This window comes from Mucilaginibacter lappiensis (genome assembly GCF_900155965.1).
In the GTDB taxonomy this organism is placed as follows: domain Bacteria; phylum Bacteroidota; class Bacteroidia; order Sphingobacteriales; family Sphingobacteriaceae; genus Mucilaginibacter; species Mucilaginibacter lappiensis.
Map to the genome: position 1 here is coordinate 1 of NZ_FTMG01000001.1, position 57,671 is coordinate 57,671.

Sequence of the window (57,671 nt, forward strand, 5' to 3'; positions counted from 1 at the left end):
AGAACAAAAGTAAAAGTAAGGGTAAACCTGCCGTCGGTCAGATCTTCAAACAAATGGCCCAGGGCTTGCTGAACAGCAAATACATTGGCTGGGGTGCGTTTGCCAGGCGGCTAAGGGGACGTAAAGGGCCGGCAGTCGCCATAAAGGCTACTGCAAGAAAACTTGCCGCTCAATATTGGCGCCTGATCGTCAAGGGAAACGAGTTCGTTGAAAGAGGTATGGAGGCCTATCAAACGATCCTTATCCAGCAGAAAAAGAAGCGCTTAGAAAAGTTAGCCCTCGAATTAGATATGAAACTTGTACCTGCTTAATTAAGTATGTCATGGGTAGGAACGAAGGATCTACTCTGCGATTGAAAAGTTTCATAATAGATGCTTCACTCCGTTCAGCATGACAAGCATTTTTTTAAAATTCAAACATCAAAAATACAAATCAGCTGCCATCTTAAAAGTATTACAATGCGCCTCCACAATATCTCTGATCTGCGGTGAGTAGCCACCGCCCATGCTCACCTGTACGGGCAAGTTGTTCGCAATACATTGTTCAAAAACAAATGTATCGCGCGCTTTACAGGCGTCTTTACTCAGGGCCAGCTTGCCCAGTTTATCAGTCGCCAGGATATCAACACCTGATAGGTAGAATATAAAATCGGGCTTTTGCTGATTGATTAGCCTGGGCAAGGTATCATACAGAATATCCAAAAATTTATCATCCCCAACTCCATCTGGCAGTGGAATATCCAGATCGGATGTTTCCTTACGCGACGGAAAATTGTTTGCGCCGTGCATCGAGAAGGTAAACACCCGTGGCTCATTTTCAAAAATCTGGGCGGTGCCATTACCCTGGTGCACATCTAAATCAACAATTAAGATAGATTGAGCTAAGTTATTATTCAATAACCAGTTAGCTGCAATGGCCTGATCATTCAGCAGGCAGAATCCCTCACCCCAATTACTACCTGCATGATGCGTTCCTCCTGCTACATTAAAGGCGATGCGGTTATCAAAAGCAAACCCGCAACCGTCAATAGTCCCTCTAGCTATCCTGATCTCACGCTCCACTAACCGGGCGGATAAAGGAAAACCGATACGGCGTTGTTCTTTTAGCGGCAGGGTCAGGTCGCGCAGTTGGTGCCAGTAATCTTTATCATGGGTTTGCAGGATAATATCCTCTGATAGCACATCCGGCGAAAATAGATTATCCCGATTGATCACCCCTTCATGCAGCAGTTGCGCCGGAATCAATTCGTACTTCAGCATCGGGAAGCGGTGCCCTTCGGGAAGGGGGTGCGCATATATAGGGTCGTAAGCTATTTTGAACATACCTGCTTAAGCCAATATCTCTCCCACATGCTTCCTAATGTTATCACAGATGCTATCCAACGGCAAGTCGTTGGCATCATAGCCAAATGGGTCTTCAATCTCCTCGGCCAATATCTCAATGCTGGCAAAAACAAACAGCACAAAAGATATCACGGGGATAATGAAATACTTCAGATCAAAGGCCCAGGTAAAGGGCAGCGTCATGATATAAGTGAAGATAAACTTCTTAATAAACACATTATAAGAAAAAGGAATAGGTGTTTTTTTGATACGCTCACAACCACCACAAATATCTGTAAATGAAGTTATTTCTGTAGTTATACTAAACAATTGCTCCGGACTTATTTCACCGCTTTTATTGAGCCTGTACACGTTAGCTACAATAGCGGAAGCTATCTGGTTAGGCACATGTTTGCTGGGATCAATGGCAATAAATTCTGATTGCTCAGCCACATAGGTATCCCGTAAATGATCCCGGAGCGACCGCGCGAAAAGCGGTATGGTGTAGTTAAAAAACGCTGCGTCATTCTCGCCAACGAGGTGCTTTAGCTTAATGGCCAGGTTGCGGCTGCTGTTCACCAGGCTCCCCCATATCTTGCGCCCTTCCCACCAGCGGTCATATGCTGAATTGATCCGAAAGGCTAGTAATAACGAAAATACAAAACCGATGGTTTGATGAATAAAGTTAACCTTCCGCAGCACACTGGTATCTGGCAAATGCCAAAAATCAATCAGGAAATAAGTAACCACACCGGCATAGGTACCTACGGCCAGCATCAGAGGAAACAACTCTCTCAACGTATCGGCTTTATTAATTCTGAAAATAAAAGAGAACCACTCTTTGGGGTTGTAATAAACCATTTTGTTAAGTCAAAAGTAAAAATTCAAAAGTCAAAAATATTCGGCCACAGTCTAACATCTACTGTTGTATCGCCGCCGCCATTTGCTGAACCGCCTGGTACACATCCTGAAAACTGTTATAAAGCGGCACCGGGCTCAACCTGATCACGTCAGGTTCGCGCCAGTCGCCTATTACACCGTTATCAGCCAGGTATTGGAAAATCGCTTTGGCATCCCGCTTGCAAACCACCGATAACTGGCAACCCCGCTTTTGCGGATCTGCTGGCGTAATGATCTTAAATACATCTTCGCCCAGCCTCTTATTCAACTCCTTTATCAGAAACTCCATATAGCCCGTTAAAGCCACGCTTTTCTCTCGCAGAATACCCATGCCGCCTGTGTCATCAAAAATAGCCATAGAGGCCTTAAATAAAGCCAGGAGCAATACAGGACTGGTGCTTACCTGCCAACCACCAGCACCTTTAGCCGCATCGAAGCCAGGCGCCATCAAAAAACGCTTGTCCTCGCGATAACCCCACCAGCCCGCAAAACGGTCTAATTCGGGATTATTGAAATGCTTTTCGTGTACAAAAATACCACTGATGCCACCCGGACCTGAGTTCATGTATTTATACGAACACCAGCAGGCGAAATCAGCACCCCAGTCGTGCAATTTCAAGGGGACGTTACCAGCAGCATGCGCCAGATCAAAACCGGCGTACGCGCCAGCTTTATGGGCCGCAGCGGCAATAGCTTCCATATCGAATAGCTGACCGGTGTAATAATTGATACCGGCAAACATAACCAGCGCCAGTTCATCAGCATGCTCATTTATCGTTTGGATGATGTCTTCCGTGCGCAAAGTCAATTCACCTTCACGCGGAAATATCTCGACAATAGCTTCCTTTGGATCAAATCCATGAAACTTAGTCTGGCTTTCCATCGCATATTGATCTGAGGGAAAAGCCCCCCCTTCCATGATAATCTTAAATCTTTTATGATTTGGCTTATAGAAACTTACCATCAGTAAATGAAGATTTACTGTAAGTGAATTCATCACTGTAACTTCACTTTCCTGCGCGCCAACAATACTGGCTATCGATGGCAAAAGCTGCTTGTGATAATTAAGCCAGGGGTCGTCACCCTGGAACCAACCCTCTACCGCAAGATTCTGCCAGTTGCTCAACTGATCCGCTAAATATTTCCCTGCCGAAGCCGGTTGCAGACCTAAAGAGTTACCGCATAAATAAACCGCATCGACCCCATGATGCTGCGGAATTAAAAAGCGGCTCCTGAAATTTTTTAACGGATCAAGCGCGTCCTGTTCCAAAGCAAATGCTAAACTATTCTGATAATTCATCGGCCAAAGATAATTAATTAGTGAGTGGTGAATTAGTGAATTTGCCTTACTAAATTGCCTGTTCATTTTCTCACTACTCACTTATTCGGCTTACTCACATAAATATCACCCTTAACATAAAAGCGATATGGCAGTAAGGCATCTTCGGCGGCATAGGCAACCCCTATTCGGGGACCAACTGTTATTTGCTCGTCGGCAAAATGCAGTCCGCGGTCTTCCAGCCACAGGGTATCGCTTTGCAAACTGATGGCATTGATGTTTCGGGATATACCCAGGGCTTTGGCAACAGAACCCGGTCCGGCGGTAATGGTTGGCTTAAGCACCATCATATTGCGTCTTACCTGCATAGCTTCAATTCCTTCGGTCGGATGAACAGCCCTGATCAGGATAGCCTGAGCATGTCCTTCTGTCGAGGTTACGATATTAAACATTTCGTGGATGCCATAACACAGGTATATATAAGCGATACCGCCCTGCATAAACATGGTTTTGGTACGCGGGGTAATGCGGTTACCATAAGAATGCGCCGCTTTATCTACAGCGCCATTATAAGCTTCTGTTTCAATAATGTAACCACCGGTAGTTACACCATCAATACAAGTAAATAAATACTTTCCTAATAAACTTTTACTGATAGCTACCACATCGGTACCCAGGTAATACGTTTCGGGCAACTTCATTTTTTAAGGATGTTTTTTAATAATTTATTGATCTCTTTTGCCTTATCAAATATCATGATATGGGTGCCGCCTTTAACAATAGTAGCATCAGAGATACGCTTAAATGAAAACACCAGATCCTTGTCACCGGTAATATGAAAGAGATTTGGCGGGATAATATCGTTTTTCCAGTGCAACACTGCTCGCATGGCCCATTTTACAAAAGTGGGTGATGAGTTTTTCAGCATATCACTAAACAGCCAGGCATCCTCTGCACTCATGTGTCCAAACAAAGGCTTGATCATAAAACCCAATGAGGTGACCCATTTTCCGGGGATGATCTTATAAACGGGCAAGGCGCGGAAGAAGCTAAAATACCGTGGAGCTTCTTTATTGGTTTTAATACTCGATATCAGGATCACCTTTTTTACAGGAATCTGTTTAGCTATCTCCACGGCGATCATTCCACCCAAGGAGTTGCCAATAATGACAGAATTAGGTTGTATATTATATTGATGAATAAGCTTTTGCGCATACGTATTTAAAGTATCTGATTCATGTGGCTCTATCCAGTCGACAGGTATTACTTCATGATCGTGCAGGTCGATATTATTATAAACGCGGGTATCCGCACCAAGGCCGGCTATCAGGTAGATCCGACTCATGCAAAGTTTAACAGCTTTACAATTTGCTCCAGGTATTGCGCATCGGTTTCATCGAACTGATCCAGCAATTCGCTGTCCACATCCAAAACTGCAACCACTTCCCCATTATGAAATACCGGCACTACAATTTCCGACTGTGAAAGCGAGCTGCAGGCGATATGTCCTGGGAAAGCCTCCACATCAGGCACTACCAGCGTTTTGGCCTGCTGCCATGCCGCACCGCAAACACCTTTACCCAAACCTATACGAGTGCAGGCCACAGGACCCTGAAAGGGACCCAAAACCAACTCATTATTCTTAACCAGGTAAAACCCTACCCAAAACCATTTAAACTGCTCTTTTAAAGCCGCGGCCACATTGGCCAGGTTGGCCACCAGATCCGGCTCACCGTAAAGCAAAGCTTCTATTTGTGGAATCAGCGTTGTGTATTGTTCGGTTTTATCGGTTGATGTGGTAATGTTTAAATCCTCTGCCATAATACAAAAATAACAATGTGTGGCAGAAAGTGCATCAACCGGGTATCATATTTAAACTAAAGTTGGATAAAGGTTCGATTTGGCGCATGACGTCGACTCACCGCGCCCAAGCTTCGCCGGGCAACCCTGAGGGATGTCGAGCGTAGTGATGACAGGATGACTCGACATCACGCGCCAAATCGAATTACACTCTTAGATAATAAATAACCCCTGAATTTTGGTATGTTTGCATCCTACAACGGCCCGCTGCTCTTTTTATCAGAGTAGCGGGCTGTTTGGTTAAAAGAAAAACCAGACCAAAAACCAACTGTCTGGCATGTAGTTATTTAACAGTCAGTAATTTAATACTTTTTAAAGCTTTCAAAACCGCTCAAAACCGTGTTGTAATTTGTTAAAAAGTGTTAAAATCGATGGTTTTGAATAAATTTCCATCCGTTTTCATCCTGTTTTTAATCAGAAAAGTGTTAAAATTTGAGGTTTAAGAAGTTTTTTGGCCGGGGTTTTACAATTAATGTTTTATTTAGCAGAACATGATCGTTAGCCTTACCATTGTTAGATACCGGAAACTTTTTATCCCTTTTGCATTACTGGCCATGGCTATACATCGCCTGCCCATGTGGATGCAAAAAGGCTGCAGTTTTTATAAACTGCTAGGTTCCGGCCATAACGGCACTTTTGATCTTCAGCCCGACTGGCAGCAATGGGGCCTATTGGCCTGCTGGGACAGCCGGGAAGATTTCGACCGGTTCCAGGCTAGTTCCTTCGTTTCCAACTGGTGGAAGATATTAGGCCATGAAGGCTGGACAGTACTCTGCGAACCATTGCAAAGTCACGGTAAATGGGATAGAAAAGAGCCCTTTGGCAACCCGGAAGCCAAAGATTACTCTGGCCCGGTAGCAGTACTTACCCGCGCCACGATCAGGATTAGCCGGTTGAAGAACTTTTGGTCGCATGTAGATGAGGTAGCTAACCTTATGTCGGGCGCGCGGGGTTATATTACTTCGTTTGGTATAGGCGAAGCACCTGTTTACCGTCAGGCTACTTTTTCGGTTTGGCAAAGCCTGGATGATGTAAAAGCTTTCGCCTACCAAAGCCGCGAACATGCCGAGGTGATCAAATTAACCAGAAGCGAGAATTGGTACAGCGAGGAACTTTTCGCCCGGTTTAAACCCCTGGAAAGTTTTGGGTCACTCCACGGAAAAGATCCTTTGGGGGATAAAGGATTATGTTAACAAGGAATAAGGACTTTTGGAGCAAAGATAAAAGACAGAATAGCAAAGTCATTTTATTCAAAAATCCTTACTCTTTGCTCCAATAATCTTTACTCAATATATAAATCACTAATTGCTAACCATGAGAATTATTGCCGAACTACCACACCCCGATTTTAAAATATCTATCCTAAACATGAATCAAAAGTTTATTGTGAAGATAGAGCAGGGTGCCCTGGAACAAAGTTATAAGATCCCCGAAATGGATTTGACCGATGGCGTGAACAGCGTTTTTGAATTACTCGATGAAGCGTTTTTAAAAAAGGTAGGCACCCGCTTTACCGAGATGCGAACAGACTTTAAAGAGTCTTATTATCGGTACAATTACTAATCACAACTACTTAAAATATAGATAGTTAATTATTTACTCATTCATAAACAGAATTTTATTCTGTAAAAACGAGTAATTTTTAACGCAAACCCATTGTATATTTTCATTTAAGTGGATTATTGCTTTATATTTCATCAATAAATAACTGTTATATAATTATTTATACGTTAGTAAAAAATAATATTCTGAGACTAATTTTGCCAAATAAATGGGAGGTTACGCCAAAAGCAGGTCACAATACCAAAATCCGGACCGTTTTTGATCTGTCGGCGAAACACAGGAATCATCAGCATTTTGGGGTGCGTTGTATTCTTTGAAAATCTTCACCCCGATTTTGTAAGGTATGGTATTTTTAAAAATAGGGCCTTTAAAAGTAAAGGTATGGAACTCGCCGTTCTCGCCGCAAACATCCACATCGTCGGGTAAGGCATCTATCAATTCCGGACTGATCTCCTTCCCTACTATACGCTCCAGGCGCTCCTGGGTGCAGGCGATAACAGTGCCAAATCCAAGACCTAAAAACTCGTTGATCAACTCACTGGTATCACGTTTCCATAAGGGGTATATTCCTACTATCCCAACCTCGCTCAGGCGGGCATCGCGGTAAGCTTTCAGGTCCTCCAAAAATATATCGCCAAAAATGGCATGAGTGATACCTTCACTTTTAAAATGCGTGAGGTGTCTGTGCATCACCTCGTCATACTCTTGCATACCCGGCATTTCGGGCAGGCGGATCTGGTATAATGGTATGCCAATACTTTCGGCCTGTTTGATTAGTAGCTCTGTACGCACGCCGTGCATGGATATCCTGTCGGCTGCATCGTTGATAGTAGTAACCAGATATTTGATCTCCAGATCTGGATTTTGCAGGCAATGATATAGAGCTAAGGCACTATCCTTGCCCCCGCTCCAATTGAATATACACTTTTGCATTAATTAGCGAATTGGTGATTTATTGAATTAGTGATTTTAGAAAAAGACAGGCAAGTTTAAATTATTATTTCAAGGGTTTTATATTCCTCCTGAGGGGCTCAATTAGTGGGTTTACACATAAAGCCGCTAAATGACGATAAATTAAACATAACTATTTGATTTACAATTAAATATATAAATATTAACCATAAAAAGTGTAAACCATGTAAACCCACTTTTTAACAACATGCCACCCTGTTCGGAGATGATACTTTATCCTTTTAATTACTGATTTTTCAGAAGCTGATCTACCAATGTCGGTACACCAACAGTAGCCTTCTCCTGTATTTTGATCAGTTGGCCGCGTACACCTACATCTGGTATCTTAGGGTCGATAATATACCTGGGGATCTCCGGTCTTACATAGCTGATCAGTCCGGCGGCTGGGTATACCGCTAAAGACGAGCCTACAAGCATAAAAATGTCCGCATCGGCACAAATTTGTGCCGCAGGGCCTATCATGGGCACATCCTCCCCAAACCAAACCACGTGGGCTCTCAGGGGGGAGCCCAATTCACATACTTCATCCATCCTGATCTCCCAGCCATCAATGGGGTAAGTAAGCTCAGAATTAATACTTGACTGTGAGCGGGTGATAATACCATGCAGGTGCATCACGTTGGTTGACCCCGCCCGCTCATGCAGATCATCGATATTTTGGGTGATGATGGTAACCTGGTATTTCTCTTCGAGCTGTGCCAAAGCGTAATGAGCGGCATTAGGCTTAGCTTCCAGTACCGATTTGCGGCGCTCGTTATAAAACTGCTGTACCATGGCCGGGTTACGCTGCCATGCCTGCGGCGTAGCCACATCTTCTATATTGTAACCTTCCCACAGCCCATCGCTGTCTCTGAAGGTCTTTAAACCGCTCTCGGCGCTTATGCCAGCACCTGTTAGCACAACCAGTTTTTTCATTCGTGTCTATTATTTATCCATAAAAAAAGCGACCTGCTTTAGTGGCAAATCGCTTTTCTATATTTTGGAGTTAGCTTAAAGTGCCAATTGTTTTTTTGAGCGAAGAGAGCTGTATTTGGTTTTGGCCAATTCAAAACCACCAAACAAAATAAACCCAAACACTAAATTACCGTAGATCATGTTATACTCAAACGGAATAGCATTTACTAAGGATGTACGATAACCCGCTAAAGTGTGCGGATACAATGTACCGGGTAAATCGGTCAGCAACCAATGGATCAATACAGAAGCTACTGAAGCTAAAACCACGTTCAATACATTTACTTTTTTGATCAGACTACCTACTAGGATCATTAAAATAAAGGCCAAGTATGTCCACTGGGCACCGCTATACCATAAAGTTAATTTATGGAAATAGAAGTAATTCAGGATAATGTCTGTACCAAACAGGGCCAATAATACAGTAACGTAGCTTTTCCATTTATCGGCAAAATACACACCGCCAAATATAGCAATGGCCCCTACCGGGTTAAAATTGCTCAGTTCTTTATATTTAAAAGCCAGCAACCTGAAAGCAGCTGCCACCACAATCATCAGTATCAATACGATGTTGCGGGTTGTATTATCCTTTGAGTTCATGATCAAAATTTGTGCGGTAAAATTACTTATAAATGTATTAAATAAAAAGCCGCTAATTAAACTGGTATTTTGCCCCCAGCATAAAATTGATGCCCATAGTATTGTAACCCAACCAATCGGTATATTTTTGATCCAATACATTGTTTAGGTCTCCAAATACACGCAGGTTCCTGGTTGCTTTCAGCTCCAAATGCAGATCGGCCAGGTTATAGTGTTTTAGGGTAACTATAGTAGAAGGATAAGTTGCGAAGTTTTGATCGGTACGGTTACCTGTGTATTTATAGTTTACGCCAAAGGAAAAATCGTCAATAACCTGATAAGTAAAATTAAGTCCGAATGTACTTTTTGGTCTACGGTAAAGATTGGCCGTCTGTAAACCTTTTTCATCTGTTAACTTACCGGTTACATAAGTATAATAGGCCGAAGCAGTTAGTTTACTGGAGTGATAATTCAATTCGCTCTCAAAGCCTTTATCTTTCTGAAACTGACCATTTTGATAAACTCCGTAAGGAGAAACAGATAAATTGGCAAAATAGATCACATCCTTAGCGTTGCGTTTATAAAACTGGGTATTGAACGTCAGGGTATTTTTAATAATCTCCCAGTCGAATCCAGCTTCATATGATGTGGTGGTTTCGGGCTTTAAGCCGCCATTGCCATATTGTGAGTATAATTGGTATAAAGACGGCGACTTATAGGCAGAGGCTATTGTTCCGAATACTTTAAATTGGTCGGCCAGAAACAAGGATGGGTTGATGGTATAGGTGAAATTATCGCCATAAGTACTGTGGTGATTATAGCGCCCCCCCAGTTCCATGTGGAAAATATCATCCTTAAAAAACAAAGAAGTATAAGCGCTGAATATGTTATTATTCCTATCTTTTATGATATCCGGATCACCTGTAGGTAAAAACAAGCTGTACTGATTAGTATTACTGTATTTAAAGCTTGTACCGCTGGTTATATCAAAATATTTCCCTAATGCGTAATTTAAAATAGCCTCGGCATTGCTAATCTTACCTCTGTTTTTTGTTACCTGGTAGCCACTATTATTATCCGTCGGCAAATTATTAAAGTTGTTCCAAACATCATTTTGAGATAAGTTAACAACTAACGCTCCTGCAGGTAATATTAATTTAGCTCCTAAGCCACCGAATAGAAATGTATTATTGTAGGTGTAATTTTGATCATCGGTGAATGCTCCATAGGGTAGGTTTCCAGATGTATAACTTGTTTGGAGGTTTCCGTTCAGGCTAAAATTCTTTGAAACCGCCTGACTGATATTTACACTGGCAGAGCGCTGATGAAAGCCATCTTTTTTAAAATTACCCTTTCCTGTTGTATCTGTTGCAGCAGCAAAACCCCTGGAATCGGAATTGGATATATTAACAGCCACTCCCGTTTTATCTACGGTTCCATTTAAAGAGGCTGACTCTTTGAAGGTATTATAACTACCACCCATTAGCTGCAGGCTACCTTTAAGTCCTTGCCCCTTTCCTTTTTTGGTAATGATATTAATAACACCGGCTACCGCGTCCGAACCATACAGGGTTGATCCGCTTCCCTTTAAAATCTCAATGTGATCTATCATATCCAATGAAAAAGCATTGAGATCATAACTACCATCTATAGCAGAGGCGTTGTTAACCGGAAAGCCATCAATCAATATGAGTGTATTTCCGGTTGAGGCGCCACGCAGATAAATTGAGGTAGCGATACCCGGTGCATTCTGAGCTCCAGAAAATGTTAGCCCCGGAACGGTATTTAGTAACTGAGGTAAGGTTTTTCCTTGCGAACGATTGATCTGCTCGGCAGAGATCACCGTAACTACCCTACCAATATCGGATAGCTTTTTTGGTGAGCGTGTGGCTGTAACCACTACGTTATTTAGCAAACGTGTAGTATCCTGTGCCTGTACAGTAGCTGCCAATAAAGTGATATGCAATAACCCAATTCCTAAAATACTTTTAAAGTAAATTTTCTCCATATAACCTGATGTAATAATTAAATAATGCTTCTTATCTAAACTTACATTATACCATAACTATCAAATCAGTCAAATGAAAACACGCTAAACGAAGAGCATTTACATTCAAGCTTCAATCCCCGAAAGCTATGAATAATATAAGTGCCTGGGCAGGTATTCTGACTTGCTCCCACGTTGTCCTGCCTTCCCGCCCCTTTTTCATTTCATGGGACAGTGACAATAAGAATGAACAATGGTTAAAGAGCTTACAGCTGCGGGACAGTTACGGATTCTTCACCGTATTCCCTTTAATTCATTTACGGTCATAAACCATATGAAACCTAAAGCGCAACAAAATTAGGATAAGTATTAACAACCACAAAGTAACAATTTGTATATTTATAATGATGAAATTGTACGCTACACTTCTGTTATTCATAATCACTGTTACTCCCTGCTTTGCCCAGCAACCTGATACGGTTTTCTTAAAAGGGCTTTTACAAAGTCATCCGGAGCTATTTAGTGGAATACTGAATCATCCTACCCAAAACGAGGTGCAAATACTCTATACACAGATCGACCGGGATAAAAATAACGTACCACACTTTAAATCGTACAGTTATCATTTAAATGCTCAGCATTATTTTTACCCTGCAAGCACGGTTAAATTACCAACAGCCCTTTTTTCACTTGAAAAACTGCATGAGTTGCATATAAAAGGATTGACCCGGGAATCCGTAATGATCACCGACAGCGCCTTTGCCAAACAAACCAGGGTAAAAACCGACACCTCCTCGGCAAACGGATTGCCTAGTATTGAGAATTATATCAAAAAGATATTGCTGGTGAGCGATAATGACGCTTTCAATCGTTTGTATGAATTTGTTGGCCGCGAGGAAATCAATCGTAAACTAAAAAAATATCAGCTATATCATACCAGAATTGTGGGCCGACTGGCTGTGGGCGATGCCGGTGAAACCACCAGACATACTAACCCAATCACTTTTTACAATGGGAGCAAGGTGGTTTATCTCAAAAAAGCTTTATATGATAGCTTGAATTACCCTATGTATCTGGATAATATGATCATGGGTAAAGCTTATCTGGACAGCAGTGACCGCCTGGTAAATAAGCCCTTTAATCTGAGCGAAAAAAATGTATACTCTATTGCCGATCAACAACAGGTTTTAAAAAGATTGCTTTTCCCGCAATTATTTCCAGTAAATCAACGGTACAACCTTACTCCTGCAGATTACGCTTTTATATATCACTACATGAGTACATTCCCTACCGAAAACATAAAACCAACTTATACCCGACCAGCATATTTCCCTGCGTACTGCAAGTTCTTATACTACGGTGGCGACAGCACAGCCACAATCGAACCTAACATCAGGATATTTAACAAAGTGGGTGACAGTTACGGATACGACATTGATAACGCCTATATTGTCGACTTTAAAAATAAGGTAGAGTTTTTACTTACCGCAGTGGTACAATCAAATGAGGATGGGGTTTACAACGATAATAAATATGAATATGCTACAGTTTGCCTGCCATTCTTAAAAAATCTGGGACGTGTGATTTATCAATATGAATTGAAAAGACCTAAAAAGCATCGACCAAATTTAACTCAGTTTAAATTTAATTACCTTCCGGTAAAATAACTTCATTTAAAAAAAACTTAGATTGCAGTGTACTGTTTAAATTCTACAACCGTTTAAACAATACTATGGCTACTACAATTGTAAAATATACTGATAATTTTCCTGTACTTTACGGCGACGATCGCATAAACCTGAAATGGCCCGAGCGTTATACTTCCATTATCGGTGGTCTAAAATTGGGCCTATCTGGCTTCAGAAACATCTTTTCCAACCCGTTAACCAGTGTTATTAAATTGGGCGCTGGTGGTTACCTGCTAAACCGTGGCATTACAGGTCATTGCGAATTGTATAAACGCATAGGCAAACTTTCAACCAACCCGGTTAATATCAACATCCGGTCTTCATTTACAGTAAACAAGCCCAGGCACAAGGTATATGATTTTTGGCGTAAGTTGGATAATTTACCCCTGTTCATGAAACACCTGGAAAGTGTGGAAACCATAGACCCCACCTACTCCTATTGGGTTTTAAAGCTTCCTGCTGGTGTGGCAACTGTGAGTTGGCATGCCGAAATTGTAAAGGACGAACCCAATGAAATGATTGGCTGGAGCTCTCTACCCGACTCTATGATCAACAATGCTGGTAAAGTGCGTTTTCAGGATACACTGAATGGTGCGGGTACTATTGTTGACATTGTGATCAGTTATCAGCCCCCGGCAGGTGGACTGGGTACCGGTGTGGCTAAGTTACTAAATCCGGTATTTAAAAGAATGGTTGATAAGGATGTACAAAACTTTAAACAGTATATGGATATTGATAACGATAGCGAAGAATTTACACCAACGGTGATTATACTTTGATCAGATACCAAACAAAATAGGCAGCGAATTGCGGCCTATTTTGTTTTATTAAGATACTAATTGCAAGTATCTTATATTATTTTACTGCATCAATTACGGCTTTGAAAGCATCAGGATGATTCATTGCTAAATCAGCTAATACTTTACGGTTTAAACCGATTTCTTTTGCTGCTAATTTACCTATTAATTGAGAGTAAGAAATTCCGTGCTGACGGGCACCTGCGTTAATACGCTGTATCCATAAAGCTCTGAACTCTCTTTTCTTGGTCTTACGGTCACGGTAAGCGTACTGTAAACCTTTTTCAACTGTGTTTTTTGCAACGGTATAAACCTTGCTACGTGAACCCCAATAACCTTTGGCGAGGTTCATGATCCTTTTCCTGCGTCTTCTCGACGCTACTGCGTTAACTGAACGTGGCATCTTGTTTGATTTTGGTAGTGAGTGCCTGTTTTTACAACAGAACTTAAAACTCTAATACCTGGTTAAAAAATTTGTGAATTACTTTCCGATACAAAGCATACGTTTAACGTTACCCATGTCAGCATTAGATACTAAGCTGGTGTGACCAAGGGCACGTTTACGTTTTGTCGACATCTTGGTTAAGATGTGGCTTTTGTATGCGTTTTTTCTTGCGATTTTACCGGTTCCAGTAAGCTTAAAACGCTTTTTTGCACTGGAATTGGTTTTCATTTTTGGCATAACTCTATTTATTTGTTTTTAGATATTAACGTTTCTCAACGTTTTCTTTTTGTTGCTTCTGTGCATTTTAACCTTACACATTAGCTTGTTTTATTTACTTCTTTGCTGCCTTAGGAGCCAGGGTTAAAAACATCCTTTTTCCTTCCAGCTTTGGTAATTGTTCTACTTTACCATTATCTTCCAGCGCCTGTGCAAAACGCAATAACAGAATTTCACCCTGTTCTTTGTATACAATGGCACGGCCTTTAAAGTGTACATAGGCTCTCACCTTTTCGCCGGCTTCCAAAAACTTCATGGCATGCTTTAATTTAAACTCAAAGTCATGATCATCAGTATTCGGTCCGAAACGGATCTCTTTAATAACCGTTTGCTTGGCATTGTTTTTTATCTCTTTCAGTTTTTTCTTCTGTTCGTAAATGAACTTATTATAGTCCGTTACTTTACAAACCGGCGGAACCGCATTCGGAGATATTTCAACCAGGTCAAGTTCCTGCTCCTGTGCAATTGCCAGCGCGTCTCTTAATGAGAAAATACCTTGCTCAACGTTATCGCCTACAAGACGAACTTCCTGAGCCCTGATGAATTGATTAATGTTGTGTTCAGCTTCTTTTTTCTTAAAAGGAAGCCTTGGTCCTCTATTAAAGGGTTTGTTTAATGCCAAGTTATACTTTTATTTCTTTAGTTATTTGTTCTTTAAAATCTTCTATGCTCATACTTCCCAAATCACCCTGACCATGTTTCCTTACAGAAACCAATCCTTCGGCAGCTTCTTTTTCACCTACTATCAGCATATAAGGGATCTTTTTGACTTCAGCATCACGTATCTTACGCCCTATTTTCTCGTCTCTAAAATCAATCAGCCCGCAAATATCGGAATCTTTTAACACATCAGAAAGTTTTTTTGCATATTCCTCAAATTTTTCTGATATGGGTAAAATAATAAACTGCTCTGGTGATAACCAAAGCGGGAAATTACCTGCGCAATGCTCAATCAACACCGCTATAAAACGCTCCAATGAACCAAACGGTGCTCTGTGGATCATTACCGGGCGATGTTTCTGATTATCGCTACCTGTATACTCCAGTTCAAAGCGCTCAGGAAGGTTATAATCAACCTGTATGGTACCCAATTGCCATTTACGGCCCAAGGCATCTTTCACCATAAAATCAAGCTTAGGGCCATAAAAAGCGGCTTCACCCAATTCATGAACGGTGATCAAACCTTTTTCTTCGGCGGCTTCAATAATAGCAGATTCTGCTAAAGCCCAGTTTTCGTCTGTACCGATGTATTTACCCTTATTTTCCGGGTCACGCAGAGACACTTGGGCAGTATAGTTCTCAAAACCCAGGGCCTTGAATACATATAACACCAGGTCGATCACCTTTTTAAACTCTTCCTTCACCTGGTCGGGGCGACAAAATAAATGCGCATCATCCTGAGTAAAGCCACGTACACGGGTTAAGCCATGCAGCTCGCCGCTTTGCTCATAACGGTAAACAGTACCAAACTCCGCTAAACGTACCGGAAGATCCTTGTATGAGCGGGGTTTGCTTTTGTATATTTCGCAGTGGTGCGGGCAGTTCATCGGTTTTAAAAAGAACTCCTCTCCTTCTTGCGGTGTTTTTATCGGCTGAAATGAATCGGCGCCATATTTTTCGTAGTGGCCTGAGGTTACATACAGGTTTTTGTGACCGATGTGCGGTGTAATTACCTGCTCATACCCTGCCCTCACCTGTGCTTTTTGTAAAAAGTTAGTCAGGCGTTCGCGCAAGGCAGCACCTTTCGGTAACCATAATGGCAAGCCCATTCCTACCTTTTCAGAGAAAGTGAACAGTTCAAGTTCTTTACCCAGCTTGCGGTGATCGCGCTTCTTGGCTTCTTCGATCATGTGCAGGTAATCTGTCAGCTCACTGGCTTTAGGGAAGGTCACCGCGTAAATGCGTGTAAGCTGTTTACGTGTTTCATCGCCACGCCAGTAAGCACCGGCAACGCTCATCAGTTTAACGGCCTTAATAAAGCCGGTATTCGGGATATGCGGACCACGGCATAAATCAGTAAAGTTACCTTGTGTATAAAAAGTAATCGAACCATCGGCCAAATCTTTGATCAGATCGAGCTTATATTCATCGCCTTTTTCGGTAAAATATTCAATCGCATCGGCTTTGCTCACCGGTTTGCGGATATACTCTTCTTTGGTTTTGGCCAGTTCAATGATCTTATCTTCAATCAGTTTAAATTCGTCCGAAGAAAATTCACGGTCGCCAAAGTCAACATCATAATAGAAACCGGTTTCGATAGCCGGACCGATACCGAATTTGGTACCCGGGTACAGCGCTTCCAGGGCTTCGGCCATTAAGTGGGCAGATGAGTGCCAGAAAGTCGATTTACCCGAAGTATCGTTCCAGGTTAATAATTTAACGTGCGCGTCCTGTTCAATGGGGCGGCTGGCATCCCAAACCTGTCCATCAACTTCGGCGGCTAATACGTTACGTGCTAATCCTTCGGAGATCGACAGGGCGATCTGCAAGGAAGTGATCCCTTTGTCATACTGACGAACGGATCCATCAGGAAGTGTAATACTAATCATCTACAACTATGATTTAAATTTTTATAAAATTACGTTTGCCGATCACCTACAAAGTGATCTTTATTTTTGTGGCGCTAAATTAAGATTTTATTTTGATTTAGATTTTTCAAAATCCCATACCTCTTTTAAAAACTTTTTAAACCTTAAATTTTAACACTTTTCTGATCAAAAACAGGATAAAAACGCCTAAAAATTGATTCAAAAACATTGATTTTAACACTTTTTAACAAATTTTAACACGATTTTGATGCGTTTTAAAAAGTTTAAAAAGTATTAAATAACTGATATTCAAATAACTACATACCAAACAGCCGGTTTTTGGCCTTAATTGGGTCTTAACTAAACGGCCCGCTACTCTGATAAATAGAGTAGCGGGCCGTTGTTGACTCAAATATACAAATTTTCGTTTAAATTAAGACTGACGTTTTTTACAAGATCAATGGACAAACCTTTTTAAACACCCGCCTGCAGGTATTTTTCTTTAATGATATTGATGTGGTGCAACTCGTGCCCGGCGATGTGATACGCTAGAGCCCTTACCGTGGCATCATTGGCCGTACCAGTGCCATGCCCCATCCTATCGAAAGCATTATCGGGCAAACCATTGAATAAAGCAATGGTTGCCCGCCTTACGGCTTCATACTCTTCAAAAATATTATCGAGCGATCGGCTGTCAGCTTCCGAATAAAGCGCATAGCTATCCTGGTCAAAACCGATGAGGTTGTTTTTTTCGTTACGGGCAAAGCGCAGGGCACGATAGGCGAAAATACGCTCGTCGTCAATAACATGTACCAGTGTTTCTTTGATACTCCATTTACCAGGGGCATAGCGATGATATAGGACATCTTCGGGTAAAGAATAGACCAACTGCTTCACCATATCAAAATTATCCTGCAGATGCTTTAATATCAGCCCATCTGTAGGCAATAATTTAATGTACATGATGGTGTAAGGCGGGTATTCTCCTGGCTGGGGTGGTGGTATTATTCTCATCAATGTTTATTTACCGCTTTTTTCGGGTAGCATTTTTATCAACTCTTTTTCGCCGTTAAGCAGGTAATAGGCCACAAATTTAAGCGGTTCTGTATCCGATTGGTTATCGAAATGCGCTATGGGTGTATTTGCCGGTTCATAAAAAGCATCGCCGGCATGTAAAACTCTGGCCGACTGCCCTTCTGCCTCAAACAATACCGTTCCGGAAACGATGTACCCCATCACCGGTATGGGATGCAGATGCCTGCCCGTTTTTTGTTTTGGTTTAAATGTGATCTCGCGAACATCAACACTCGAAACGTTACGAGCAGGAAACTCCGCCATGAATATTCTTTTGCGGATGATGCTATCTTTTAAAGTAACATAACCTGCGGTGTTTTTTACAGGGCTTAAATTAGCTGCATTTACCGCACCGGCAAATGCAAGGCTGATCATCATAATTACAACTAAGTTTTTCATGTAGTTATGACTATTTAAACCCGAAATTGTTTCAATACGATTTAGACAATCCCAAATTCCCTCGAAGAGAACCTAAGGGAATAGAAAATATCACTAAATATATCGAACACGAAAACCATCGATCTCCTTCTCTGCTGAAGAGAGAACATCTACTATACTGTTAAACCCATCCCCCAGGCTTACCTTACTCCTATCAGCATTTCTCCAGATTAATGTAACGGGCAAATCAATCGAACTTGTCAAACAGTCCCAAAGGGCATCCAGATTTTCGCCATAATACTCCGGAAATGTTAATTTTTTTTTAATCTCCAAATGAAAATCATTTATGGTTTTAATTCGTTCTCCTTCAATAGTTATTTCCATAATTTTTTAGCCTTACAACGAATGCCGGGTTCTGTCTTAACTCCAAAAGCCTTAGAGTTCCCCTCAGAAAAGAAATCTAAACAGTAGATGCAATAATAAAAATATTCTTTTATAACTTTAAAAATCGCCGACCAGTGCATCTTTAACTACCTTATATTGGCTAAACCTTTTAAATCAAATGTCTTTGAACAACCCTCCACGTACATCTTCCTGGTTCAGTAAATTTTTTGAAGGATTATATGTATATATCGCTTTAGCCGGTGTTGCCAATATGTTACTGCCTTTGTTTTTTTATGAATATTTAAAAGTATCGGGCCAGTCTCTGTTTTTTATAATAATTAATTGGGGAGGTCCTGTTTTTATGCTGCTCATTGTTATTTATTCTGTTTACTGGCAGGGTAAAGAAAAAACAGCGGACTTTAATTCGGGCATAAAACATGCCTGGTTACGAGGCGTATTACGTTATTTTCTTGCTTTTGATATATCTATTTACGGCTTTGGCAAAATTTTCAGAACCCAATTCGGGCATATTTATTCACGTGATGATCTGCCGGTTGGAAATTTAAGCGGCTTTGAGCTTACCTGGAATTATTTCGGGCACTCCTATACCTTGGCGATTATTTTAGCTGTGTTGCAGATAGGCGGCAGCATTTGCCTGCTTTTCAGGCGAACAACCTTATCAGGTGTTTTTATTCTGTTGCCTGTAATGTTAAACGTTGTGCTTATTAATATTTTTTATGATATCGCTTCTGCAGCCTTCATCAATTCTTTAATCATAACCTTCGGTTTACTGTATCTTTTATTGTTGAGGTGGCAGGACATTAAAGCGTTCCTGTTTACTAAGAACACCGAAATACCCCTCATACAATTACCGTTTTTAAAATGGTTATTAAGGGTTTTGGCCATAGGAATGGCTTTTTTTAATATATATCATTTTGTCGCCAACGCGCCAGCAGCAGCTTTTGAGGGGAAATGGAAAGTAGATGAGTATAAACGAAACGGTAAGGTGATTGGTAAAAACGACTGGCAAACCAATCCAGCGTCCTGGTGCAAGGTTTATATGGAATCCTATGGCCAATTGTCCTTATCGCCAAACCCGTATATATTTGATAAAGAAAGGGCATGGTTTGGTGGTTATCGATATGATGCAAGCAAAAAAACATTAAACATCGTTTTCAAAGACAGCCAGACAGATACCACCAAAGTTAAGGTGAGCAATTATGATAGGAAAACAATGCAGTGGAACATGATCATGCGCGGTGATACATTGCAAATGAAACTTATTAAAGAGTAATAATTTAAAAGTACAAGAGATAAGCAAAATCCGAAATCAAAACCTACACATTCCCCCAGCCCAGTGTCAACACATCGGACAGGTGCATGGTTTTAATAGGTAGACTGTTCTTGTCGATATAACTTTGCAGGTGCAGCAGACAGGAAACATCGGTGGAGATAATGTACTCCGCTCCTACGGCCAGGGCATTGTCAACCTTTTGCTGGGCCATAGCGGTGGATATGCCATCAAATTTAACGGCGAAGGTACCGCCAAAACCACAGCAGGTTTCGTTGTCTTTTAAGTTAAGTAATTCCAGACCCAATACTTTGGAGAGCAACTGGCGGGGCTCGTCCTTGATCTTACATTCACGCAGCGCGGCGCAACTGTCGTGATAAACGGCTTTACCATCGAGCTCGGCGCCGAAATAATCGAATTGCAGGATGTTCACCAAAAAATCAGATAGCTCGTAGATATTGCCCTGTACGGCCCGGCATTTATTGTGTACGGCAGTATTAGTAAACAGATCATTATAATAATTTTTCACCATACCCGTGCAGGAGGCTGATGGAGTTACGATCACGCTATCATCCGAAAAATCATTCAGAAATTTGCTACCTACGGCTTTGGCCTCGTCCCAGAAACCGGCGTTAAAAGCGGGCTGACCGCAGCAGGTTTGGTTAGGATTAAAGCTTACTTTACACCCTGCTTTTTCCAACACCTTTACGGTATTAAAAGCTGTATCAGGGAATAACTGATCAATAAAACAGGGTACAAATAACTCAATCTTCATCTCTTACACCAAATTACACGGCACTTAGCTCCGCATTTTGCTTTACCTTTTTTTCTGCCGACAGCAAAGAAAACAATAATATTAAACCTATTATAAAAAAGATGGCCAATACCAGTACCGAATTACGCGGACTGCCGGTGAGTTCTTCAAAAAAACCAAAACTGAACACTCCACCTACTATCGCCAGCTTTTCGGTAACATCATAAAAACTGAAGAACGATGCAGTGTCCGTAATGTTTTCGGGTAAATATTTTGAATAGGTGGAGCGCGACATGGATTGAATGCCCCCCATCACTAAACCCACCACTGCCGCTACCACATAAAACTGTGTAGCTGTAGTAGTTAGATAAGCAGCAGCACATACCCCTATCCAGATGATCACTACGGCAATCAATACCCTTACGTTTCCATATCTTCCAGATAACCGCGACATTAATGTTGCCCCGCCAATGGCCACCAGTTGTATAATTAAAATGGTAGTGATTAATGCCGATGTAGGCATGTGCAATTCTTTAGCCGCAAAACCTGTGGCTACCAGCATAATGGTTTGCACGCCCATGGAATAAAAGAAAAACGCAGGAAGATACCTTTTGAGTAAAGGCATGGTTTTTACTTTTTTCCAAACTTTACCTAATTCTATAAAACCACCTTTGATGATATTATGATCATGACTAACCGCATTGGGGCTTCCTTTTGGTAATACAATGAAAGGAATAAGCGCGAAACCCATCCACCATACGCCTACCAGTAAAAATGATAAACGGGCCGGAAAGGTTTGGTCGACAATACCAAACAGCTCTGGTTTTAGCACAAACACAAAGCAAATAAGCTGCAGCAATACACTACCAATGTAACCGTAGGTAAATCCTTTGGCGCTCACGTTGTCCTGCATGTCGACCGTAGCAATTTCGGGTAGATAAGAGTTATAAAATACAAAGCCGCCGCTGTAGCCTATAGCAGCCAGGGCGAAGGCTATTATGCCCAGTTCGATATGATTTGCGTCGAAAAAATAAAGCACCCCACACGCCAGGGCACCTATAGCCGTAAAGAACTGCATGAATATCTTTTTATTCCCCTTATAATCGGCAATGGACGACAGTATGGGCAGCAGTAAAACAATGATCAGATAAGCGACCGATAAGGCATAATCAGAAAGTGCGGTATTGACAAAGCTTTTGCCAAAGAAGGTTACCCTGCCGCCATTAGCCTTGGTAATAGCCACATAATAAGCCGGGAAGATGGTAGAAGTGATGACCAGGTTGTAGGCAGAGTTGGCCCAATCAAAAAAGGCCCATGCCCTGATGGTTTTTTTATTGTTTTTGGTTTCCATTGAACAATAAAAGTATACAAATTTTAGTATTTGCGAAACGGGTATCAAACATATGAATTATAAAAATACGCCATGATTATGAATACATGAGGTAATACTGGTTTAATTTTTGAGGGAAAAGAGCATTTTAGTGTTTTCAATGTTGTATGCAGCAACTGAAATACATCTTTTTTACAAATCAGTTGGTATGGGAACCAATAGTGGCGATCCGGGAAAGTTAGTACTTAAAGGATCTGCCCAAAATGACTAATGCGATGAAGGAAAGCGACAAAACAAGCACTATAACTACAGAGATACCCCATTATACCGAGGCTAAAGCGTTGCTTTTACAAGCGAACAGCGCTCATGGCGGCAGCGAACTCGATATGATCAAAACGATGCGCTACTCTGCTACTATCATGGGTGTAAAAGCGGTATCCTATGTGGATATCCCAGGCAACAGGATACGGATAGAGCTTTGGGAAAACGGTACGGTAGTTTCTGTTGAACAGGAAGAAAATGGCGATGGCTGGCAGTGGCTTAACGGCAGAAAAGCCGCTATGCCACCCGCACGGATAGCGGAGATGAAAAGCACATTCTATTCGGGTTTGTTGGGATTACGCAAACCAGCCATTAACCAGATGCAGGTGTTAAATATGCAGAAGCTAAAAAACAACACTTACTCGGTTTTATGTAAGCTTGAAGGCAACGATTATATTTTTGCCATCAACGATCAAAACCAACTGGTGGCTGAAGCCAATAAAACATCCGGACGGACATCTATATCTGTCCTGTCACATCTGCGCCTGGTGCAGGGTATTATGATCCCTTTTCATGAGGTGGTAACATCGGGTATAAAGAAGCTGGTTATTCAATATGACAGCTTTGAGATCAATCCCGCATTTAATGCGGATACGTGGAGTGTGCCCGCGGGGATGTAGGAAAGAATTATATAAAGGGCGTAGAAATAAAAAACATGTCATTACGAAGAGGAGCCCCACCCAACCCTCCCCGAAAGGGAGGGCTTTAAAATATTTACCAAAAGTCTCCCCTTCCGGGGGAGATTTAGAGGGGGCTTCGCAATGACATGGGGGTTATAATCGCTAAGCAGCCTATTTAGCGCTCCATTTTTGCTGTAAAAGCTTGATGAAATATCCACCAACCACACTGCGTGCCTGGAAACCTACCTGCTTGCCGTTGGTAGTTTCGTGCCAGTCGCTCAGTGGTACATGAGTAGGCGTTTCGGTAGCATACTGGTAAACCGGGTTAACCAGCGCCTCAAAATCTGCCTTATTTTTGGCTAAGGTAGCTGTCCAGATGATCCAGTCGCTTTTGGTATAAGTTTTACGGCTATCCAGCGGTATACCATATTTATTTTGTTTGGTTAAATAGAATTTTATCTCACGATCATAAACCGATTGCGGGAATAGGTTTAAGCCCAGTATTTTGTCCCAAACAATATTATATTTTTGGCTCCAGCTGTCTTTTTTATCAAACACCAGGGAATAATGATCACCGGCATCAGCCATTTTCATCCATTTAGATACCATATCCTTTGCCATAGCTCTGTATTTTGCGGCCACATCCTTTTGACCGAGCAGATCAGCCAGGTGGGCATAACAGCCAACCCCAACAATAGCTTTGGCCGATAAGTTAGCATTACGTGCCAGGTGACCGGCAAAATCATCCGTACATAACTGGTTGGCAGGATCTAAGCCTTCTTTGGCTAAATAGTTTGTCCAGGTGGTTAATGTTTTCCAATGCTTTTTGGCATAGGCGGGATTATTGCCATTGGCCCTTACTATAGCCGCTGTTAAGGCCAGCATGTTGCCCGATTCTTCCACTGGCATTCCCTCGCCGTAAGTTTGGCCATTGGCTAAAGGATAGGTACCCAGATCATGAGCTGCGAAATCATGTGCGAATTTGCCGGTCTCACTAAAATAGAAGATTCCATTCAGCATACCCTCCATTAATTTTGGATTGTAAAGCAGGAACAAAGGCGCCGACGGATAGGTAACATCAACCGTATTGATAGAACCATTGCTAAAATTCTCTTTCGACAGGAATAAAATTTCACCTTGCGGACTTTTCACCAGTGTATGAGCTGAGATAGCTTGCCTGTAAGCCAGTGCGCACAGTTTAGCGAATGGCGTACCGCCTGCGTTCTGAGCATCTTTATACATAGAGGTATTAAACGCGGTACATTTTTGCAGCACAGCCGGATATTCCGCAGCGGCTTTCGCCAATATCTGCTCTATAGTTTTGGTCTGTGCGTTTTGCCACCAGGGTTTTAAATTAGTGTGGAAGTATTGTACGGGCGTAATATCATCATAACCCAGTTCTACAAATTTAACCACGGCTGTTTTACCCACTTTACCAAAAGGTATCACGGTATTTAAAACCAGGTTAGTCCCCTCCTTTACGGTCGATTTACTGTCACCACTGAAAAATGAATCAACCGATTGCTTACCCGTACTTATATATTGTTGTGCATTGGCTGTTTTAGGTACAGCCACGTACATATATCCCCAGTCGATGCGCAGGTCGTCGCCTTTCTTTTGCAGTATAGGTTGCTCTATGGTACCTGCTTTTAAAACAGACAGTGAACCCGATGTATATTGCTGCGTGGTTACCGGTTGCTGTGGTGTATTACGCGCGATATCTGCCGATGCACTGAAGTAAACCTTTACATCATGCGATGCACCATCATTTGATTTAACCTTATAGCTGATATACGATACCGGGCGTGACAAAAGATTCAAATCATTCATCAGCAATGGCGAAGTGAAAGTAAGCTGCAGATCAGCCTTTCCACATTTAAAATTGTAAATGGTTTGGGTAGCATTTATGGTTACACTGGTTTGTTTTGCCAGTTTCAGAGCAGCATGGCCTGTTGGTTTGAGCTCATCGGCTAAACCGGCATCAAGCCAGGCACCACCGCCTGTGTTGGTACAATGCAAGGCCAATACGTTTTCGCCTTTTTTCAGAGCGTTAACAGCAGAATCATTCAATGCAAAATATTGCAGATCGCCATTGGCGCCACCTTGTTCGTTTACTTTTTTACCGTTGATATAAACCTCGGCTTCATCATCATGGTGCAGCCTTAGCCAAAGTTTATTAAAGTTCAGATCATTGAGTGTAAAAGTACGGCGCACCCAGATATCACGACCTGTCCATAAGGTTTTTGCAGCGGATTTGTCGTTACTGAAGGGAGCAGTCCCCGTTTTCCAGCTACTGTCATCAAATTTGACCGATGCCCAATCTTTGGAGGGTTCTGCCTCTGTAAACTTACAGGTATAAGGTTTTTCGTCGGCAGCAGCCAGTACGGTTTTATATTCAACCGACTCTTTGCCCATAAAACGGTAAACAGTACCGTCGACTTTGATCAGACCTAACAGCGATTGATCTTTACCTGTCCAATGATGTGTGGTAGATTCGTTCAGGTTATCCGTGAACGACCAGATACTGAAATAAGGATTGTGAGTAATGAGCGGATAAGCAGGCGCTTTGGTAACCTGTGCCCGGGCCAAAAAGCCTGCTAACATAAGGCAAACAACAAATGGGAACCTTTTCATGTTTTTATAAATGGTTTATACAATATGGAATTATAGAGCCGTAAATATTTGCATTTTCCGGCTTAAAACAGATACACCACCACAAAAAGCGTTAAATTGACGATTAATTGAGACGATATGTAGAAGATGTGCAGATGAGGTCAGATGTGCGGATATGTAAATGTGCGGATATGCAGATTAAAAAGTTAAATCATCAATCAATTATCCTCATTTGCATATCTGCACATTTACATATCTGGTTTTACTTAAACAGTTCAAAACTATATTGGGCTATGCTCCAGAACTCATCAAGGGCTATGATGCGGGGTTTAAAAAAGGAAATAAGTGCGGGCCAGTCGTTACGATTAAAGATACTTGCAGATGGTAACGTTTTGATGATGCGGCTTACCAGTTTATTGTTTTCGTCGCGGGTGTGCGGTTCCCATTCCCATTCTTCGTTAAGATTAGTATCGAATACTGTTTTCAGCTCTTTGAATTGCTCAAACATCAGTTCCTGCATTCCGGCGTCCGGATGTGATATTTCGATAGCGATATAAGCCTCGCGGTTACCGGTTTGCATTTTAAAGTTAAGATGTTTGATACCGGTTTTATAATTGATCCAGTTAATTCTTAAACCATCGGCCGATAGTTGCGGCGCTATATATTGCCCAAATGCGGTCCAAAAAGCCTGTCTTATCTGTGATGCCTCGTCTTTTGAATACAATGTATTTTTGATGATTTTACTGAGCCTGTAAAATTATGGAAAATATTGGCAACGACATTTTACTGAGCAATTTTCAAGATTATATTTTTTTTCTACGATACCTATTGTAATGAAACTATAATAATTATCGTTATGGTATGTATTACAATTAAAATAAAAAGACAAATCATATGGTAACCTTGTCACAATTACCTATAAATATAGTCTTACTAAATATACTTAAATCTATGAAAACACCTACCTACCTCGTTTTGTTGCTTATTATTTTTTCATCGTACAGTGCCCGCGCAGCTGATAAATACACCGCGGGTTATTATATCGACTCCACACAGCATAAAGTTGAAGGCTTGATTGCCTTTGACGGTACAGATTGTGAGAATTTTTTATTCAAAAAACAACTTGGCGATAAAACGCTTAGAATAAACGTGGCCAAATGCCCGCAATTCCATATGGGCGATCATGAGTATGTGGCTATTGGCCAGATTGATTTTGTAACCATCATCCGGAAAAGACATATCAATAAGGCCTTTGCCGAGCTTTTAGAGTCGGGCAATGTAAAACTCTATATGATCGGGTTAGCACTATCCAGGATGGATGCTGTCCACAAGGCAGCTGCCGTGGCTACAGAACTCTCTGACAATGCTGCGGGGGGCAATATGTCTGGTTATTTCACTAAAAAGCGTATTTATTATTATGTAAAGAGGGATAGTGAAACTCAATATACCCTGGTTGAGCATCGCAAAAGCAAATTCAAAAGGCAGATGGGGGCCTACTTAAAGGATAAGCCGGAGGTAGTGGCACAACTGAATAAGAACAAAGATTATAACTTTAATAATATCGAACTGATTGTTCATGCTTATAACGGTAATTTACCTTTGACTACAAAGTAGGTTTTATCAAAAAATGACTAAAAAAGCAGCCCATCAAGGCTGCTTTTTTGATATATAGGATCCGCTGTTAGAACCTATCCCAAAATGCTGGTGGCTCAATACCCAGGGTGCGCAGGTAAACATAAGCTTGCGCGCGGTGATGAATCTCGTTATCAATTGCATAAAGTATAGTGCCAATATTTTTATTTTCATATGCACCAAAAGCCAATTCAACTTCTAAAAAACGCTCTATTGAAATTTGCGGCCAATACTCATTAATTTGCTCAGTTATCTGATCCCATTGCTTCAAAATTTCGGCTTTGGCTTGTGCCGGTATATTTCCCGAAGAATGATCAAGCAAGGTATTCCACTTCCCGGTGATGATCCCATTAATGCCATAATGAGATATATCCATAATTTCAATAGTCATCACACCAAATGAACGCATCCCTCCTAAGGAGTAATCGAATAGTTTATCTTCGGGAAAAGCCTCAATAACTTTCCGGGTTAATTTGCGGTGACCCTGCCAGTGGTTTAGTAAAGCTTCTGACGAAATAAGTTGAGCAGTTGAATTGTTTACTTGTTGTTGGATTGCATTTGTTTGCATGGTTTCTTTTGTTTTGATTATAGAACAAAGAAACCACCGGCTAGTGACAGCCTTATGTCAGTAGTATAAAAGAAATTTGATATATATATCTTTGAATTATTTATTTTTTTATAAGTTTACCGCAACTTTAGGGGTGTCCTTTAATGGACTGAGATAATACCCTTTGAACCTGATGCAGTTAGTACTGCCGAAGGGAAAAGTGACGATAACCCTATGTGGTTATTTTTTCTTTCCTCCATGCAACGGGGCCATTCCTAAAGTTGAGATTTTAGAAACAGAATGGAAATCACCGTAAATCAACAAGTTTACCAGGTTACAGACACGTGCAATGTGCAGCAAATGCTGACTATTGTATTCGAGGCTTTGCCAAAAGGCATAGCCGTAGCCATCAACCAGACCATTATTCCACGAGCCAGCTGGGCCGATCATCAGATTAGTCCGCAGGATCAAATTGTCATCATCAAAGCAACACAAGGGGGATAGCGTTAGATGTGCAGATTTCAGATGTGCAGATATGCGGATGTGAAAATGAAATACTATACTCCTCAATAAAAATCACTAATTCACTAAATCAATAATTCAATAATTATTCACGGATGAAGCAAGAAAAAATTCCAACCGGTAAGGTATTAACTACCGATCCGTTCCCGGCCTCCAGAAAAGTTTTTGTAAAAGGCGAGCTGCATGACATCCAGGTAGCCATGCGCGAGATCAGTTTAAGCGAGACCAAACTGCATGGCCGTTTTGGCGAAACAGAACCCAACGCGCCGGTTACCGTTTATGATACCAGCGGCCCCTATACCGATATTAACACCACTATCGACGTTAAAAAAGGGCTTCCACGTTTGCGCGAGCAATGGATCATGAACCGGGCTGATGTAGAACAGTTGGAAGGCATATCCTCTCAATATGGGCAGCAACGTTTAAACGATAACAGCCTCGATGAACTGCGTTTTGCTTATGTAAGCAAACCATTGCGGGCAAAACCCGGCATGAATGTATCGCAGATGCACTACGCCAGGAAAGGCATCATTACCCCCGAGATGGAATATATCGCTATTCGTGAAAACCAGCGTATTGATCTGTTAAAAGAGCAATTGAACGGGCAATACGAGGTGATGAGCCATCAGCATCAGGGCCACAGTTTTGGGGCAAATACCCCAAAAGGATATATCACGCCCGAGTTTGTACGCTCGGAAGTTGCTACCGGTCGTGCCGTGATCCCTTCCAATATTAACCACCCCGAAATTGAGCCGATGATCATCGGTCGTAATTTCCTGGTGAAGATCAATGCCAACATCGGAAACTCGGCCGTTACTTCCAGCATTGAAGAGGAAGTTGAAAAAGCGGTATGGGCCTGTCGCTGGGGGGCAGATACCATCATGGATCTGTCTACCGGGAAAAACATCCACGAAACACGCGAGTGGATCATCCGCAATTCACCCGTGCCCATTGGTACTGTACCCATTTACCAGGCACTGGAAAAAGTGAACGGTAAGGCTGAGGACCTGACCTGGGAATTATTCCGGGACACGCTGATTGAGCAGGCAGAACAGGGCGTAGATTATTTTACCATTCACGCAGGGGTGTTGCTGCGTTATGTACCGCTCACGGCCAAACGCATTACCGGTATTGTATCACGTGGGGGCTCTATTATGGCCAAATGGTGTCTGGCCCATCACAAAGAAAACTTCCTGTATACCCATTTTGAAGAGATCTGCGAGATCATGAAAGCCTATGATGTTGCATTTTCCTTAGGCGATGGCTTACGACCAGGCTGTATTGCCGATGCCAATGACGCTGCCCAGTTTGGAGAACTGGAAACTTTAGGCGAACTCACCAAGATTGCCTGGAAACATGATGTGCAAACTATTATTGAAGGTCCGGGCCACATCCCTATGCACATGATCAAAGAAAATATGGACAAGCAGTTGGCTCATTGCGGGGAGGCTCCATTCTATACTTTAGGACCGCTGACTACAGATATTGCTCCGGGTTATGATCATATCACTTCAGCTATTGGCGCCGCCATGATCGGCTGGTTTGGCACGGCTATGCTTTGCTATGTTACGCCAAAGGAGCATTTAGGATTACCCAATAAAAAAGATGTAAAAGATGGGGTGATCACTTATAAAATAGCTGCCCATGCAGCCGATCTGGCTAAAGGGCATCCCGGCGCGCAATACCGGGATAATGCCTTGAGTAAGGCGCGTTTCGAATTTAGGTGGGAAGATCAGTTTAACCTCTCACTTGATCCAGATACCGCACGGGAATTTCATGATGAAACCCTGCCCGCCGATGGCGCTAAGATCGCCCACTTCTGTTCCATGTGCGGACCTAACTTTTGCTCGATGAAAATTACACAGGATGTACGGGAATATGCCAAAGAAAATGGCGTAGACGAAGCAGCCGCGCTGGCAAAAGGTATGGAGCAAAAATCAAAGGAGTTTACGGAAAAAGGAAGCGAGATATACCTGTAAATAAAATAGCACAGAATCAAGCTGTCATGCCGAGCCAGTCGAAGCATGGTGGGTAGGCCTCTGCGCACGAGTCTTCGACAAGCTCAGACTGACAGGCCATTTTTACAATATTGCTGTTAATATATGCAACTGATAGTTATTTCGCATCCCGATTCGGTAGTTAACGAAGCACAGGTAATCAACCAACTGTTTGATGCTGGCCTAACACGTTTTCATTTGCGAAAACCCGATTGGAGTGATGAACAACTGGTCGATCTGCTAAGGCAGATTGACCAGGCATTTTATCCGTATATCGCTTTACATCAGCATCATCACATCGCCATAGATTTTAATATCAAAAGGCTGCACTATACAGAAAAGCACAGATTAGCTACAGAACCGGGTAAACTGATAATTCAGAAAGAAGAAGGCTACGTATTGAGCACATCAATTCATAACATAACTGAATTGAATTCATTAATACCATTTGATTATACCTTTTTCGGGCCGGTGTTTAACAGCATATCCAAACCAGGTTATCAAAGTAATCTGACTGAAGATTTCAATATCAATCAAAATGATAATCAACCAAGGGTTATTGCCTTAGGTGGTGTGGAATATTCGAACCTGGATAAACTAAAACTTATGGGTTTCGACGGTGCAGCAATTTTGGGTACGATATGGAACGATCCTACGCAAGCCATCACCAACTTCAGGAAATTACAGGAATACCTTTTAACAAAACAAACATGATTGATAAACTTCATTATATATCGCAGCAACCATCAAACGGAACGCATCTCACGGCTATAAAAGCCGCATTAAGCGCCGGATGTAAATGGATCCAACTCCGGGTAAAAGATCAACCCGAATCTACCATCCTGGAATACGCATTGGAAGCCCAGACGCTATGCGCGAAATATGGCGCTAAATTGATTGTAAATGACCATCCGGAAATCGCGCTGAAAGCAGGCGCTTACGGTTTGCATCTCGGTTTACAGGACATGCCCATTGCCGAAGCACGACAAATACCAGGCAGCCAAATAGTCATCGGCGGCACAGCCAATACCTTTGAGCACATTGAGCAAAGAGTTGCAGAAGGCGCCGATTATATTGGACTGGGCCCCTATAGGTTTACCAAAACCAAGCAAAAGCTAAGCCCGATTTTAGGGCTGGAGGGTTACCGCGAGATTTTAGAGAAAGTAAGATCAGCGGGTATTAATATTCCCATAATCGCTATAGGAGGTATTGAACCAGATGATATTGCGGCTATCATGCAAACTGGGGTACATGGTGTAGCAGTTTCGGGAGCCATCACGCATGCCGTCGACGCTACACAAACCACTCAATACATATATCAGCAATTAAACACAACCGCTTTAAAAGAAGCATAAAATTAAAAAGATGTTAAAAATAGCCGGTAAAACATTCCATTCTCGTCTGTTTACGGGAACAGGTAAATTCAGCTCATCCTCGTTAATGGAAGAAGCATTAGTGGCTTCAGGATCCGAACTGGTTACCGTGGCCCTGAAACGCGTTGATGTGAAAAACAATGAACAGGACGATCTGCTGATCCGCTTAAAATACCCGCATATCAACCTGCTGCCCAATACTTCGGGTGTACGTAACGCCAAAGAAGCGGTTTTTGCCGCCCAATTGGCACGTGAGGCACTGGAAACCAACTGGATAAAACTGGAGATTCACCCTGACCCCAAATACTTAATGCCTGACCCTATCGAAACCCTGAAAGCCACGGAAGAACTGGCTAAAATGGGCTTTGTGGTGTTACCCTACGTTCATGCCGATCCCGTTTTGTGCAAACGACTGGAAGATGCGGGCACAGCGGCAGTAATGCCGCTAGGTTCACCTATTGGTAGCAACAAAGGCTTAAAAACTATTGATTTTTTAGAGATCATCATAGCACAAAGCAACGTCCCGGTTATTATCGATGCCGGTATAGGTTCACCATCTGATGCAGCCAGGGCAATGGAAATTGGCGCGGATGCCGTATTGGTCAACACCGCCATCGCTGTTTCTGGCGATCCGGTACGTATTGCTGCAGCTTTTAAAATTGCTGTAGAGGCTGGCCGAATGGCTTTTGAAGCGAAACTGGCCTCCCCTGTTTCACATGCCGTTGCCAGCAGCCCCCTAACCTCTTTTTTAGATGCATAGCTTTAACGACATTTTTGAAACCTATAACTGGGACGAGGTAAAAGCCAGCATCTACGCCAAAACCGGTGCTGATGTAGAAAAGGCTTTGTCATCTACCAAACGTACACTGGAAGATTTCAAAGCGCTGGTTTCGCCCGCGGCTGCCCCCTATCTGGAGCAAATGGCACAGCTTAGTCAGCAGCTTACCCTTAAGCGCTTTGGCAAAGTGATCCAGATGTATGTGCCGCTTTACCTATCCAACGAATGCAGTAATATTTGCACCTATTGCGGCTTTAGCTATGATAATAAGGTGAGGCGTAAAACGCTGTCGCCCATGGAAATTATGCAGGAGGTTGCGGTAATCAAAGCCATGGGCTATGAACATGTACTTCTGGTGACCGGCGAAGACAACGTGACAGTTCATGTAGAGTACTTTAAAAAAGTGCTGGAACTTATTCGTCCGCATTTCGCGCACATCTCCATGGAGGTACAACCCATGGATCTGGGCGATTATGAGCAACTGACACCCTATGGATTAAACACCGTATTGGTTTACCAGGAAACATATCACCGGGAAGATTACAAAAAGCATCACCCGAAGGGAAAAAAATCCAATTTTAAATATCGCCTCGAAACACCCGACCGGCTCGGGCAGGCGGGTATCCATAAAATGGGTTTGGGAGTATTAATTGGTTTGGAGGACTGGCGGACAGATTGTTTTTTCACCGCCCTGCATTTGAATTATCTCGAAAAGAAATACTGGCAAAGTAAATACAGCCTGTCGTTCCCCCGGCTACGCCCCTTTAGCGGTGGATTGGAGCCTAAAGTTGAAATGAACGACCGGGAACTGGTTCAGCTGATCTGTGCTTATCGCTTGTTTAATGAAGAGGTAGAACTATCCATCTCCACCCGCGAATCGCCGCATTTTAGAAACAACATCATCAAACTGGGGATTACCTCTATCAGTGCAGGATCAAAAACAAATCCCGGAGGATACGCTGTTGAACCCGAGTCATTGGAGCAGTTTGAAATTTCAGACGAACGCAGTCCGGCTGAAATTGCCAAAGTGATCTCTCAGCAAGGATATGAACCAGTGTGGAAGGATTGGGATAATTGTTTAACATAGCCTCACCCTGCCCTGAGGAAGGCATTCAAAATTAAAAAATGTTAGAACGTGAAGAACTAAAACTATATAACCGCCAGATCATATTACCCGAATTAGGACTGGCTGGGCAGGAAAAATTAAAAGTCGCCCGGGTATTGATGATAGGCGCCGGTGGTTTGGGTTGCCCCGTTTTACAATACTTAGTGGCTGCCGGTGTTGGCCATGTAGGTATAGTTGATGCTGATGTGATAGATATCAGCAATCTGCACCGGCAAATCCTGTACTCCATTGCCGATGTTGGAAAACCCAAAGCCGAAACAGCTAAACAAAAGCTGGAATGGTTAAACCCTTTTGTAGAACTAACCGCTTACGAGGAAAGATTAAACACTGAAAATGCGGCAAGGCTCATTAACCTATATGATCTAATCATCGATGGCTCTGATAACTTCACCACACGCTACCTGGTTAATGATACCTGCGTGGCTTTAAATAAGCCATTGGTATTTGGCTCCATTTTTAAGTTTGAAGGTCAAGTATCGGTATTCAATTACCAGGATGGGCCAAACTATCGGGATGTATTTCCGGAGCCCCCTCCTGAAAATGAAGTACCCAATTGTGACGAAACGGGCGTTATTGGCGTTCTGCCGGGTATCATCGGTACCTATATGGCTAATGAAGCTATCAAGATCATCTGCGATATAGGCGAAACCCTATCCGGTAAACTATTCAGCATGAACGCGCTGGACAATAGCATGAATGTTTATAAAATAACTAAACAAAGGCAGGCAATTTCAGCACCGGTCGCTGCGAATCTGGCAGCATCTCCCGATCGTGAAATCAGCATGGAAACTTTAAGCAATTGGCTGGGAGAAACACCTGATGAGATATGTATCATTGATGTGCGGGAAACCTATGAGTTTGATGATTACAATATAGGCGGGCTAAATATTCCCCTATATGAATTGCAGGAATCTGTAGATATCATACCTGTTGATAAAAAACTGGTATTCATTTGCCAAACCGGTCAAAGAAGTAAAATAGCCCTGCAATGGACAGAATCGCATTTAAAAAATGAAAAATACAGCTTGAAGAATGGGATTAAGCATAATCTCTGAACAGGCGGGCCATTTTGTTACAAAAGTGGGTTTACATGGTTTACACATTTCATGGTTAAAATTTAATTAATTACCTTATAATCAAATAATTAAATATTTTTTTGTCATTATATAAGCTAATTAATGTAAACCCACTTAGCGCAAAGTATTCCATGTCATTAAATAAGTTTTGCCACTTCCCTTAGTGTCATTTACACATTTGCCTATTTGCACATTCGTACATCTGAAAACCGCTCATTTATCCTAAATTCGCTGTCGTTATTTATACCGGAGCAAAGCATTGAGCAGTACAGAAACACAGGATGGCAACCATCATTTTATTTTCAGAGGTGTCACCCTGGAATCAATAACCAGCAGGGATATTGCCCAGCATAATCCGGCTGGTTTCTATACCGACGAAGATGCTGGTCGATATCTTGTACCTACCAATTTAGCTGTTAACGAAGGTGTATTCCATCACCCTAAAAATGACGCCTTCCCTACTGTTACGGTATCACAGGATGCCGAACAATTGCTGCTCACCTGTTCCTGTACCAGCAAACCCGGGAAATTATGCGAACATGAGGCTATAGTGCTGCAAACCATTCTAAAAAAGGAAGAATTTGCCGTATTCTTTAATACGCGGATTCGTCATCAAAAACTAAAAAACGCAGCTATACCTTATGGTTTGGAAAATGAGCCTAATCCCGATCAGTTTTTCCGGATCGAACTGTTGTTTAATAAGCTGATCATCAGTCCGCATTCCCCAGATCTTTTTCCGGTAACCAAAGAAAGCCTAAATACCCTGCGCACGATGATATCTTCGGGGCCGGAACAAACACCAGTTTCCTCTCCGACCGATAATGAACAAACATACTTTGTGGTGATCCGTGAGCATAAATATTACAAGTATCTGCATATAGAACTTTTCGCTTCGGCCCTGACCAAAGAAGGGAAATTGAAAAACCCGCTAAACCGCCTGGAGCCTATGGATCTGGTCTGGAAAACTACCGATCATGAGGAACTGAAATTTTACACCGGCATCAGCAAATTCCAAAATAACCTTACCGGAAAAAGGACAGAAACAGATCTGGCAGCCTTGCGGGCCATTGTCAAAAATCCAATGGGCTACCCTTTTTATTATCAGGATACAGAAAAGGGAGAAAAGATAAGCGCTTCTTCACTTCTACCGGTTAAAGTAGCTCAACTTCCTCAAGGGGTGCAATTACGTGTAAAACCCGACGGGTCTTTTTTTGAGTTGTCGCTTGATATCAATATAAATGGCGAACACCATACCCTAAAGGATCAGCGTATCATGTTCAGCTATTTTCTGCTGAACGATGATACCTTATACCTGGCCGACAATCTACAAGCTTTAAATGTGATGAGTTTCCTGAAGCAAAGGCCGGGCAATCTCCTCGTTCATCAATCCAAATACCCTTTGATCAAAAGCCAATGGCTGGGTAAACTGGAGGATACTATTGATGTAAAATATCAGCATATCCAACCCGCCACACCAAAACAGTTGGAACAATTGGGCTTTAACCAGGAAGCTGAAAAGATCATCTACTTATCAGATTTTGGGAGCCATGTCATGCTGATTCCGGTAATGCGGTACGGGGAAGCCGAAATACAGGTTCGTACTAAAAAAAATATCTATGCTACCGATGCTAAAGGGAAAGAGTTTCTGGTACAGCGTAATGAACCCGCAGAAAAGGCCTTTATAGCCAGCCTCATCGGGCAACATCCTTATTTTGAAGAGCAGGCTGATGATGACCTACACTATTTTTACCTGCACAAGAAACATTTCCTGAATGAAGGTTGGTTCCTGAATGTATTTGAGCAATGGCGTAATCAGCTCATCACCATATTGGGTTTTAATGAGATTGAAGGTAACCGGCTTAGTCCTTACAAAATCAGTATCGACATTAAAGTGCTGAGCGGCATGAACTGGTTCAATACCATTATACAGGCAAAGTACGGCCAGAAAAAAGCGAGTTTAAAAGCTTTGCATAAGGCTATCCGCAACAAAAGTAAGTTTGTACAGCTTGATGACGGCACCATGGGTATCCTCCCCACCGAATGGATAACCAAATTTGAAAGTTATTTCAATGCCGGTGAGGTTGTAAGCGATGATACTTTACATACACCTAAAATAAATTTCACGGCTATTGAAGAGCTTTATGATGCCGAAGTATTAGCAGAAGAAGTTAAACAGGATTTGCGAATCTACCGGGAAAAGTTTTCAAACTTTGAAACAATCATACCCGTTGATGTGCCAGCCGAACTGCTGGGTACCCTTCGCCCATACCAACATCAGGGATTAAACTGGCTCAATTTCCTGGATGAGTTTAATTTTGGCGGTTGCCTGGCCGACGACATGGGGTTGGGAAAATCGATACAAGTGATTGCCTTTATCCTGTCGCAGCGTAAAAAAGTTAGTCAGAATACTAACCTGATTGTTGTGCCTACTTCCCTCATTTTTAATTGGCAGCAGGAAATACAAAAATTCGCGCCTTCTATCCATTTACATACACTTTACGGAGCCGACCGTGTAAAGGAGATCCATGATTTTGACCGGTACGAAGTTGTTTTGACCAGCTACGGTAACATGTTTTCTGATGTTCGTTTCCTGAAAGATTACCATTTTAACTACGTCATTCTCGATGAGTCTCAGAACATCAAGAACCCATCCTCCCAAAGGTATAAGGCCGCTCGTTTATTAAAATCACGAAATAAACTGGTGGTGACCGGCACCCCTATCGAAAATAACACCTTTGATCTTTATGGTCAGCTTTCCTTTGCCTGCCCTGGTCTGCTGGGCGGGAAGCAATATTTTAAGGACATTTACTCTACCCCAATCGATCAATTTAAAAGCAGCATCCGTGCCGCCGAATTACAGAAAAAGATAAAACCCTTTATTCTGCGAAGAACCAAGGAGCAGGTAGCCAGGGATCTTCCGGAAAAAACGGAAATGATACTGCATTGTGAAATGGGTGCCGAGCAAAAACGGATTTATGATGCTTACGAAAAGGAATTCAGGGAATATATATCAGCCATCAACAATGAAGAGCTTAAAAAAAGCCCGATGAACGTATTGAAAGGCCTTACCAAACTTCGTCAAATCTGCGATTCTCCTGTTTTATTGACCGGCGACCGGCTGCCAGGTAAAGAGTCGGCTAAGATTGATACGCTGATTGAACAGATTGAAAGTAAGTCTCCCGAACATAAAATACTGGTATTTTCGCAGTTTACCGGCATGCTTGATTTGGTGAGTAAGGAACTGCATAACCGGAAGATACCCTTTGTTCAGCTAACCGGCAAAACCCGTAACCGTGAAGCTGTAGTACAATCCTTTCAGCAAGATCATAACTGCCGCGTATTCCTCATCAGTTTGAAAGCCGGTGGTACCGGACTTAACCTTACCGAAGCCGATTATATCTACCTCATCGATCCCTGGTGGAACCCGGCAGTCGAGAACCAGGCTATTGACCGTGCTCACCGCATAGGGCAAAACAAAAGAGTGGTAGCCATAAGACTCATTTGCCCCGGTACAGTAGAAGAAAAGATCATGCAGGTACAGGAAAACAAAAAAGACCTGGTTCATGATTTGGTTAAAACAGACACCAACATTCTCAAAGCCCTATCCCGACAGGATCTGTTGGATTTACTGACGCCTTTACATGTTTTATCGGATTAGGTTGCTTCGCGGAGTTATAGATACATTATATAATGCCTTAGATGATAACATCTTTTAAATTTTCAAGAGGTTTTAAGCAAGAAAAAAGGCTCTTAGAAATCTATCTAAAAGCCATTTCATTTTCAGGTAAGCGCTACTGAAGTTAATTAACTTTCTTCCAAACATCTTTTCCAAAAGCCAAAACCTGGGTAATACCGCCGGAATTATTACCGGTAAACTGGAGAGTAAAGCCAGGCGCTGTTTTTGCAAAAAAGTCTAATGGGCTAGCGGCAGCAAAACCAATTTGTTTGTTGTCCCATAATTGATTTAAAACTAATCCATTGCCGGTAGAAGTGATTTCTATAAAAGTTCCTTCTTTTTCTGTGAACTCATACTTGCCCTCGAATTTTTTTAACTCCTGTGCAGTTAATTTTACTTCAACAGGGGCATGGTAGCCATCATTATTTCTAACCCAAACATCTTTTCCAAAGGCCAAAACCTGGGTAATGCCGCCAGCATTATCGCTGGTAAACTGGAGGGTAAAGCCGGGATTCGTTTTTGCAAAAAAATCTAACGAACTTTTGGCTGCAAAATCAATTTGCTCATTATCCCATAATTGCTTTAAAACTAAGCCATTGCTGGTAGAGGAGATTTGTATAAAGGTTCCTTTTTGACCTTTAAGCTCGTAATAACCCTCAAATTTTTTAAGGTCTTGTGCAATTAATTTTACTTCGACAGGGAGATGGTAGTTATCATTTTTAACCCAAACGTCTTTCCCGAAGGCCAAAATCTGGGTGATGCGGCCTGCATTGTCGTTGGTAAACTGGAGGGTAAATGATGCGTTTTCTTTTGTTGAAAACGTCAATGGGCCGGTAGCTGTAAAGTCAATTTTCCTGTTATCCCATAGTTGTTTTAAAATAACGCTCTTGTTGGTAGCAATAATTTGTATTAAGGCCCCTTTTCTGCCTTTCATCGCGTAATAACCTTCAAATTTTTTAAAATTCTGCGTTGTTTCGATCGCGTTTTTATGTAATCCACTTGCACTTAACGGATTGATAAGGAGATAACTGGCCGCAACCAGTAGCAGCACAAACGCATATTTGTACGCATTTGGGTTAGGTGATTTTTTTAAATTCATCATTTTAATACGGAGTTTAATTTTTGAAGAACTATATAGATTGGTTAATTGGTATACCTGACTGACTTTAAGTGAGTTGTACAAAACACTAAGCTGATAGTTTTTTTTATCAACGCCGCTGCTGATCACTTCGTGATCAGCAATGTATTCGTGGTTGAGCTTGATGCAGCGTTTTAAGTATAGCAATAGTGGGTTGATCCATAGTATAGCATGCACCAGTTCAACAAATAATATATCTATACTATGCGATTGCCGTATATGCACATTTTCATGCACAATGATTTGCCGGAGTTCACTATCGGTAAAAAGTTCTTTGTTAATGACCAGGTAATTGAAGAATGAAAATGGTGCCGTTCCATCAAAAGCGCAATAATAAATGCCATCTATAAATTGTTTATCGGTGTTTTTGATCAGGATACTGATTTTGAGCACTTTTATGATCGATCTAACCAGCAAAACAGTACTAATTAATAAATAAACACCGGTTAAAATTTGTATTAGTGAAGGACGTGTAAAACCCTGGTTAACGACAACGTAAGCATTGTTAACGTGATTAGTAATCATTTGTGAATTACCAATAGTTGTGTACAGGCCGTTTAACGGGTTGGCTGTTGTTATCTGCCGCTGTATCGGCTCAAAATGCGGAGAACTCAGCTCTGGCAAAAGAGGCAAAAACAGCGATAGTACTAAACTGAATAGTAAGTAAAACCTATTCTGCTTAAATGACTTATCGTTTCTGAGCAACAATACATAAAACAGGAACAATATGGACATCACCACATTGGCCTTTAAAAGATACATAACTAATGATTCCATACCACTGAAATTTATTTGTTCTTATCCTCTATCATTTTAATGATCTCTTTTAGCTCATCTAAGGATACTTCATCCTCCTCGGCAAAAAACGATACTACGTTTTTCATGGAATTACCAAATAGCCCAGCTAAAAGCGGCCTTACAAACTTCCTGGTGTATTCCATCTTAGATATTATTGCCGCATAACGGTACGTACTTCCGAAGTCTTCAAATTTTAAAAAACCCTTATCGGCCAATCGGCGCATCATGGTTGCTACTGTGTTAATGTGAGGTTTGGGGTCAGGCAGGCCATCGCGCACTTCCTTAACAAAGGCCTTTTTTAACTTCCAAACCGACTGCATTATGGCTTCTTCTTTTTCGCTTAGTCGTTTCATAATACAAGTATAAAACTATTATTGTAATTACACAACTACAATTGTAGTTTTTATAAAAATATATTTAGGATCACTTTTGACGAAAGTGTCAGAGTTTGGTAGTTTTATTTCTTGATCAATAGAAATTAGAAACATCATCAAGGTCCCAGTCCCGGCAAGATTTGTTGGATTTGCTGATGCCTTTGTTTATTTTATCAGATTAGTTGAAAAATGGAGATTCGAATCCCTTCTTCCGTACAAAACAACAAAACCCGACTATTATCAGGTTTTGTTGTTTATCGTAAATAAAGTCAATTTGGGGTTTTGCTTATTACCAAATCTTTACTCTTTGGTTTTCTGGTTTGTAATTTTTATCATCAGGCTGTACATTAAATGCCTTATAAAAGGGGGCAAAATTCATTAAGGGGCCATTTACACGCCACATGGCCGGTGAGTGCGGATTAGTGTTTACGTAAGTGCGAAGAAATGCATCTCTTGTTTTCACCCTCCATATCCTGGCAATAGATAGGAAGAAGCGCTGATCTGGGGTAAAACCATCAATTTTAACAGAACCTTTTCCCTGTTCCGTCATCTTAAATGCATCATAGGCAATAGCAATGCCACCATTATCGGCGGTGTTTTCACCCAATGTCAGGGCTCCCTTTATATGAACAGTATCTAAAACGGTAAATGAGCCGTATAAATCGGCTAACTGTTTTGTTTTCTCCCGAAACTTTTGATAATCTTCCTTTGTCCACCAGTTTTTTACGTTACCGTCCTTATCAAATTGTGCACCCTGATCATCAAAGGCATGCGTCATCTCATGACCAATCACCATCCCTATGCCTCCATAATTGATGGCATCATCTGCCGAAAAATCAAAATAAGGGAATTGTAAAATACCGGCGGGGAAAACAACTTCATTAAAAGATGGATTATAGTAAGCCGTAACCGTAGATGGTGTTGTACCCCATTCTGTTTTATCAACCGGCTTGTTCAATTTTGCCAATTCAAAATTATAATCGTTTTGGTTAAGCGAAAGGATATTTTCAAAGTATTTGGTTCTATTAATCTGCACCTTATCGTAATTCCGCCATTTATCAGGGTAACCTAATTTTTTGGTAATAGCGTATAGTTTTTCTTTTGCTTTTTGTTTGGTGCTATCACTCATCCAATCCAAATGATTGATCCTGTTTTCGAAAGATTTTTGCAAATTGTTTACTAATGCAAGCACACGTTTTTTTGCATCCTCATTAAAATATCGTTTTACATACAATTGCCCTAAAGCCTGCCCTAAGTAGCCGTCAACATTTTCGGTCATGATCTGCCTGCGGGATTTTTGCTTGGCTTGCCCCGATAATACTTTACTAAACTCAAATGAGGCATCCACAAACGGTTTACTAAGCGTTTCAGCATAGTTTTCGAGTGTACTTGCTTTTAAATAGATTTTCCAGTCATTTATGGATATTGATTTCAGTTGTTCATTTAACTTATCGTAATAAGCAGGTTGGGCCATATCAATAGAGTCGGTTGTGGCGCCTAAGTCGGCAAGCAATGATCCCCAGCCTATATTAGTTTGTGTTTTACTGATGGATGCAACTGCTATTTTATGATAATTTGCGTTTACATCTCTTAGTTCAATATTTGTTTTATGTGATGCTGCGTTTTGTTTTTCGATGCTGTAAGTAACATCTGCATCCTTAGTAGCTGAGGCAACATCACTACCTGTTAATTGAAATAAGGTATGGATGTATTTTTTATAGGCTTGCTGAATGAGGAGTGTAGATGAATCTGTTTTAAAATAATAATCCCTTTCAGGCAAGCCAATACCAGTTTGAGAAACATGGGCAATGTTGATGCTGCTGTTTTTATTGTCGGGATAAATACTAAAGCTAATAACCGAGCGGTTCCCTCTTTTTAATTCCGCTGTTACGAATTTGATCAGCGATGGTATGTTATTAATAGCATCAATACGTGCAAGTATTGGCTTAATGGGTTGGTATCCACGTTGGTTAATGGTAGCCATATCCATACCTGAGGCATAAAAATCACCTACCTTTTGTTCAACGCTTCCCATATTATTCCTGGTTTTCGAAACACTGTCCAGGATGTTTTGCAACAGTTGCTTTTGGGGGATGTTCATAAAACTATATGAACCTACGCCCGATTGATCGCTGGCAATTTTTGCGGTGTCATACCAGCGCCCGTTAACATAGCGAAAGAAATTATCGCCGGGTTTTGTCAGGGAGTCAATTCCGGCTACATCAACAAAACCCCTCTTGTGATCATCCCGATAATTCCATGCGCTCAAAACGACTAACGCAACGCACAGATAAAATACTTTATTCATAAACTGCTAGATTTTTTTTAAAGTTACTGATTTTTTTGCCCGACAGTAAAATGACCAAGAGAAGATATTATTGATACGATTACAGGTATCTCCCCTCCTAAAATCAGATCATTTGAAAGACGAAAAGCTCTAAATAAAAAGTCTCTCTGAACATAAAAAAGCCCCTTAATTACTTAAGAAGCTTTTATATTTTAATAATAAATTGATAGGTGTTTACCTATTTAGCCCGCTCAACGTATTCGCCGGTGCGGGTATCAACTTTTATTCTATCGCCCTGATTAACAAAGAGAGGTACTTTAATTTCTATTCCGTTTTCTGTAGTTGCTGATTTCAATGCGCCAGATGAGGTATCACCTTTAACGGCAGGTTCAGCGTAGGTAATTTCCAGCTCCACAAAGTTGGGTGCTACTGCCATAATCGGTTCTTCGCTTTCAAACGAAACGATCACACTCATCCCTTCTTTCAGGAATTTCACAGCGGGCCCGAAAAGCGCTTTCGGGATATTATGCTGTTCAAAAGAGGTATTATCCATGATCACCATGGTATCGCCATCTTCATACAGGTATTGAAAATCGTTTGTTTCTACACGGCAAATCTCAACCTGCTCGTCGGTGGCTAAGCGTGCTTCAACAATTTTTCCTGTTTTTATATTACGAAACTTATCCAGATAGAATGCTCCGCCTTTGCCTGGTGTACGATGCAGTACTTCGGTTACGGTTACCAGTTCGCCGTTGAAACGTAGTATATTACCTACTTTAATTTCGGATGCTTTTGCCATGAAAATATAATTAGAAAATTTAAGCCCCAAAGATAGATTATCTTAGCTAATCAACTAAAATAAAAGTTCGAGCCGTCAATATTAAGAGATTTTATACAAAACTAGGAGCACCTCCCCTTATTATAAAAAGCTTACCTTATTTAATAACAGGCAATATGATCTTTGAACTGTTATGATAAACGTGGATGGTTTCTTTTACAAAGTCGGCATCTTTTGCCTGGTTAATATCCACAAACTGCTGCGGGTTTCTGTCAGTTAACGGGAACCACGTGCTTTGTATCTGTACCATTATTTTATGCCCTTTTTTAAAGGTGTGTGCAACATCGGGCAGGGTGTATTTTACTCGCGTTGGTTTGCCGGGTACAAATGGCTCGGGTTTCTCAAAGCTATTACGGAATTTGCCGCGCATAATTTCGGCACGTACCAGCATCTGGTAGCCGCCCATCGGGTATTTAGTGACCGGGTTGGCTGGTGTATCTTCCGGAAAAACATCAATCAGCTTCACTACAAAATCCGCATCTGTTCCTGATAAGCTCACCATCAGGTCGGCAACCAGCGGGCCAGCCAATGTTATATCATCTGTTAATATCCCTGTATCATAAACCAGCACATCCGTACGTCGGGCAGTATACCGCTGATCATCATCCATATACTCCCGGGTGCGGTAGGCATGTACTTTTTCGGCATAAGGGACAGGTTTAGCCGGATCGCTCACATAGCTATCAAACGTAGGCTTTGCACTTTTTGTAGCTTCAAATGACAGTTTACCATTTGCCTGCAGATAAATATGCGTTTGTTTAATATCGATCAGCGGCCATTGTGAAAATTTATGCCATTTATTTTCACCTGTGAAAAAAATATTAACCTTACTTAACGTGTCGGCCCCCTTCCCTTTTAAATAGTAATTAAAGAACGGAACTTCCATATCCTGGTAATAAAGTGAGGTGTTGCTGTCAAAGCGCACATTGCCTAAATGGGTACCATCCTTACTGGCCCATTGCCCGTGGTACCAGGGGCCCATTATCAGTTTGCTGTTGGTTGCCGGACTTTGTTTAACCAAAGCCTCATAAGTATGCCAGGCGCCATAACCGTCTTCGGCGTCAAAGAGGCCACCGGTGATTAGCATAGCCGGTTTAACGTTTTTTATTCCGCTGCGGGCATCACGAGCCTTCCACCAGGCATCCAGATTAGGGTGGTTCATCATATCACTCCAAAATTTCATGGTATCACCACTCAATTTGGTAAAATTGGGCATTGCACCCATCTTTAAATAATAATCGTAATTATCATTATAATGAATATCAACACCTTTGGTGCCTTTTGTTGACGGTGTACTGCTTGGTGCGCTAAAGCCATAACCCACATGAAAATCAAAAGCATCCATCAGCATCATGACCCCATTGTGATGGTCGTCATCACCAAAAAAGCGATCGGTAACCGGTGCCTGCGGACTAACCGCTTTTAAGGCCGGATGCCCGCTTAGCGCTATCATGGTTGCATAAAAGCCGGGAAACGATATACCAATAGCACCAACGTTGCCATTATTGTTATCAATATTTTTTACAAGCCAATCAATAGTGTCGTAACTGTCGCTTGCCTCATCAATATCCTTATTTGTTTTTTTATTGGGGTTAAAAGGACGTACAACTTCAAATATACCCTCACTCATGTACTTACCGCGAATATCCTGGTTAACCATAATATAGCCCTCACGGCAATAGCGCATCATATAACTACGCCAATACGGCCTATAAGACGCCCCATAGGGCCCAACAGAATAAGGAGTTCGGGTAAGCAATATGGGATGTTTTTCTGATTGATCTTTTGGTATATAAACAGATGTAAAAAGCTTAATACCATCTCGCATCGGTATGGTTACCTCTTTTTTAGTATAATTATTTACAAACCATGTTGAATCAGCATTTTGAGCGTTTGTTGTAATTGGAAAAAGGATCAGTATAAACAGGTAAATATTTTTCATATCAGACATCGAAACTTTGAAAGTAAATATATTGAATTTGAATAATATGGAAAACAAAAAAACCCAGTCGAACCGACCGGGTTTAAATGCTGTTGTGCGGAAGAAGGGACTCGAACCCCCACGCCGTGAAGCGCCAGATCCTAAGTCTGGTGCGGCTACCAATTACGCCACTTCCGCATTAGGATTTTTAACAGGTCGCAAAGATAGTGTTTAATGATAAATATTAAAACAAAATTTTAGTTTTTTAGCTATCTCCCTCATTTCTTTGTTATTAATTTAAGGTTAAGGCTTGCATGATAGTCTTAAAGTAACCGGCAGCGTATAATAAACGGCTGCCATACCACGAAAACATTTCGCCATCAACCAGAATGACTTTAGCATGGGGTAACATCAGCTTAAATTCGTCTATATGTTTTTGCTTAAACGGGTATGGTTCTGATGATAAAAAGATCAAATCCGGGCTAATTGCTATTATTTCCTGTGGGGTTATCTCGGGGTATCGGTCTTTATCTATAGCGTTTATCAATCCACATCTTTGAAGCATGTTGTCAATAAAAGTACCGGAACCGGCAACCATATAAGGTTTGCGCCAAATAAAATAAGCTATGCTTAGGTTTATGGCAGGTAACGCCAGATGAGCGAAGCTGCTAATAATATCGCGGTACAGCGCTTGGGCTTCCGTTTCACGGTTTACCAACAATCCTACTGTTCTGATCATCTCCAGGGCGCTATCGAGATCATGGATATCACTAATCCAAACCTGGCAAATGTTCATGAGTTCTTCTACCTGGCTACGCTCATTCTCTTCTTTATTGGCGATAATCAAATCTGGCTTTAAGGCCCTTATCTGATCGATATTTAACTGCTTGGTGCCTCCTACTTTGGCTAGCGCTTTAAATTTATCCTCCGGATGAATACAGAACTTGGTGATGCCAATAACCTCGGTATCGAGCCCTAAATAAAATAGTAATTCGGTTTGAGAAGGTACTATAGAAATAATCCTTTGGGGAGTTGCCGATAAACTGACCACACGATTGAGCTGATCGTGAAAAACAGCCATGTTAAAATGCGTTTTTCTCGCCTTTCGCCACATTCCAAACAGTCAGGAAGATAACTTTCAGATCCAACAAGAACGACCAGTTTTCCAGGTACCAAACATCAGCCTCAACACGCTCCAACATGGCTTGAGTAGTCTGAGTTTCACCCCTTAGCCCTTTGATCTGAGCCCAGCCGGTAATACCCGGTTTAAGAAAATGCCTTACCATGAAAGTATCTATCAATTGCGAATATTGTTGTGTATGACTGATCATGTGCGGTCTTGGCCCTACTACAGACATATTACCCAAAAGCACGTTAAAGAATTGTGGCAATTCATCAATACTTGTTTTACGAATAAATGCCCCGGTTTTGGTGATACGCGAGTCGCCACGGGTAGCCTGTTTTTTATCAGAATCTTTATTTACCCGCATACTGCGGAATTTGTAACATTTAAAAGGCTTATTATCGCGCCCTGAGCGTTCCTGTACAAAAAATATAGGCCCCCTTGATTCTAATTTGATCAAAATGGCCAGTATGGGGAACAACCAGCTAAAAACAAACAAAATAATGAATAGAGAAAATGCTACGTCAAACAATCGTTTAATTGACCGGTTAAGCATGTTTTCCAAAGGTTCAGGCCTTACTGATATTACAGGGATATGCCCAAAGCTTTGTATAAAGGTTGGTTTCTTGGCATAATCATAATACTCGGGTATGAATTTAAATCTGATGAGGTTTTTATCTGCGTCAAGCATCAGCTTTTCGATAGTTTGGGCTTCTGAATTAGGAAGGGTACAAAATATTTCATCAACCTTGTTATTGAGCACATAACTGATACAATCCTCGGTCCCGCCTAAGTAAAGACGTCTATCCATCATGTGCTCGGTCCGGTCATCAAAAAAACCAACCAGGCTATAACCGCGTTCCGGGTTTTGTTTAAAAAAGCTATGCAGATCTGACCCAATCCTGCCACCACCAATAATAATTACAGCTCTTGTATCAATCAGCGAAGCACGATCACTTTTACGTATAGTGAGGAAAATTAACTTCCACAACCCTAGCAAAAAGCCAAACAATGCCAGCGAATAGAACAAATATTCGCGGGTTATAAAATAGGCCTTTGTTCCTATCAATATAATGATGGTAAAACAAATAAAGCTTACAAATAAAAGATAGGTTTTAATTACACCACGATAGGTTTTTATGGAGTCTTTATTTAAAACATGTTCATATAAACCTGTGATGTTAGCAGAGAGCAACCAAATTAAATTAAACACTAATACAATAGGCAAATATCTCCTGTTATTTATCCAAAAAATATATGATCTGTCTTCGATGAAGTAAGAAATCACCATGCTTATATTAAGTATAATATAATCAATGGTAAGGTTCACTGCTTTAATAAAAGTAGCGTATCTGTGAATCATTTATTAGAGCTTATTATAGGAAAATACAGGCTAAAATTAGCATAATTTATTTATAAAGCAACCTGCAGGTTGATTGTTAAACGGGTTGTAAAACTGTAAAGTTGCCACCCTCAAAATTATAAATTAAGAAAATCCATACAAAACCAAATATAAAACAATTAACCAAAAATAAAGGACGCTTCAATACTATAAACAATTTTTTATATAGCTAGCAATAATTATAAGCGTCCGTTTACGAGATCTTTTTCTAAAATCCCTTTGATATCATATATAACTGATAAATCGTTTTTCTTGAGTTTGCTATAATTCAACTCACGAAACTCCTGGTGTCCAACAGCAATAACAATAGCATCATAATTTCCGCTCAGCTTATAGATATCCTTTATGGTATCTACACCGTACTCCTGTTTAACCTCAACCGGATCGGCCCAGGGATCATATATTTCGCAATGCGCTTCAAAGCTGCTCAAAACTTTCACAATATCAATAACCCGGGTATTGCGAACATCGGGACAATTTTCTTTAAAGGTAAAACCCAATACTAATATATTAGAATATTTAACTGAAATATCATTTTTTATCATCAGTTTTATTACTTCAAGCGCTACGTAAGAGCCCATGCCGTCGTTCAGTCTACGTCCGGCCAGTATGATCTCCGGGTGATAACCTACCTCCTGCGCTTTTTGCGCCAGGTAATAAGGATCAACACCGGTACAATGCCCGCCAACCAACCCAGGTTTAAAATTCAGAAAATTCCACTTGGTACCCGCAGCCTCTAAAACAGCATGGGTATCTATATTCATCATGTTGAATATCTTGGCCAGTTCATTGACAAAGGCAATATTGATATCCCGCTGCGAATTCTCGATCACCTTACAGGCTTCAGCCACTTTTATGCTGGGGGCTTTATGCGTTCCGGCTGTTATGATGGAACGGTAAAGCTCATCAATAAAATCGGCTGCCTCTGTTGTTGAGCCTGAGGTTACTTTTAAAATATTGGTAAGTGTGTGCACTTTGTCGCCAGGGTTTATGCGTTCCGGTGAATATCCGGCAAAAAAGTCGTTATTAAATTTCAATCCAGACGTTTGCTCCAATACCGGGATACAAACATCTTCCGTAGCGCCGGGGTATACTGTTGATTCGTATATCACTACATCACCAGTTTTAAGTACACTACCAACACTTTTGCTGGCTTTAACCAGTAAGCTCAGATCCGGACGATTGTATTGATCTGTGGGTGTAGGTACAGCGATGATATAAATGTTACATGAAGCAATGTCCTCAACAGAAGATGTAAATATAAGCCCCTTCCCCCCCGTTTCGTTAGTTGTTAATACTGATGACAATACAACCGAATCGGTTTCGAGGGTACGATCAAAGGCATTATTCAACTCATCAACACGGCTTTGCTTAATATCAAACCCTTTTACAGGATATTTTTTGGCAAATTCTACGGCTAAGGGTAAACCAACATATCCTAATCCGATAATAGCGATGTGAGTACTGGCTGGTGGTACAAACTTTTTGGAGAATTGATTTGACGATTGATCAATCATTTTTTATAGCTGTAGATCGTAAATATAGATTTAATTTTTTATGGTGCTTAAGCTACTCTATTGATTATAGATCTGATAAACACCCTGAATAGTTCTGTTTGCAGCAGAGCCAACCAGCAAGGTGGTGATCTTCTTTTCGATCATTAATTGTTCGGCCCGGCTCACAAATTCTTCCCCATCAATAATAATAGGGCTTGAGGTCATGATTTCGGCTACAGTTAATGTAGAAGTATCCGGATGTTGTAATAATGCTCTACGCAAATCGCCATCGGTAACGATTCCTTTAATATAGGCAGCATCCCCTACCATCACCATCCCCAATCTACCTGCAGACATACTGAGTAATAACTCCATAAAGGAAGCACTCTCATTTATAAAAGGCAGCTTATCCGTACGCATCAGGTCCTTTACCTTAACCAATAATTTACGCCCCAGGCTTCCGCCGGGATGGAATCGGGCAAAATCATGTTGCTGAAAACCGCGCGACTCCATCAGCGCTATGGCCAGGGCATCGCCCATAACCAGTGCAGCTGTGGTTGACGAAGTAGGCGCCAACTCAAGCGGACAAGCCTCTCTTGAAATTTTTATGTTCAGATGATGGTGGCTATTCTTGGCCACTGTTGAATTTGGATTACCCGTAACGCCAATGACCTGGTTCTTATTCCAGGTTAAAAATGGGATGATCCGGAGAACTTCATCTGTTTCTCCAGAATAGGATATCAACATTACAATATCATTGGAACTAACCATACCCAGATCGCCATGAAAAGCTTCGCCCGGGTGCAGGAAAAAGCTGGGTGTACCAGTGCTGGCCAGCGTGGCGGCTATTTTTTTACCAATCAGTCCGGATTTACCTATCCCGATCACCACTAGCTTACCGGTAGTATTTAGTATAATCTGAACCACTTTGGTAAATTCATCATCAATTAAGCCGGCCACATGTTGTAACGACTCAATCTCAATATCAAAAACCCTTTTGGCAATATCTTTCATTTTACGTTGAACGTTTTACGTGCTACGTTTTAAGTTTATAATTCAATAAATCCACGTAATACGTAAAACGTAATACGTATAACCCAATCATCAGGACAATAGCGGCGCCATTACCTTATCCAGATCATGAAGCTTAACCATATTAGGGCCGTCGCTTAGTGCATTATCCGGATCGGGATGTATCTCCATAAAATAACCGTCGGCACCAAAGGCTTTGGCTGCCAGCGCCATCATAGGCACAAAAGTACGGTCACCGCCGGTTTTGCCTCCTGCACCACCCGGACGTTGCACCGAATGAGTACAATCCATACAAACGGGGTGTCCAAAAGCTTTCATATCATAAATGTTCCTGAAATCAACAGCCAGGTTATTGTATCCGTACATATTACCACGTTCGGTTAATATCACCTGATCATTTCCTGCCTCTATAACCTTTTGTGCCGGATAGAACATGTCGTGTCCTGACAAAAACTGGGCCTTTTTTACGTTTACTATTTTACCCGTTTGGGCTGCTGCAACCAGCAGATCGGTCTGGCGGCATAAAAAAGCTGGAATTTGTAATATATCAACCACCTGGGCGGCTATAGCGGCCTGGCCTGGTTCATGAATATCGGTAGTTACCGGCAAACCGAAACGATCTTTTACGTTTTGCAGCATTTCCATACCTTTTTCAATGCCCGGGCCACGGTAGGAATGGATAGACGTACGGTTGGCCTTATCAAATGACGATTTAAATATTACTGGAACTTGATAACGTTCACCTGCTTCGGCTACTTTTTCGGCTACCTGATATAAGAGCTCCTGGTTTTCCATTACACAGGGTCCTAATATAAAGAACGGCTTTTGCCGCATTTTTTCAAACAACATGATGTGGTATTTATGGTATAAGAGGCAAAGATAATGATAAGCACCAATTACAACGAATAGGAAATATTAGGCACGAATTTCACGAATAAAAACTAACTAGAACTAGTTTCTACTAACAGATAAGAGTTTTATACAGTTCAATAATATTGGTGTAATTAATGCACATCTATTCGTGCTAATTAGTTTTTATTCGTGAAATTCGTGCTATGAATTATTTTGAATTTTACGGTATCTCTGAATCTTTTGATATTGACGCGACTTTATTGAAAAAGAAATTCTACGCGCTAAGTAAGCAATATCATCCAGATTTTTATGCCGGCGAAGATGAGGCCAAACAGCAGGAAATACTGGAATTATCGACACTAAATAATAAGGCTTACCAGATACTTTCGGATCCGGTGCGTCGTATGGAATATATTTTAAAGCTGCATGACCTGGTATCTGAAGGGGCAAAACCACAACTTCCGGCAGATTTTTTAATGGAAATGATGGATATTAATGAACGCCTGATGGAAGTTGAGGATACAGAACAATTGGCTGTGGTTACAACGGAAGTACTTGCTATTGAGGGTGATATTAGTGACAAACTTACTAGGCTTACGGCCGATTATGAGCATTTAGACCATACAGCCCAGGAAAGCCGGCGTAATGAAATAGCAGAAATTTACTTTAGACAAAAATATCTGTTGCGAATTAAAGAGAGTTTAGATACATTTGCAGCCCGCTTGTAAGGAATACCACTCACAAGCAGAGTATGCCCAGCTGGCGGAATTGGTAGACGCGCTGGTCTCAAACACCTGTGGGAAACCGTGCCGGTTCGACTCCGGCGCTGGGTACTTAAGGAAACAACCTATAATGGTTGTTTCCTTTTTTTATGCCAATAACCTTCTATTAATCAAGATATTGCAGCCTAATTATTCATGGTTCTATTTTTACGAATTAGATTGATAGACTCTTTTTAAGAATGGTCTAAAAAGCAAGTTTAGAGTAGTTTTTACTTCGTTTTTCATTGGTTCGATATCCACTTAAGGATTCGGGTATTTTTGTACTGTTGAAATTGTAATTCTTTGCCATAAGATATAAGAAATCCAATATGATCGCGCCTTCACCTTCATTGATCTGAATATTGTTTTTAGCCATTATTGTGATCGCTCGCTTAATTGAAACCTTGCGATCATTGAAATATATTGATCGATCATGTGAATCGATTATTTCAGATCTCCCAAACAACTTTTTGTATAATAGAATTTTTGACAAAGCATTGTTTATGCTCACCGAAAGCGTAGCGGTTTCAATATTAACACTGATTGGTGGAATCAGACTGACAATCTTTTTCATATCAACGATATCAAAGTCTAAGTAGTTGAGAAAAATGTCAGTGAAATCTCTACATGCCGCTTTCAACTGTTGATCAAGTAGTTTTAGCTTTATACCATTGCTGGTCAATTCCATTCCAAGGCCATCGCAAATTGCTTGGCATTCTATTTTCAACTCTTTAAAATCATCAAACTTCAGCTTATCTATCACAAACAATTTTCGTGCTTTTGATAATACCAATTGCTGCTCTTCAAGCTGATTTACCAACAGTTTCCGATTATTCAAATATCTGTTCTTTTGTGCACTTACATTTATATCTTCCAATATAAGGCCAACCAACTCTATAACACTGGTAGATAATCGCAATTCCTGTAATCTGTCATTATAATTGTTATTTAAAAGATCTGCATTTATTCTCATTTTACAACTCCCTGAACAATGGTAGTAAGGATATCTTTTTGTCCTTCCTTTCGAATAACTTGCGCGAAGCTTTCGCCCACAATCCGGACAAGTTAAAAATCCTTTCAAGATAAAAGCCTTACTTAGTTTATCCGACCTACAGGTAATTTTCCTTTTAGTAGTTATAATAGCTTGAACTTCATTAAACAGAGATTCTGAGATCAATGGCTCATGCACCGCTTTGATCAGCTGAGGTTGCTGGTCTTTCGATGGCAATACAATAAGCCCACAATACACAGGATTGTGTATAAGCTTCCAGAAATATACTGAAAGATTAGTAATTTGATTTATAAACCCTCTACTATTAAAATTCGACGAACTATTGCATAAAATCTTCACCTAAAGGGCTTTTTAATTAATTCAAAATATTCCATCTCTTTCTATAGGACTTTTAGATGTCAGACCGTCATAGAATAAAATGAAGTATGATTTTAATATGTCTTTACCTGCTACAGCATTATTTAAAAAGAAGGATGACCAAAAAGAATGTGATCGTATCGAATTGAATTTCAAAGATTGAACTAAAAATTCCGAGGGCCTACCCTTCATAAAATCATACTAATTAATCTCAACAATTGATGAATTTATAAAATGATAAAACAAATTAATGAAACAATCTTGTATGTCGTGGGATTTATGCTAATCTCTTTCTATCTGTTATTACTCATGTCCGCTTCCTTTGAATTACTTATGTTTATTTTAATTCATGCATGCTAATCATAATGATCAAATAAATAATAGACTGCATTGATAAGTATAATTTAAAAATATTTTCCAATTCTTTTAGGACTTATTAAGCCTTGAGCCGTCTCCCATACAAAAGCAATTAAAATGAAAATAAGAAAAAACTATTCAGTAAAAAATTTAAACAGGTGTACTTTAGGGCTAATTGGCTCAATTTGTTTTATTGTTACAGCATGTAGCACAAACAAAAAGAACAATCCACCACCGGTACCGCCGCCAGCTAAAACCTTTTCTATTTCTGAAACAATTTCAGCCGACCCTAATTTTAGTTTGCTTGGAGCTGCATTAATCAAGGCAGATTTAGCCACTACCTTAAAAGGCAAAGGAACATTCACTGTATTCGCGCCCACAAATGCAGCTTTCAAAGCTGCAGGTTACAAAGATGAGTCCGCAGTAAATGCTGCCAACAAAGGTCTTTTGTCTTCCATTCTGCAATACCATATTCTTCCTGTAAATTCAATTCCCATTGCCACGAATACCGAATTCGTTACACAAAGCAGCGAAAAGCTATATGTAACAAAAACAGATGATGATAAAATCTCCGTTAACGGGATACCAACAGTAAAACTTAGTAAGAAGGCAACTAACGGAACAATTCAGGTTATTAATACAATATTAACCGTTCCTGCCATTGATATAGTGGCATTAATTAAGAATACCCCCAATTTGACCTATTTAGATGAAGCTGTTAAAAGAGCAAACTTATCTACCGTACTGTCTGATAAAGGTCCGTATACAATTTTTGCACCTTCTAATCAGGCATTCATTGATGCAGGGTATCCAACTATCAATGCTATAAAGGCTGCTGATCCTGTAAAGCTGTCAAACCTGATAAAATACCATTTGGTTAATCGGAGGCTTTTTTCATCCGATTTCAAGGACAAAACTGAAGTACAAACGTTAGCTTCTGGTACTATAACACTTAACGCAACCGGCGGATTAAAAATAAAAGGTAAATCGAACACCGATTATATATTGTTAAGTAAAACAGATAATACAGCTAAAAATGGAATAGTTCATGTGATTGACAAAATGCTGCTCCCCTAATTAATACCCCTATATACCGGGGCCAAGTTACTTGATTAATGAGGCCCCATTTTTTCAACTTTTCCAATAAGTGATATGAGGTACAAACTATATTTCTCTATCTCTTCCAAACGGATTAATTAAAATATTATAAAACCGTTAGCGATCAGTTTATAGCAAATTTTGGTGTCAATTTTTATAGCATTACTTAATTAAATCTTTAACAGCGAATTTTTTCATCTCGTAATCTGTACAATAAAAATACCCCTGACCGGTACCACTGATATTACCGTAAATACCACTCGGATTAGTTGAAAAAATATTTTTCCAATCCGTTTCCTGGAACAATGTATAAAGGTATTGACTATAACTTTCAGACAACGAAAACTTATAAACTGTGATGGAGTCGCGAAGACTTAAAATGGGCTCTCTAAATTCCTGTGTCGATGAGTATAAAGAATTGGGTGCTCCAAGCTGATGAGTATAAATATATGGTACGGTGAAACTGTTAAGCAAGTTGATTATAGAGCTCTTGTCATATATAACTATCCATCTTGCCGCCGTTGGAGCGCCAAATAAATGTTTAGGTATTTTCAGCTGAACCTGATCTGCAGAAATAGCCCGGGCCGAAAAAGGCAGATTATTTAATTGGATAGAAGGAGTTACCACACTTAAAATATCAGCCGCCGTATACTCCTCTTTATTATAGGTGATGTGTAATGTATAAACTCCGTCGTAATTGGTATTGTTAATTATAGTACCTGCATATAATCCTGGGGTCTGAGTTTCCTTAAACGGAATTTCGTCTGTTCCGTCATTTACACTTACTAATGCATTGCTGACCGGTGAGGTTTTCCCATCGGGTAATAATCCAGGCTTTGATAATCTAATTTGCTGACTTGTTTGAAATGTGGTTATTCCACCTTCTACGGCCAGATCATAAGTACTGCCGTGGTTATTGAATTTTATTGGTGATACATAACTATTTTTACAAGCGGTAATCAAAATACATGAAATTAATAAGACGCTAAGTTTTTTCATTTTATCAAAATTTAAAATTGTAGGTAACACTTGGCACAATACCTGAACTTAGATTATTGACGGTTGTTGGATGATCAATGGCATAAAAAATTATATTTCTTTGATTTAACACATTGTAAACAGAAAAAAGCCAGGTACTTTTCCATCTTTTTTTATGATCTGTCCTTGTGCGGGGCTTCAGTTCTATCGTTAAATCAAGTCTTTTGTCATCTGGAAGGTGAGAAGTATTTCGATCTTCAAAAATAGGAATCCTTTGCCCGTTCTCAATGTAGTAACCAACGGGAAGCGTAACTGGCCGTCCTGATTTATAAGTAAAAAAAGCATTTATGGATATTCTGGAAACTGGCTGGTAATCAACCGAAAATCTTAAATTATGCGGTATGTTATAATTCGCTTTAAATGTATTGTTTTCATTAATACCTGCTATCTGCTTATTAACCACAGAATAGGTATAGCCGAGGTTCCCGGTTATATTCTTCCATGATTTTGTTAAACTAAATTCTATTCCACTGGCAGTAGATTTGCCAAATTGCAGTTGACTTTCAATAAAAGGATTTAAAATAATTTGAGCATGATCATTCAATTCCACCTGGTTATATAGCTTCTTCAGATAGGCGGTTGTAGTAAAAATGATGTCTTTGCTATTCAGGGAGTAACCGATGGAATAAAAATCAGCCATTTGAGGCGCTATTGTGGAACTTGCCGGTATCCATGACTCTAATGAAGAAAAGGCTAATTCTTCGCCCTGTACCAATTGTAAGTACTGGTAATTACGATTATATACCATTTTCATGGCATTATTTTTATTGAAATTGTATTGTAAACACAATCGTGGTTCAAATCTTAAAAAATTCTTACCCGGTTCTGTCAATAAATCTGAATATCCCGAATTCATATAAAAATCAACAATATCGGGTCCATTAGGTAATAGTGTTTTATTGTAAAAATAGCTCATTCGCAATCCATAAGTTAACTGCAAATCTGATAATATATTGAGGCGATGATTAAAGTAAGCCGCCATTTCTATTGCTTTATGCCTCGGTATATTTACCGGTATGGTATCATTAAACCTTGATGGGGATTCTCCGGGTATAAATTTGTGATTAATTAAGTTAATGCCGAACTTAATCTGTTCACTGTTATGCACATAATAAGTAAAATCTGCTTTTATGCTTTTGTCAATA

At 40.8% G+C, this 57,671-nt stretch carries 52 protein-coding genes, 2 tRNA genes, 1 pseudogene and 2 riboswitches (1 of these 57 running past the window's edge); of the genes and pseudogenes, 19 read left to right on the top strand and 36 right to left on the bottom strand.

What is annotated here, in order from left to right:
- Nucleotides 1-311: pseudogene (locus BW976_RS29165) on the top strand (hypothetical protein); the annotation flags it as partial.
- Nucleotides 312-419: 108 nt separating this feature from the next.
- Here BW976_RS29165 and BW976_RS00010 read toward each other — a convergent pair.
- From BW976_RS00010 to BW976_RS00035, 6 genes are all read right to left on the bottom strand, one after another.
- On the bottom strand, nucleotides 420-1,322 hold the full coding sequence (locus tag BW976_RS00010) for a histone deacetylase family protein (protein WP_076369160.1): 903 nt from the start codon (nucleotides 1,320-1,322) through the stop codon (nucleotides 420-422).
- Between the two features lie 6 nt (nucleotides 1,323-1,328).
- Entirely contained in the window at nucleotides 1,329-2,183 is an 855-nt protein-coding gene (locus tag BW976_RS00015; RefSeq protein WP_076369162.1) for a bestrophin family protein, read from the bottom strand.
- 58 nt (nucleotides 2,184-2,241) lie between these two features.
- Nucleotides 2,242-3,522: a kynureninase gene (kynU, locus tag BW976_RS00020; RefSeq protein ID WP_076369164.1), complete on the bottom strand. Its 1,281-nt coding sequence runs from the start codon at nucleotides 3,520-3,522 to the stop codon at nucleotides 2,242-2,244.
- A gap of 77 nt (nucleotides 3,523-3,599) precedes the next feature.
- A complete protein-coding gene (locus tag BW976_RS00025) occupies nucleotides 3,600-4,202 on the bottom strand; it encodes a DNA-3-methyladenine glycosylase (RefSeq protein ID WP_076369166.1) in 603 nt (200 codons plus the stop codon).
- On the bottom strand, nucleotides 4,199-4,846 hold the full coding sequence (locus tag BW976_RS00030; RefSeq protein WP_076369168.1) for an alpha/beta fold hydrolase: 648 nt from the start codon (nucleotides 4,844-4,846) through the stop codon (nucleotides 4,199-4,201). Before BW976_RS00030 ends, BW976_RS00025 begins: the two co-directional genes overlap by 4 nt.
- Nucleotides 4,843-5,322, bottom strand: coding sequence for a GAF domain-containing protein (locus BW976_RS00035; protein WP_076369170.1), 480 nt, complete (start codon nucleotides 5,320-5,322; stop codon nucleotides 4,843-4,845). The genes BW976_RS00030 and BW976_RS00035 overlap by 4 nt, the downstream gene beginning before the upstream one ends.
- Before the next feature lie 530 nt (nucleotides 5,323-5,852).
- On the opposite strand from BW976_RS00035, the gene BW976_RS00040 reads away from it, so the two are divergent.
- Both BW976_RS00040 and BW976_RS00045 read left to right on the top strand, forming a co-directional pair.
- A complete protein-coding gene (locus BW976_RS00040; protein WP_076369172.1) occupies nucleotides 5,853-6,554 on the top strand; it encodes a DUF3291 domain-containing protein in 702 nt (233 codons plus the stop codon).
- 121 nt (nucleotides 6,555-6,675) lie between these two features.
- On the top strand, nucleotides 6,676-6,924 hold the full coding sequence (locus BW976_RS00045; RefSeq protein ID WP_076369174.1) for a hypothetical protein: 249 nt from the start codon (nucleotides 6,676-6,678) through the stop codon (nucleotides 6,922-6,924).
- A 216-nt stretch (nucleotides 6,925-7,140) separates the two neighbouring features.
- On the opposite strand, the gene BW976_RS00050 is transcribed toward BW976_RS00045, so the two are convergent.
- The 4 genes from BW976_RS00050 to BW976_RS00065 form a co-directional block, all read right to left on the bottom strand.
- A complete protein-coding gene (locus BW976_RS00050) occupies nucleotides 7,141-7,857 on the bottom strand; it encodes a Dph6-related ATP pyrophosphatase (RefSeq protein WP_076369176.1) in 717 nt (238 codons plus the stop codon).
- 264 nt (nucleotides 7,858-8,121) lie between these two features.
- Nucleotides 8,122-8,811, bottom strand: coding sequence for an SIR2 family NAD-dependent protein deacylase (locus BW976_RS00055; RefSeq protein ID WP_076369178.1), 690 nt, complete (start codon nucleotides 8,809-8,811; stop codon nucleotides 8,122-8,124).
- 75 nt (nucleotides 8,812-8,886) lie between these two features.
- Entirely contained in the window at nucleotides 8,887-9,450 is a 564-nt protein-coding gene (locus BW976_RS00060; RefSeq protein WP_076369180.1) for a DUF6580 family putative transport protein, read from the bottom strand.
- Nucleotides 9,451-9,502: 52 nt separating this feature from the next.
- Complete coding sequence (locus BW976_RS00065) at nucleotides 9,503-11,437, bottom strand: TonB-dependent receptor plug domain-containing protein (RefSeq protein WP_076369182.1); 1,935 nt, start codon at nucleotides 11,435-11,437, stop codon at nucleotides 9,503-9,505.
- Between the two features lie 131 nt (nucleotides 11,438-11,568).
- A riboswitch (cobalamin riboswitch) is annotated at nucleotides 11,569-11,776 on the bottom strand.
- 44 nt (nucleotides 11,777-11,820) lie between these two features.
- Between BW976_RS00065 and BW976_RS00070 the strand changes: the two genes are divergently transcribed.
- Both BW976_RS00070 and BW976_RS00075 read left to right on the top strand, forming a co-directional pair.
- Nucleotides 11,821-13,083, top strand: coding sequence for a serine hydrolase (locus BW976_RS00070; protein WP_317042910.1), 1,263 nt, complete (start codon nucleotides 11,821-11,823; stop codon nucleotides 13,081-13,083).
- Between the two features lie 65 nt (nucleotides 13,084-13,148).
- Nucleotides 13,149-13,883: an SRPBCC family protein gene (locus BW976_RS00075; RefSeq protein ID WP_076369186.1), complete on the top strand. Its 735-nt coding sequence runs from the start codon at nucleotides 13,149-13,151 to the stop codon at nucleotides 13,881-13,883.
- 76 nt (nucleotides 13,884-13,959) lie between these two features.
- Here BW976_RS00075 and rplT read toward each other — a convergent pair whose 3' ends face one another.
- From rplT to BW976_RS00110, 7 genes are all read right to left on the bottom strand, one after another.
- Nucleotides 13,960-14,304 (bottom strand): 50S ribosomal protein L20, encoded by a 345-nt coding sequence (rplT, locus tag BW976_RS00080; RefSeq protein WP_076369188.1) that lies wholly within the window; start codon nucleotides 14,302-14,304, stop codon nucleotides 13,960-13,962.
- Between the two features lie 78 nt (nucleotides 14,305-14,382).
- Nucleotides 14,383-14,583 (bottom strand): 50S ribosomal protein L35, encoded by a 201-nt coding sequence (gene rpmI / locus BW976_RS00085; protein WP_076369190.1) that lies wholly within the window; start codon nucleotides 14,581-14,583, stop codon nucleotides 14,383-14,385.
- A 94-nt stretch (nucleotides 14,584-14,677) separates the two neighbouring features.
- The gene (gene infC, locus BW976_RS00090; RefSeq protein WP_076369192.1) at nucleotides 14,678-15,244 is read right to left on the bottom strand and encodes a translation initiation factor IF-3; all 567 of its coding nucleotides are present in this window, start codon (nucleotides 15,242-15,244) and stop codon (nucleotides 14,678-14,680) included.
- A 1-nt stretch (nucleotide 15,245) separates the two neighbouring features.
- Nucleotides 15,246-17,171 (bottom strand): threonine--tRNA ligase, encoded by a 1,926-nt coding sequence (thrS, locus tag BW976_RS00095; RefSeq protein ID WP_076369194.1) that lies wholly within the window; start codon nucleotides 17,169-17,171, stop codon nucleotides 15,246-15,248.
- A 453-nt stretch (nucleotides 17,172-17,624) separates the two neighbouring features.
- A complete protein-coding gene (locus BW976_RS00100; RefSeq protein WP_076369196.1) occupies nucleotides 17,625-18,164 on the bottom strand; it encodes a DinB family protein in 540 nt (179 codons plus the stop codon).
- Nucleotides 18,165-18,170: 6 nt separating this feature from the next.
- A complete protein-coding gene (locus BW976_RS00105) occupies nucleotides 18,171-18,623 on the bottom strand; it encodes a cupin domain-containing protein (protein WP_217696187.1) in 453 nt (150 codons plus the stop codon).
- A gap of 93 nt (nucleotides 18,624-18,716) precedes the next feature.
- Nucleotides 18,717-18,986 carry a barstar family protein gene (locus BW976_RS00110; protein WP_084191980.1) on the bottom strand — a complete coding sequence of 90 codons (270 nt, stop codon included), beginning with the start codon at nucleotides 18,984-18,986 and terminating at the stop codon, nucleotides 18,717-18,719.
- 178 nt (nucleotides 18,987-19,164) lie between these two features.
- Between BW976_RS00110 and BW976_RS00115 the strand changes: the two genes are divergently transcribed.
- Entirely contained in the window at nucleotides 19,165-20,280 is a 1,116-nt protein-coding gene (locus tag BW976_RS00115) for a hypothetical protein (protein WP_076369200.1), read from the top strand.
- Nucleotides 20,281-20,323: 43 nt separating this feature from the next.
- On the opposite strand, the gene BW976_RS00120 is transcribed toward BW976_RS00115, so the two are convergent.
- Entirely contained in the window at nucleotides 20,324-21,052 is a 729-nt protein-coding gene (locus tag BW976_RS00120) for a (Fe-S)-binding protein (RefSeq protein WP_076369202.1), read from the bottom strand.
- A gap of 13 nt (nucleotides 21,053-21,065) precedes the next feature.
- Nucleotides 21,066-22,382: an MFS transporter gene (locus BW976_RS00125; protein ID WP_076369204.1), complete on the bottom strand. Its 1,317-nt coding sequence runs from the start codon at nucleotides 22,380-22,382 to the stop codon at nucleotides 21,066-21,068.
- Between the two features lie 242 nt (nucleotides 22,383-22,624).
- Between BW976_RS00125 and BW976_RS00130 the strand changes: the two genes are divergently transcribed.
- Nucleotides 22,625-23,302 (top strand): hypothetical protein, encoded by a 678-nt coding sequence (locus BW976_RS00130; RefSeq protein WP_076369206.1) that lies wholly within the window; start codon nucleotides 22,625-22,627, stop codon nucleotides 23,300-23,302.
- Between the two features lie 171 nt (nucleotides 23,303-23,473).
- On the opposite strand, the gene BW976_RS00135 is transcribed toward BW976_RS00130, so the two are convergent.
- Together BW976_RS00135 and BW976_RS00140 are read right to left on the bottom strand one after the other, a co-directional pair.
- On the bottom strand, nucleotides 23,474-25,936 hold the full coding sequence (locus BW976_RS00135) for a glutaminase family protein (RefSeq protein ID WP_076369208.1): 2,463 nt from the start codon (nucleotides 25,934-25,936) through the stop codon (nucleotides 23,474-23,476).
- 241 nt (nucleotides 25,937-26,177) lie between these two features.
- Complete coding sequence (locus tag BW976_RS00140; RefSeq protein WP_076369210.1) at nucleotides 26,178-26,639, bottom strand: DUF4268 domain-containing protein; 462 nt, start codon at nucleotides 26,637-26,639, stop codon at nucleotides 26,178-26,180.
- Between the two features lie 227 nt (nucleotides 26,640-26,866).
- Here BW976_RS00140 and BW976_RS00145 point away from each other — a divergent pair, with 227 nt between their 5' ends.
- The gene (locus tag BW976_RS00145) at nucleotides 26,867-27,529 is read left to right on the top strand and encodes a hypothetical protein (protein ID WP_076369212.1); all 663 of its coding nucleotides are present in this window, start codon (nucleotides 26,867-26,869) and stop codon (nucleotides 27,527-27,529) included.
- Between the two features lie 67 nt (nucleotides 27,530-27,596).
- Here the strand turns inward: BW976_RS00145 and BW976_RS00150 are convergent, their stop codons facing one another.
- Complete coding sequence (locus BW976_RS00150; protein WP_076369214.1) at nucleotides 27,597-28,115, bottom strand: DinB family protein; 519 nt, start codon at nucleotides 28,113-28,115, stop codon at nucleotides 27,597-27,599.
- 119 nt (nucleotides 28,116-28,234) lie between these two features.
- Nucleotides 28,235-28,328, top strand: a riboswitch (TPP riboswitch).
- A 66-nt stretch (nucleotides 28,329-28,394) separates the two neighbouring features.
- Here BW976_RS00150 and thiS point away from each other — a divergent pair.
- From thiS to BW976_RS00190, 8 genes are all read left to right on the top strand, one after another.
- Nucleotides 28,395-28,598 (top strand): sulfur carrier protein ThiS, encoded by a 204-nt coding sequence (gene thiS, locus BW976_RS00155; RefSeq protein WP_076369216.1) that lies wholly within the window; start codon nucleotides 28,395-28,397, stop codon nucleotides 28,596-28,598.
- 113 nt (nucleotides 28,599-28,711) lie between these two features.
- Complete coding sequence (gene thiC / locus BW976_RS00160; protein WP_076369218.1) at nucleotides 28,712-30,595, top strand: phosphomethylpyrimidine synthase ThiC; 1,884 nt, start codon at nucleotides 28,712-28,714, stop codon at nucleotides 30,593-30,595.
- Between the two features lie 123 nt (nucleotides 30,596-30,718).
- On the top strand, nucleotides 30,719-31,327 hold the full coding sequence (locus BW976_RS00165; RefSeq protein ID WP_076369220.1) for a thiamine phosphate synthase: 609 nt from the start codon (nucleotides 30,719-30,721) through the stop codon (nucleotides 31,325-31,327).
- On the top strand, nucleotides 31,324-31,968 hold the full coding sequence (locus tag BW976_RS00170) for a thiamine phosphate synthase (protein ID WP_076369222.1): 645 nt from the start codon (nucleotides 31,324-31,326) through the stop codon (nucleotides 31,966-31,968). Before BW976_RS00165 ends, BW976_RS00170 begins: the two co-directional genes overlap by 4 nt.
- A gap of 10 nt (nucleotides 31,969-31,978) precedes the next feature.
- On the top strand, nucleotides 31,979-32,746 hold the full coding sequence (locus BW976_RS00175; RefSeq protein ID WP_076369224.1) for a thiazole synthase: 768 nt from the start codon (nucleotides 31,979-31,981) through the stop codon (nucleotides 32,744-32,746).
- Nucleotides 32,739-33,851, top strand: a complete 1,113-nt coding sequence (gene thiH, locus BW976_RS00180; protein ID WP_076369226.1) for a 2-iminoacetate synthase ThiH — start codon at nucleotides 32,739-32,741, stop codon at nucleotides 33,849-33,851. Before BW976_RS00175 ends, thiH begins: the two co-directional genes overlap by 8 nt.
- A 38-nt stretch (nucleotides 33,852-33,889) precedes the next feature.
- The gene (gene moeB, locus BW976_RS00185) at nucleotides 33,890-34,945 is read left to right on the top strand and encodes a HesA/MoeB/ThiF family protein (RefSeq protein ID WP_076369228.1); all 1,056 of its coding nucleotides are present in this window, start codon (nucleotides 33,890-33,892) and stop codon (nucleotides 34,943-34,945) included.
- 280 nt (nucleotides 34,946-35,225) lie between these two features.
- Nucleotides 35,226-38,624: a DEAD/DEAH box helicase gene (locus tag BW976_RS00190; RefSeq protein ID WP_076369230.1), complete on the top strand. Its 3,399-nt coding sequence runs from the start codon at nucleotides 35,226-35,228 to the stop codon at nucleotides 38,622-38,624.
- Nucleotides 38,625-38,766: 142 nt separating this feature from the next.
- Here the strand turns inward: BW976_RS00190 and BW976_RS00195 are convergent, their stop codons facing one another.
- The 11 genes from BW976_RS00195 to kdsA form a co-directional block, all read right to left on the bottom strand.
- Entirely contained in the window at nucleotides 38,767-40,557 is a 1,791-nt protein-coding gene (locus tag BW976_RS00195; RefSeq protein WP_076369232.1) for a M56 family metallopeptidase, read from the bottom strand.
- Between the two features lie 11 nt (nucleotides 40,558-40,568).
- Nucleotides 40,569-40,931, bottom strand: a complete 363-nt coding sequence (locus BW976_RS00200) for a BlaI/MecI/CopY family transcriptional regulator (RefSeq protein ID WP_076369234.1) — start codon at nucleotides 40,929-40,931, stop codon at nucleotides 40,569-40,571.
- 310 nt (nucleotides 40,932-41,241) lie between these two features.
- On the bottom strand, nucleotides 41,242-43,260 hold the full coding sequence (locus tag BW976_RS00205) for a M13 family metallopeptidase (RefSeq protein WP_076369236.1): 2,019 nt from the start codon (nucleotides 43,258-43,260) through the stop codon (nucleotides 41,242-41,244).
- 217 nt (nucleotides 43,261-43,477) lie between these two features.
- Nucleotides 43,478-44,038, bottom strand: coding sequence for an elongation factor P (gene efp, locus BW976_RS00210; RefSeq protein ID WP_076369238.1), 561 nt, complete (start codon nucleotides 44,036-44,038; stop codon nucleotides 43,478-43,480).
- A gap of 136 nt (nucleotides 44,039-44,174) precedes the next feature.
- Entirely contained in the window at nucleotides 44,175-46,019 is a 1,845-nt protein-coding gene (locus BW976_RS00215) for a CocE/NonD family hydrolase (RefSeq protein WP_076369240.1), read from the bottom strand.
- A 95-nt stretch (nucleotides 46,020-46,114) separates the two neighbouring features.
- Nucleotides 46,115-46,196 (bottom strand) — tRNA-Leu (locus BW976_RS00220).
- A 94-nt stretch (nucleotides 46,197-46,290) separates the two neighbouring features.
- Nucleotides 46,291-47,079, bottom strand: coding sequence for an ABC transporter substrate-binding protein (locus BW976_RS00225; RefSeq protein WP_076369242.1), 789 nt, complete (start codon nucleotides 47,077-47,079; stop codon nucleotides 46,291-46,293).
- Between the two features lies 1 nt (nucleotide 47,080).
- A complete protein-coding gene (locus BW976_RS00230; protein ID WP_076369244.1) occupies nucleotides 47,081-48,484 on the bottom strand; it encodes an undecaprenyl-phosphate glucose phosphotransferase in 1,404 nt (467 codons plus the stop codon).
- Between the two features lie 218 nt (nucleotides 48,485-48,702).
- On the bottom strand, nucleotides 48,703-50,040 hold the full coding sequence (locus tag BW976_RS00235; protein ID WP_076369246.1) for a nucleotide sugar dehydrogenase: 1,338 nt from the start codon (nucleotides 50,038-50,040) through the stop codon (nucleotides 48,703-48,705).
- A 57-nt stretch (nucleotides 50,041-50,097) separates the two neighbouring features.
- On the bottom strand, nucleotides 50,098-51,033 hold the full coding sequence (locus tag BW976_RS00240; RefSeq protein ID WP_076369248.1) for a KpsF/GutQ family sugar-phosphate isomerase: 936 nt from the start codon (nucleotides 51,031-51,033) through the stop codon (nucleotides 50,098-50,100).
- A gap of 90 nt (nucleotides 51,034-51,123) precedes the next feature.
- Nucleotides 51,124-51,900 (bottom strand): 3-deoxy-8-phosphooctulonate synthase, encoded by a 777-nt coding sequence (gene kdsA, locus BW976_RS00245; protein WP_084191981.1) that lies wholly within the window; start codon nucleotides 51,898-51,900, stop codon nucleotides 51,124-51,126.
- 206 nt (nucleotides 51,901-52,106) lie between these two features.
- On the opposite strand from kdsA, the gene hscB reads away from it, so the two are divergent.
- Together hscB and BW976_RS00255 are read left to right on the top strand one after the other, a co-directional pair.
- A complete protein-coding gene (gene hscB / locus BW976_RS00250) occupies nucleotides 52,107-52,631 on the top strand; it encodes a Fe-S protein assembly co-chaperone HscB (RefSeq protein ID WP_076369250.1) in 525 nt (174 codons plus the stop codon).
- Between the two features lie 25 nt (nucleotides 52,632-52,656).
- Nucleotides 52,657-52,736: transfer RNA gene (locus BW976_RS00255), tRNA-Leu, on the top strand.
- A gap of 133 nt (nucleotides 52,737-52,869) precedes the next feature.
- Here BW976_RS00255 and BW976_RS00260 read toward each other — a convergent pair.
- On the bottom strand, nucleotides 52,870-54,015 hold the full coding sequence (locus BW976_RS00260; RefSeq protein ID WP_076369252.1) for a recombinase zinc beta ribbon domain-containing protein: 1,146 nt from the start codon (nucleotides 54,013-54,015) through the stop codon (nucleotides 52,870-52,872).
- A gap of 492 nt (nucleotides 54,016-54,507) precedes the next feature.
- Here BW976_RS00260 and BW976_RS00265 point away from each other — a divergent pair, with 492 nt between their 5' ends.
- Nucleotides 54,508-55,467: a fasciclin domain-containing protein gene (locus BW976_RS00265; protein ID WP_076369254.1), complete on the top strand. Its 960-nt coding sequence runs from the start codon at nucleotides 54,508-54,510 to the stop codon at nucleotides 55,465-55,467.
- A gap of 183 nt (nucleotides 55,468-55,650) precedes the next feature.
- Here BW976_RS00265 and BW976_RS00270 read toward each other — a convergent pair whose 3' ends face one another.
- Both BW976_RS00270 and BW976_RS00275 read right to left on the bottom strand, forming a co-directional pair.
- Nucleotides 55,651-56,487, bottom strand: a complete 837-nt coding sequence (locus tag BW976_RS00270) for a DUF4249 family protein (protein ID WP_076369256.1) — start codon at nucleotides 56,485-56,487, stop codon at nucleotides 55,651-55,653.
- A gap of 4 nt (nucleotides 56,488-56,491) precedes the next feature.
- Nucleotides 56,492-57,671, bottom strand: the 3' portion of a protein-coding gene (locus BW976_RS00275) for a TonB-dependent receptor plug domain-containing protein (protein ID WP_139332144.1). It continues 1,115 nt past the right edge of the window; 1,180 of the gene's 2,295 nt are visible here — the last part of the coding sequence; its start codon lies beyond the right edge, outside the window; its stop codon occupies nucleotides 56,492-56,494.

What these genes read in the sequence shown, in the direction of transcription:
- BW976_RS00010 (WP_076369160.1), bottom strand. Translation starts at nt 1,322, where the DNA reads ATGTTCAAAATAGCTTACGACCCTATATATGCGCACCCCCTTCCCGAA.
- BW976_RS00015 (WP_076369162.1), bottom strand. Translation starts at nt 2,183, where the DNA reads ATGGTTTATTACAACCCCAAAGAGTGGTTCTCTTTTATTTTCAGAATT.
- kynU (WP_076369164.1), bottom strand. Translation starts at nt 3,522, where the DNA reads ATGAATTATCAGAATAGTTTAGCATTTGCTTTGGAACAGGACGCGCTT.
- BW976_RS00025 (WP_076369166.1), bottom strand. Translation starts at nt 4,202, where the DNA reads ATGAAGTTGCCCGAAACGTATTACCTGGGTACCGATGTGGTAGCTATC.
- BW976_RS00030 (WP_076369168.1), bottom strand. Translation starts at nt 4,846, where the DNA reads ATGAGTCGGATCTACCTGATAGCCGGCCTTGGTGCGGATACCCGCGTT.
- BW976_RS00035 (WP_076369170.1), bottom strand. Translation starts at nt 5,322, where the DNA reads ATGGCAGAGGATTTAAACATTACCACATCAACCGATAAAACCGAACAA.
- BW976_RS00040 (WP_076369172.1), top strand. Translation starts at nt 5,853, where the DNA reads ATGATCGTTAGCCTTACCATTGTTAGATACCGGAAACTTTTTATCCCT.
- BW976_RS00045 (WP_076369174.1), top strand. Translation starts at nt 6,676, where the DNA reads ATGAGAATTATTGCCGAACTACCACACCCCGATTTTAAAATATCTATC.
- BW976_RS00050 (WP_076369176.1), bottom strand. Translation starts at nt 7,857, where the DNA reads ATGCAAAAGTGTATATTCAATTGGAGCGGGGGCAAGGATAGTGCCTTA.
- BW976_RS00055 (WP_076369178.1), bottom strand. Translation starts at nt 8,811, where the DNA reads ATGAAAAAACTGGTTGTGCTAACAGGTGCTGGCATAAGCGCCGAGAGC.
- BW976_RS00060 (WP_076369180.1), bottom strand. Translation starts at nt 9,450, where the DNA reads ATGAACTCAAAGGATAATACAACCCGCAACATCGTATTGATACTGATG.
- BW976_RS00065 (WP_076369182.1), bottom strand. Translation starts at nt 11,437, where the DNA reads ATGGAGAAAATTTACTTTAAAAGTATTTTAGGAATTGGGTTATTGCAT.
- BW976_RS00070 (WP_317042910.1), top strand. Translation starts at nt 11,821, where the DNA reads ATGATGAAATTGTACGCTACACTTCTGTTATTCATAATCACTGTTACT.
- BW976_RS00075 (WP_076369186.1), top strand. Translation starts at nt 13,149, where the DNA reads ATGGCTACTACAATTGTAAAATATACTGATAATTTTCCTGTACTTTAC.
- rplT (WP_076369188.1), bottom strand. Translation starts at nt 14,304, where the DNA reads ATGCCACGTTCAGTTAACGCAGTAGCGTCGAGAAGACGCAGGAAAAGG.
- rpmI (WP_076369190.1), bottom strand. Translation starts at nt 14,583, where the DNA reads ATGCCAAAAATGAAAACCAATTCCAGTGCAAAAAAGCGTTTTAAGCTT.
- thrS (WP_076369194.1), bottom strand. Translation starts at nt 17,171, where the DNA reads ATGATTAGTATTACACTTCCTGATGGATCCGTTCGTCAGTATGACAAA.
- BW976_RS00100 (WP_076369196.1), bottom strand. Translation starts at nt 18,164, where the DNA reads ATGAGAATAATACCACCACCCCAGCCAGGAGAATACCCGCCTTACACC.
- BW976_RS00105 (WP_217696187.1), bottom strand. Translation starts at nt 18,623, where the DNA reads ATGAAAAACTTAGTTGTAATTATGATGATCAGCCTTGCATTTGCCGGT.
- BW976_RS00110 (WP_084191980.1), bottom strand. Translation starts at nt 18,986, where the DNA reads ATGGAAATAACTATTGAAGGAGAACGAATTAAAACCATAAATGATTTT.
- BW976_RS00115 (WP_076369200.1), top strand. Translation starts at nt 19,165, where the DNA reads ATGTCTTTGAACAACCCTCCACGTACATCTTCCTGGTTCAGTAAATTT.
- BW976_RS00120 (WP_076369202.1), bottom strand. Translation starts at nt 21,052, where the DNA reads ATGAAGATTGAGTTATTTGTACCCTGTTTTATTGATCAGTTATTCCCT.
- BW976_RS00125 (WP_076369204.1), bottom strand. Translation starts at nt 22,382, where the DNA reads ATGGAAACCAAAAACAATAAAAAAACCATCAGGGCATGGGCCTTTTTT.
- BW976_RS00130 (WP_076369206.1), top strand. Translation starts at nt 22,625, where the DNA reads ATGACTAATGCGATGAAGGAAAGCGACAAAACAAGCACTATAACTACA.
- BW976_RS00135 (WP_076369208.1), bottom strand. Translation starts at nt 25,936, where the DNA reads ATGAAAAGGTTCCCATTTGTTGTTTGCCTTATGTTAGCAGGCTTTTTG.
- BW976_RS00145 (WP_076369212.1), top strand. Translation starts at nt 26,867, where the DNA reads ATGAAAACACCTACCTACCTCGTTTTGTTGCTTATTATTTTTTCATCG.
- BW976_RS00150 (WP_076369214.1), bottom strand. Translation starts at nt 28,115, where the DNA reads ATGCAAACAAATGCAATCCAACAACAAGTAAACAATTCAACTGCTCAA.
- thiS (WP_076369216.1), top strand. Translation starts at nt 28,395, where the DNA reads ATGGAAATCACCGTAAATCAACAAGTTTACCAGGTTACAGACACGTGC.
- thiC (WP_076369218.1), top strand. Translation starts at nt 28,712, where the DNA reads ATGAAGCAAGAAAAAATTCCAACCGGTAAGGTATTAACTACCGATCCG.
- BW976_RS00165 (WP_076369220.1), top strand. Translation starts at nt 30,719, where the DNA reads ATGCAACTGATAGTTATTTCGCATCCCGATTCGGTAGTTAACGAAGCA.
- BW976_RS00170 (WP_076369222.1), top strand. Translation starts at nt 31,324, where the DNA reads ATGATTGATAAACTTCATTATATATCGCAGCAACCATCAAACGGAACG.
- BW976_RS00175 (WP_076369224.1), top strand. Translation starts at nt 31,979, where the DNA reads ATGTTAAAAATAGCCGGTAAAACATTCCATTCTCGTCTGTTTACGGGA.
- thiH (WP_076369226.1), top strand. Translation starts at nt 32,739, where the DNA reads ATGCATAGCTTTAACGACATTTTTGAAACCTATAACTGGGACGAGGTA.
- moeB (WP_076369228.1), top strand. Translation starts at nt 33,890, where the DNA reads ATGTTAGAACGTGAAGAACTAAAACTATATAACCGCCAGATCATATTA.
- BW976_RS00195 (WP_076369232.1), bottom strand. Translation starts at nt 40,557, where the DNA reads ATGGAATCATTAGTTATGTATCTTTTAAAGGCCAATGTGGTGATGTCC.
- BW976_RS00200 (WP_076369234.1), bottom strand. Translation starts at nt 40,931, where the DNA reads ATGAAACGACTAAGCGAAAAAGAAGAAGCCATAATGCAGTCGGTTTGG.
- BW976_RS00205 (WP_076369236.1), bottom strand. Translation starts at nt 43,260, where the DNA reads ATGAATAAAGTATTTTATCTGTGCGTTGCGTTAGTCGTTTTGAGCGCA.
- efp (WP_076369238.1), bottom strand. Translation starts at nt 44,038, where the DNA reads ATGGCAAAAGCATCCGAAATTAAAGTAGGTAATATACTACGTTTCAAC.
- BW976_RS00215 (WP_076369240.1), bottom strand. Translation starts at nt 46,019, where the DNA reads ATGAAAAATATTTACCTGTTTATACTGATCCTTTTTCCAATTACAACA.
- BW976_RS00225 (WP_076369242.1), bottom strand. Translation starts at nt 47,079, where the DNA reads ATGGCTGTTTTTCACGATCAGCTCAATCGTGTGGTCAGTTTATCGGCA.
- BW976_RS00230 (WP_076369244.1), bottom strand. Translation starts at nt 48,484, where the DNA reads ATGATTCACAGATACGCTACTTTTATTAAAGCAGTGAACCTTACCATT.
- BW976_RS00235 (WP_076369246.1), bottom strand. Translation starts at nt 50,040, where the DNA reads ATGATTGATCAATCGTCAAATCAATTCTCCAAAAAGTTTGTACCACCA.
- BW976_RS00240 (WP_076369248.1), bottom strand. Translation starts at nt 51,033, where the DNA reads ATGAAAGATATTGCCAAAAGGGTTTTTGATATTGAGATTGAGTCGTTA.
- kdsA (WP_084191981.1), bottom strand. Translation starts at nt 51,900, where the DNA reads ATGTTGTTTGAAAAAATGCGGCAAAAGCCGTTCTTTATATTAGGACCC.
- hscB (WP_076369250.1), top strand. Translation starts at nt 52,107, where the DNA reads ATGAATTATTTTGAATTTTACGGTATCTCTGAATCTTTTGATATTGAC.
- BW976_RS00265 (WP_076369254.1), top strand. Translation starts at nt 54,508, where the DNA reads ATGAAAATAAGAAAAAACTATTCAGTAAAAAATTTAAACAGGTGTACT.
- BW976_RS00270 (WP_076369256.1), bottom strand. Translation starts at nt 56,487, where the DNA reads ATGAAAAAACTTAGCGTCTTATTAATTTCATGTATTTTGATTACCGCT.